This is a genomic window from Streptomyces sp. R-74717, assembly GCF_047305335.1.
Classification (GTDB): domain Bacteria; phylum Actinomycetota; class Actinomycetes; order Streptomycetales; family Streptomycetaceae; genus Streptomyces; species Streptomyces atratus.
Genome location: NZ_CP102361.1, coordinates 7,022,195 through 7,079,865, shown reverse-complemented (window position 1 = coordinate 7,079,865; position 57,671 = coordinate 7,022,195). Strand labels below are relative to the sequence as shown.

At 69.7% G+C, this 57,671-nt stretch carries 50 protein-coding genes and 1 riboswitch (2 of these 51 running past the window's edge); of the genes, 26 read left to right on the top strand and 24 right to left on the bottom strand.

Translation table 11 applies throughout. The features are described 5' to 3' along the window. The 6 genes from NRF20_RS32430 to NRF20_RS32405 all read right to left on the bottom strand — a co-directional run. A protein-coding gene (locus NRF20_RS32430; RefSeq protein WP_398629679.1) for an aminotransferase class V-fold PLP-dependent enzyme crosses the window boundary here: on the bottom strand, positions 1-716 show its 5' portion. Its footprint begins 715 nt before the window's first position; only the first 716 of its 1,431 coding nucleotides appear in the window; its start codon is at positions 714-716; the stop codon falls past the left edge of the window. Between the two features lie 175 nt (positions 717-891). Continuing rightward, positions 892-1,009: riboswitch (SAM riboswitch) on the bottom strand. Between the two features lie 83 nt (positions 1,010-1,092). Further along, positions 1,093-2,157, bottom strand: coding sequence for an anthranilate phosphoribosyltransferase (gene trpD / locus NRF20_RS32425; protein ID WP_398629680.1), 1,065 nt, complete (start codon positions 2,155-2,157; stop codon positions 1,093-1,095). A gap of 126 nt (positions 2,158-2,283) precedes the next feature. Next, on the bottom strand, positions 2,284-3,909 hold the full coding sequence (locus NRF20_RS32420; RefSeq protein WP_398629681.1) for a cytochrome bc complex cytochrome b subunit: 1,626 nt from the start codon (positions 3,907-3,909) through the stop codon (positions 2,284-2,286). Beyond that, positions 3,906-4,958, bottom strand: a complete 1,053-nt coding sequence (locus NRF20_RS32415; protein WP_398629682.1) for a Rieske 2Fe-2S domain-containing protein — start codon at positions 4,956-4,958, stop codon at positions 3,906-3,908. The genes NRF20_RS32420 and NRF20_RS32415 overlap by 4 nt, the downstream gene beginning before the upstream one ends. Further along, positions 4,955-5,764 carry a c-type cytochrome gene (locus NRF20_RS32410; protein WP_266361897.1) on the bottom strand — a complete coding sequence of 270 codons (810 nt, stop codon included), beginning with the start codon at positions 5,762-5,764 and terminating at the stop codon, positions 4,955-4,957. Before NRF20_RS32410 ends, NRF20_RS32415 begins: the two co-directional genes overlap by 4 nt. A gap of 62 nt (positions 5,765-5,826) precedes the next feature. Further along, complete coding sequence (locus tag NRF20_RS32405; protein ID WP_114244128.1) at positions 5,827-6,447, bottom strand: heme-copper oxidase subunit III; 621 nt, start codon at positions 6,445-6,447, stop codon at positions 5,827-5,829. A 187-nt stretch (positions 6,448-6,634) separates the two neighbouring features. Between NRF20_RS32405 and NRF20_RS32400 the strand changes: the two genes are divergently transcribed. Next, on the top strand, positions 6,635-7,036 hold the full coding sequence (locus tag NRF20_RS32400) for a response regulator transcription factor (protein WP_114244129.1): 402 nt from the start codon (positions 6,635-6,637) through the stop codon (positions 7,034-7,036). 57 nt (positions 7,037-7,093) lie between these two features. On the opposite strand, the gene NRF20_RS32395 is transcribed toward NRF20_RS32400, so the two are convergent. The 4 genes from NRF20_RS32395 to coxB all read right to left on the bottom strand — a co-directional run bounded on the left by NRF20_RS32395 (position 7,094) and on the right by coxB (position 11,607). Next, positions 7,094-8,356, bottom strand: coding sequence for an Ig-like domain-containing protein (locus NRF20_RS32395; protein ID WP_398629684.1), 1,263 nt, complete (start codon positions 8,354-8,356; stop codon positions 7,094-7,096). 160 nt (positions 8,357-8,516) lie between these two features. Next, complete coding sequence (locus NRF20_RS32390; protein ID WP_398629685.1) at positions 8,517-8,915, bottom strand: cytochrome c oxidase subunit 4; 399 nt, start codon at positions 8,913-8,915, stop codon at positions 8,517-8,519. Beyond that, complete coding sequence (gene ctaD, locus NRF20_RS32385; protein ID WP_398629686.1) at positions 8,912-10,648, bottom strand: cytochrome c oxidase subunit I; 1,737 nt, start codon at positions 10,646-10,648, stop codon at positions 8,912-8,914. Before ctaD ends, NRF20_RS32390 begins: the two co-directional genes overlap by 4 nt. Further along, positions 10,645-11,607 (bottom strand): cytochrome c oxidase subunit II, encoded by a 963-nt coding sequence (gene coxB / locus NRF20_RS32380; RefSeq protein WP_398629687.1) that lies wholly within the window; start codon positions 11,605-11,607, stop codon positions 10,645-10,647. The genes ctaD and coxB overlap by 4 nt, the downstream gene beginning before the upstream one ends. Positions 11,608-11,877: 270 nt before the next feature. Between coxB and NRF20_RS32375 the strand changes: the two genes are divergently transcribed. Continuing rightward, positions 11,878-13,260 (top strand): cysteine desulfurase/sulfurtransferase TusA family protein, encoded by a 1,383-nt coding sequence (locus tag NRF20_RS32375; protein WP_398629688.1) that lies wholly within the window; start codon positions 11,878-11,880, stop codon positions 13,258-13,260. Between the two features lie 14 nt (positions 13,261-13,274). Here the strand turns inward: NRF20_RS32375 and NRF20_RS32370 are convergent, their stop codons facing one another. Continuing rightward, complete coding sequence (locus NRF20_RS32370; RefSeq protein ID WP_398629689.1) at positions 13,275-14,249, bottom strand: carbohydrate kinase family protein; 975 nt, start codon at positions 14,247-14,249, stop codon at positions 13,275-13,277. Positions 14,250-14,409: 160 nt separating this feature from the next. Between NRF20_RS32370 and NRF20_RS32365 the strand changes: the two genes are divergently transcribed. Both NRF20_RS32365 and NRF20_RS32360 read left to right on the top strand, forming a co-directional pair. Further along, complete coding sequence (locus NRF20_RS32365; protein ID WP_266361889.1) at positions 14,410-14,607, top strand: hypothetical protein; 198 nt, start codon at positions 14,410-14,412, stop codon at positions 14,605-14,607. 136 nt (positions 14,608-14,743) lie between these two features. Continuing rightward, the gene (locus NRF20_RS32360; RefSeq protein WP_413753777.1) at positions 14,744-16,210 is read left to right on the top strand and encodes a hypothetical protein; all 1,467 of its coding nucleotides are present in this window, start codon (positions 14,744-14,746) and stop codon (positions 16,208-16,210) included. Between the two features lie 78 nt (positions 16,211-16,288). Here the strand turns inward: NRF20_RS32360 and NRF20_RS32355 are convergent, their stop codons facing one another. After that, a complete protein-coding gene (locus NRF20_RS32355) occupies positions 16,289-16,645 on the bottom strand; it encodes a HesB/IscA family protein (RefSeq protein ID WP_398629691.1) in 357 nt (118 codons plus the stop codon). Positions 16,646-16,867: 222 nt separating this feature from the next. Between NRF20_RS32355 and nadA the strand changes: the two genes are divergently transcribed. From nadA to NRF20_RS32340, 3 genes are all read left to right on the top strand, one after another. Then, positions 16,868-18,064, top strand: coding sequence for a quinolinate synthase NadA (gene nadA / locus NRF20_RS32350; protein WP_398629692.1), 1,197 nt, complete (start codon positions 16,868-16,870; stop codon positions 18,062-18,064). Between the two features lie 196 nt (positions 18,065-18,260). Then, positions 18,261-19,670, top strand: coding sequence for a lipase/acyltransferase domain-containing protein (locus NRF20_RS32345; RefSeq protein WP_413753776.1), 1,410 nt, complete (start codon positions 18,261-18,263; stop codon positions 19,668-19,670). Then, positions 19,660-24,711 (top strand): tetratricopeptide repeat protein, encoded by a 5,052-nt coding sequence (locus tag NRF20_RS32340; RefSeq protein WP_413753775.1) that lies wholly within the window; start codon positions 19,660-19,662, stop codon positions 24,709-24,711. Before NRF20_RS32345 ends, NRF20_RS32340 begins: the two co-directional genes overlap by 11 nt. A gap of 17 nt (positions 24,712-24,728) precedes the next feature. Here NRF20_RS32340 and NRF20_RS32335 read toward each other — a convergent pair whose 3' ends face one another. Beyond that, on the bottom strand, positions 24,729-25,037 hold the full coding sequence (locus NRF20_RS32335) for a hypothetical protein (RefSeq protein WP_398629695.1): 309 nt from the start codon (positions 25,035-25,037) through the stop codon (positions 24,729-24,731). Between the two features lie 149 nt (positions 25,038-25,186). On the opposite strand from NRF20_RS32335, the gene NRF20_RS32330 reads away from it, so the two are divergent. Both NRF20_RS32330 and NRF20_RS32325 read left to right on the top strand, forming a co-directional pair. Then, complete coding sequence (locus NRF20_RS32330) at positions 25,187-26,014, top strand: Scr1 family TA system antitoxin-like transcriptional regulator (RefSeq protein WP_398629696.1); 828 nt, start codon at positions 25,187-25,189, stop codon at positions 26,012-26,014. Then, positions 26,011-26,205: a DUF397 domain-containing protein gene (locus NRF20_RS32325; protein WP_398629697.1), complete on the top strand. Its 195-nt coding sequence runs from the start codon at positions 26,011-26,013 to the stop codon at positions 26,203-26,205. Before NRF20_RS32330 ends, NRF20_RS32325 begins: the two co-directional genes overlap by 4 nt. 100 nt (positions 26,206-26,305) lie before the next feature. Here NRF20_RS32325 and NRF20_RS32320 read toward each other — a convergent pair whose 3' ends face one another. The 5 genes from NRF20_RS32320 to NRF20_RS32300 form a co-directional block, all read right to left on the bottom strand. Next, the gene (locus NRF20_RS32320; protein WP_413753774.1) at positions 26,306-29,461 is read right to left on the bottom strand and encodes an efflux RND transporter permease subunit; all 3,156 of its coding nucleotides are present in this window, start codon (positions 29,459-29,461) and stop codon (positions 26,306-26,308) included. Between the two features lie 165 nt (positions 29,462-29,626). Then, positions 29,627-30,322: a response regulator gene (locus tag NRF20_RS32315; protein WP_413753773.1), complete on the bottom strand. Its 696-nt coding sequence runs from the start codon at positions 30,320-30,322 to the stop codon at positions 29,627-29,629. After that, the gene (locus tag NRF20_RS32310) at positions 30,319-31,578 is read right to left on the bottom strand and encodes a sensor histidine kinase (protein WP_413753772.1); all 1,260 of its coding nucleotides are present in this window, start codon (positions 31,576-31,578) and stop codon (positions 30,319-30,321) included. The genes NRF20_RS32315 and NRF20_RS32310 overlap by 4 nt, the downstream gene beginning before the upstream one ends. Before the next feature lie 172 nt (positions 31,579-31,750). Then, a complete protein-coding gene (gene pspAA / locus NRF20_RS32305) occupies positions 31,751-32,029 on the bottom strand; it encodes a PspA-associated protein PspAA (protein WP_266361880.1) in 279 nt (92 codons plus the stop codon). 9 nt (positions 32,030-32,038) lie between these two features. Continuing rightward, positions 32,039-32,821: a PspA/IM30 family protein gene (locus NRF20_RS32300; RefSeq protein ID WP_093893567.1), complete on the bottom strand. Its 783-nt coding sequence runs from the start codon at positions 32,819-32,821 to the stop codon at positions 32,039-32,041. Positions 32,822-33,117: 296 nt separating this feature from the next. Here NRF20_RS32300 and NRF20_RS32295 point away from each other — a divergent pair, with 296 nt between their 5' ends. The 3 genes from NRF20_RS32295 to NRF20_RS32285 all read left to right on the top strand — a co-directional run bounded on the left by NRF20_RS32295 (position 33,118) and on the right by NRF20_RS32285 (position 35,729). Further along, positions 33,118-33,717, top strand: a complete 600-nt coding sequence (locus tag NRF20_RS32295; protein ID WP_266361879.1) for a DUF3043 domain-containing protein — start codon at positions 33,118-33,120, stop codon at positions 33,715-33,717. Between the two features lie 107 nt (positions 33,718-33,824). Then, a complete protein-coding gene (locus NRF20_RS32290) occupies positions 33,825-34,559 on the top strand; it encodes a class I SAM-dependent methyltransferase (RefSeq protein ID WP_398629747.1) in 735 nt (244 codons plus the stop codon). Positions 34,560-34,652: 93 nt separating this feature from the next. Beyond that, positions 34,653-35,729 carry a S1C family serine protease gene (locus NRF20_RS32285; protein WP_398629701.1) on the top strand — a complete coding sequence of 359 codons (1,077 nt, stop codon included), beginning with the start codon at positions 34,653-34,655 and terminating at the stop codon, positions 35,727-35,729. A 158-nt stretch (positions 35,730-35,887) separates the two neighbouring features. Here NRF20_RS32285 and NRF20_RS32280 read toward each other — a convergent pair whose 3' ends face one another. Continuing rightward, on the bottom strand, positions 35,888-36,097 hold the full coding sequence (locus NRF20_RS32280; RefSeq protein WP_093893560.1) for a hypothetical protein: 210 nt from the start codon (positions 36,095-36,097) through the stop codon (positions 35,888-35,890). A 128-nt stretch (positions 36,098-36,225) separates the two neighbouring features. On the opposite strand from NRF20_RS32280, the gene NRF20_RS32275 reads away from it, so the two are divergent. The 5 genes from NRF20_RS32275 (at position 36,226) to NRF20_RS32255 (ending at position 42,166) form a co-directional block, all read left to right on the top strand. Next, positions 36,226-37,428: a bifunctional adenosylcobinamide kinase/adenosylcobinamide-phosphate guanylyltransferase gene (locus NRF20_RS32275; protein ID WP_413753771.1), complete on the top strand. Its 1,203-nt coding sequence runs from the start codon at positions 36,226-36,228 to the stop codon at positions 37,426-37,428. Positions 37,429-37,497: 69 nt separating this feature from the next. After that, positions 37,498-38,337: a class I SAM-dependent methyltransferase gene (locus tag NRF20_RS32270; protein ID WP_398629703.1), complete on the top strand. Its 840-nt coding sequence runs from the start codon at positions 37,498-37,500 to the stop codon at positions 38,335-38,337. Between the two features lie 95 nt (positions 38,338-38,432). Next, positions 38,433-39,545, top strand: a complete 1,113-nt coding sequence (gene cobT / locus NRF20_RS32265) for a nicotinate-nucleotide--dimethylbenzimidazole phosphoribosyltransferase (protein ID WP_398629704.1) — start codon at positions 38,433-38,435, stop codon at positions 39,543-39,545. A gap of 84 nt (positions 39,546-39,629) precedes the next feature. Then, a complete protein-coding gene (locus tag NRF20_RS32260) occupies positions 39,630-41,435 on the top strand; it encodes a phosphatidylglycerol lysyltransferase domain-containing protein (protein ID WP_398629705.1) in 1,806 nt (601 codons plus the stop codon). Next, positions 41,432-42,166, top strand: a complete 735-nt coding sequence (locus NRF20_RS32255; protein ID WP_398629706.1) for a hypothetical protein — start codon at positions 41,432-41,434, stop codon at positions 42,164-42,166. Before NRF20_RS32260 ends, NRF20_RS32255 begins: the two co-directional genes overlap by 4 nt. On the opposite strand, the gene NRF20_RS32250 is transcribed toward NRF20_RS32255, so the two are convergent. After that, the gene (locus tag NRF20_RS32250; RefSeq protein ID WP_398629707.1) at positions 42,109-42,870 is read right to left on the bottom strand and encodes a hypothetical protein; all 762 of its coding nucleotides are present in this window, start codon (positions 42,868-42,870) and stop codon (positions 42,109-42,111) included. The genes NRF20_RS32255 and NRF20_RS32250 overlap by 58 nt on opposite strands. 88 nt (positions 42,871-42,958) lie before the next feature. Here NRF20_RS32250 and NRF20_RS32245 point away from each other — a divergent pair, with 88 nt between their 5' ends. Continuing rightward, entirely contained in the window at positions 42,959-43,738 is a 780-nt protein-coding gene (locus NRF20_RS32245; protein WP_398629708.1) for an adenosylcobinamide-GDP ribazoletransferase, read from the top strand. Here the strand turns inward: NRF20_RS32245 and NRF20_RS32240 are convergent. After that, positions 43,735-44,565 carry an endo alpha-1,4 polygalactosaminidase gene (locus NRF20_RS32240; RefSeq protein WP_398629709.1) on the bottom strand — a complete coding sequence of 277 codons (831 nt, stop codon included), beginning with the start codon at positions 44,563-44,565 and terminating at the stop codon, positions 43,735-43,737. The genes NRF20_RS32245 and NRF20_RS32240 overlap by 4 nt on opposite strands. A 247-nt stretch (positions 44,566-44,812) precedes the next feature. Here NRF20_RS32240 and NRF20_RS32235 point away from each other — a divergent pair, with 247 nt between their 5' ends. The 7 genes from NRF20_RS32235 to NRF20_RS32205 all read left to right on the top strand — a co-directional run bounded on the left by NRF20_RS32235 (position 44,813) and on the right by NRF20_RS32205 (position 55,434). Next, on the top strand, positions 44,813-46,369 hold the full coding sequence (locus NRF20_RS32235; RefSeq protein WP_398629710.1) for a leucyl aminopeptidase: 1,557 nt from the start codon (positions 44,813-44,815) through the stop codon (positions 46,367-46,369). A gap of 383 nt (positions 46,370-46,752) precedes the next feature. Further along, positions 46,753-48,141: a dihydrolipoyl dehydrogenase gene (lpdA, locus tag NRF20_RS32230; RefSeq protein WP_398629711.1), complete on the top strand. Its 1,389-nt coding sequence runs from the start codon at positions 46,753-46,755 to the stop codon at positions 48,139-48,141. Between the two features lie 61 nt (positions 48,142-48,202). Next, complete coding sequence (gene sucB, locus NRF20_RS32225; RefSeq protein ID WP_413753770.1) at positions 48,203-49,999, top strand: 2-oxoglutarate dehydrogenase, E2 component, dihydrolipoamide succinyltransferase; 1,797 nt, start codon at positions 48,203-48,205, stop codon at positions 49,997-49,999. 136 nt (positions 50,000-50,135) lie between these two features. Beyond that, complete coding sequence (locus tag NRF20_RS32220) at positions 50,136-50,759, top strand: GntR family transcriptional regulator (RefSeq protein WP_413753769.1); 624 nt, start codon at positions 50,136-50,138, stop codon at positions 50,757-50,759. 257 nt (positions 50,760-51,016) lie between these two features. Continuing rightward, positions 51,017-53,686 (top strand): pyruvate dehydrogenase (acetyl-transferring), homodimeric type, encoded by a 2,670-nt coding sequence (gene aceE, locus NRF20_RS32215; RefSeq protein WP_413753768.1) that lies wholly within the window; start codon positions 51,017-51,019, stop codon positions 53,684-53,686. A 193-nt stretch (positions 53,687-53,879) separates the two neighbouring features. After that, positions 53,880-54,851: a helix-turn-helix transcriptional regulator gene (locus tag NRF20_RS32210; RefSeq protein ID WP_398629714.1), complete on the top strand. Its 972-nt coding sequence runs from the start codon at positions 53,880-53,882 to the stop codon at positions 54,849-54,851. 61 nt (positions 54,852-54,912) lie between these two features. Further along, complete coding sequence (locus NRF20_RS32205) at positions 54,913-55,434, top strand: DUF4240 domain-containing protein (RefSeq protein ID WP_266365661.1); 522 nt, start codon at positions 54,913-54,915, stop codon at positions 55,432-55,434. Between the two features lie 26 nt (positions 55,435-55,460). Here NRF20_RS32205 and NRF20_RS32200 read toward each other — a convergent pair whose 3' ends face one another. Further along, complete coding sequence (locus NRF20_RS32200; protein ID WP_398629715.1) at positions 55,461-56,231, bottom strand: SDR family NAD(P)-dependent oxidoreductase; 771 nt, start codon at positions 56,229-56,231, stop codon at positions 55,461-55,463. A 146-nt stretch (positions 56,232-56,377) separates the two neighbouring features. Between NRF20_RS32200 and NRF20_RS32195 the strand changes: the two genes are divergently transcribed. After that, complete coding sequence (locus NRF20_RS32195; protein WP_266361861.1) at positions 56,378-57,013, top strand: TetR/AcrR family transcriptional regulator; 636 nt, start codon at positions 56,378-56,380, stop codon at positions 57,011-57,013. A gap of 15 nt (positions 57,014-57,028) precedes the next feature. Here the strand turns inward: NRF20_RS32195 and NRF20_RS32190 are convergent, their stop codons facing one another. Then, on the bottom strand, positions 57,029-57,547 hold the full coding sequence (locus NRF20_RS32190) for an N-acetyltransferase family protein (protein ID WP_413753767.1): 519 nt from the start codon (positions 57,545-57,547) through the stop codon (positions 57,029-57,031). A gap of 33 nt (positions 57,548-57,580) precedes the next feature. After that, positions 57,581-57,671: the final stretch of a hypothetical protein gene (locus NRF20_RS32185; RefSeq protein WP_398629717.1), read on the bottom strand. It continues 107 nt past the right edge of the window; the window shows 91 of its 198 coding nt (coding positions 108-198); its start codon lies off the right edge, out of view; it ends in the stop codon at positions 57,581-57,583.

Here is a 57,671-nt window from a genome sequence, read left to right as displayed (position 1 = left end):
TCGACGTCCAGCTCTGCGATGTCGATGGGGTGGTGCGGGGCGAGCTGCGCGGCGTCCAGCACGATCCGGGCACCGTGCGCGTGCGCGGCGGCCGCCAGTTCCTTGACCGGCCACAGTTCGCCGGTGACGTTGGAGGCGCCGGTGACGCAGACCAGCGCAGGGCCGTAGGGGTCACGGTCGGCGAGTGCCCGCTCCAGCGTCTCGACGGCCTGGGCCGGGGTGCGCGGGGCGTTGAGGTAGGTCACCCGGGCGTCGCGCCACGGCAGCAGCGAGGCGTGGTGCTCGGTCTCGTACACGAAGACCTGACAGTCGGCGGGGACGACGGCGGCCAGCAGGTTGAGGGAGTCGGTGGTCGAGCGGGTGAAGATCACCTGGTCGCCCTCCCGCCGCCCACCACCGCCCTTGCCCGACCGGGCTTCGTCCGGACCCCCTTCAAGGCGGCAGCCGAGGAACTCCGCGACGGTCGCGCGGCTGTTCTCGAAGAGGTCCGTGGAGAGCTGCGAGAGGTACCCGGCGCCGCGGTGGACGCTGCCGTAGTACGGGGCGTACGCGGCGACGTCGTCCCAGACGCGCTGCAGGGCCGGGGCGCTGGCGGCGTAGTCGAGAGCGGCGTACGTGACTTCACCACCCGTGACCAACGGAACCGTTACATCCTTACCCAGAACCGGCAGAGGGGCACAAAGCGACTGATCGACGGCAGCGGTGAAGACAGACATGGCGAACTCCCTTAACAGGCAGGCGAATTGCATGCGCCGGCGGATACGCGGCAGCGCAGCAGGAAGTGAAAATGGGGGTGCGGAGGAGGGCCGGTAAGCCCTATCGCATTCGCTTGCTCACAAGAGACTCCCTAGGGACCAGGACCCCGGGGGCTGGCATTCACAGATGCCGAGGGGCCCGCGCTTGCCGCAGACCTCGCTGCCTACGGCCTGGTCTTCACCCGGGGCACCCCGCCACGGACGGAGGGTTGCCGGACAGCGGGCCGGGGCCGTAGTCGCTGTCACTCATGACCTGCCCAGCATCTTGCCATACGGGCGTCAACGCGCAAGGCGCAGTCCAAGATCTGGACCGCGCCCCGCGTCACATTCCGTCGGGTCAGGCGTTGCTGACCGCCACCCAGCGTTCCAGCGCCTGCCGGGCCGCCCCCGAGTCGATGGACTCGGCGGCCTTCGCGATCCCTGCGGCGAGCTGCTCGTTCAGCATGCCGTCCGTCGGGTCCAACGCGACCAGTGCCGCTGCCGAGTTGAGCAGCACGGCCTCCCGTACGGGGCCTTGCTCGCCGGCCAGCACCCGGCGGGCCACATCCGCGTTGTACGAGGCGTCGGCGCCGCGCAGCGCCTGTGCCGGCACCAGCTCCAGACCGACGTCGCGCGGGTCGAACGCCTCCTCGCGCACCGATCCGTCCCGGACCACCCAGACGCGCGAGGTCGCGGTGGTCGCCAGCTCGTCCAGGCCGTCGTCGCCGCGGAAGACCAGCGCCGAATTTCCGCGTTCGGCAAGGACACCGGCGACGATGGGCGCCATCCGCAGGTCGGCGACGCCGATGGCCTGGGAGCGGACGTTGGCCGGGTTGGTGAGCGGCCCGAGGATGTTGAACGTCGTCGGGGTGCCGAGCTCCTTGCGGGCCCTGGCGGCATAGCGCAGGGCAGGGTGGAACTTCACCGCGAAGCAGAAGGTGATGCCCGCCTCCTCGGCGACCTCGACGACCCGCTGCGCGCTGAGCTCCAGATTGACGCCGAGCTTCTCCAGCACATCGGAGGAACCGCTCGCCGACGAGGAGGCGCGGTTGCCGTGCTTGACGACCTTGGCGCCGGTACCCGCGATGACGATCGCCGACATCGTGGAAATGTTGACCGTCTTGGCGAGGTCGCCGCCGGTGCCGACGATGTCGACCGTGCGACCGGGTACGTGGATCGTGTTTGCGTGCTTGTACATCGCGCTCACCAGGCCGGACACCTCGTCGACCGTCTCGCCCTTGGCGCGCAGGGCCACCGCGAAACCGGCGATCTGCACATCGGTCGCCTCACCGCTCATGATGCGGTCCATCGCCCATGCGGTGTCGTCCGCGGTCAGGTTCTCGCCGCGCAGCAGCGGGTTCAGCACGCCGGGCCAGGAACGGTCCGCCACGCTGTCGCCGCCGACCGGGGTCACAACGTTCATGGTCCGCTCCTGGGGGTCCATAGCCGATAAAAGGGGTCGCCCCCCACCCTATCGAGCGCCAGGGACAGCGAAGAGCCCCGTCCATCGGATGGACGGGGCTCCTGCTGTGGCGATCAGTTCAGGCGATCAGTGGTGACCGTGGCCGCTGGTGATCTCCTTGTACTCCTCGACAGTGGGCTTGGCGATCTGGTTGTTCTCGCCGTAGTAGCCCTTGCTGAGCCTGGCCCGCAGCTTCTGCAGTGCGGGCACCTTGCGCTCGACACCGTTCTCGTCGACCGTCGGGCCGATCTCGACCGGCTCGTACTGCTCGTGCGCGGTGAGCGTGTGCAGCTGCTCGGGGCCGAGCGGCTCGTGGATCTCGACGAACTCACCGTGCGGCAGGCGCTTGATGATGCCGGACTCGCGCCCGTGCAGCACCTTCTCCTTGTCGCGGCGCTGGAGGCCGAGGCAGATCCGCCTGGTGACGACGAACGCGATGACCGGGCCTACGAAGATGAAGATCCGGACGAACCAGGAGATGGCGTTCAGCGACAGGTGGAAGTGCGTGGCCCACAGGTCGTTGGCACCACCGATGAAGACGACGACGTACTCGGTGATCCAGGCGACGCCGAAGGCCGTCCGGGTCGGGGCGTTGCGCGGGCGGTCCAGGATGTGGTGCTCGCGCTTGTCCCCGGTGATCCAGGACTCGACGAACGGGTAGACGGCGATGATCCCGAGCACCAGTCCGAAGGCCATCAGTGGGATGAACACACCAAGGACCAGCGTGTGGCCCCAGAGGTTGATCTCCCAGCCGGGCATCACTCGGATCAGACCCTCGGCGAAGCCCATGTACCAGTCGGGCTGGGCGCCGGTGGACACCTGGTCCGGACGGTACGGACCGATGTTCCAGATCGGGTTGATCGAGGCGATGGCCGCGATGACGGCGATGATGCCGAAGACCAGGAAGAAGAAGCCACCGGCCTTCGCCATGTACACCGGCAGCAGCGGCATGCCGACGACGTTCTTGTTGGTGCGGCCGGGACCCGCGAACTGCGTGTGCTTGTGGTAGAAGACCAGGATCAGGTGCGCCACCAGCAGACCGAGCATGATGCCCGGCAGCAGCAGGATGTGGATCGAGTAGAACCGGCCGATGAAGTCGTGACCGGGGAACTCTCCGCCGAACAGGAACATCGAGATGTACGTGCCGACGATCGGCATCGACAGGATCGCGCCCTGGGTGAAGCGGACACCCGTACCGGACAGCAGGTCGTCCGGGAGCGAGTAGCCGGTGAAGCCGGTGAACATACCCAGCACGAACAGCAGGAAGCCGAACAGCCAGTTGATCTCACGCGGCTTGCGGAACGCACCCGTGAAGAAGACGCGCATCATGTGCACGAACATGCCGGCCAGGAAGATCAGCGCGGCCCAGTGGTGGATCTGACGAACCAGCAGACCACCGCGGACGTCGAAGCTGATGTCCAGCGTCGAGGCATAGGCCGCGGACATCCGGATGCCCTGCATCGGCTCGTACGAGCCGTGGTACACGACCTCGCTCATGCTCGGGTCGAAGAACAGCGTCAGATACACACCCGTGAGGATGATGATGATGAAGCTGTAGAGGGCGATCTCACCGAGCATGAAGGACCAGTGGTCCGGGAAGATCTTGCGCATGTTGGCCTTGGCCAGGGAGTAGATCCCCAGGCGTCCGTCCGCCCAGTCGGCCACCCGCTCACCGGCGGGCGCCTTGCGCTGTGTGTCGGTCGCAGTACTCATCCGCGCTCCCAGAATGCAGGACCGACGGGCTCTTCGAAGTCACCGAGCGCCTCGAGGTTGCCCTCGCTGTTCACACCGATCCGCAGCTGCGGAAGGGCGTGACCGGCCGGACCGAAGATGACGCGGGCGCCGTCGGAGAGGTCGAAGGTGGACTGGTGGCACGGGCAGAGCACGTGGTGCGTCTGCTGCTCGTACAGGCTGATCGGGCAGCCGACGTGCGTGCAGATCTTGGAGAAGGCCACGATTCCCTCGTGGGCCCACTCACGCTCGCGCTTGTCCTTGATGTTGTCCGGCTCGATGCGGATGATCATCAGCGCGGCCTTGGCGATCTGGTTCTGGAAGTCGTGCGCGTCCTCCTCCAGGCCCTCGGGCATGGCGAAGGTAAGCGAACCGACGGCGACGTCCTCGGGACGCAGCGGCTCCATCGTGTTCATGTTGATGAGCTGCTTGCCCTTGGCCCACAGGGTGTTGCGGAGCTTCTTCTCCGGCAGCGGACCGAGGTCGCGCAGCAGCACCACACCGGAGAGCGGCACCAGGGCCAGCGCGCCGAACATGGTGTTGCGGATCAGCTTGCGCCGGCCGAACGCGGACTCCTCGGCGCCTGCCGCGAAGTCGGCGAGGACCTTCGCCTTGACCTCGGGCTCGGCCTCGATGGCGTGCCGGTCGTCGGCGACCTCCACGTCGGACATCAGGGTGCGCGCCCAGTGGACGGCCCCGGCTCCGATCGCGAAGAGGGCCACGCCCAGGGTCAGACCCAGGGAGAAGTTGAGCGCGCTCACATGGCCGAAGGGCCAGATGTACACGATCTTGTCGACCGGGAAGATGACGTACGAGGCGATGAAGCCGACCGTCGCCAGCATGGACAGCGTGAACATGAACGCCACGGCGCGCTCGGAGCGCTTCGCGGCCCGTTCGTCGATGTCCTGGATGCGCGGCTTGTGGGCCGGCAGCCCCGGGTCGGCGAACGGGTCGTCCGCGACCACTACCGCGCCGTGCGCGGGGCCCTGCTCAGCGGGCAGGTTCTCGTCTGGAATCTCTTGGCTACTCATGACTTCTTGGCCTTAGCGGTGTGGGCCGCGACCCAAATGGCAACTGCGATCAGTGCGCCGAGCCCGAAGATCCAGGCGAACAAGCCCTCGCTGACCGGCCCCAGGCCGCCCAGCTTGAGACCACCCGGGTTCTCCGACTGGCCGCTGTTCACGGTCTGGACGTACGCGATGATGTCCCGCTTCTGCTGCTCGGGCATCGTCGTGTCCGGGAAGGACGGCATGCTCTGCGGGCCGGTCTGCATGGCCTCGTAGATGTGCTTCGGGTCCACGCCTTCGAGGCTGGGCGCGTACTTGCCGTTCGACAGCGCACCACCCTCACCGGTGAAGTTGTGGCACTGCGCGCAGTTGGTACGGAACAGGTCGCCACCCTTGGCGATGTCCGCACCGTCAGGGCTGACCTGGTTCTTGGTCGGAACGATCGGACCGGCGCCGAGCGACGCGACGTACGCCGCGAGCTGGTCGATCTCGGCCTGGCTGTAGATGACCTTCTTCTTCGGTACCTGGGCACCCGGCTGCTGCGCCGGCATACGGCCCGTACCGACCTGGAAGTCCACGGCGGCGGAGCCCACGCCGACCAGGCTCGGCCCGTCGGTGGTGCCCTGACCGCCGGTTCCGTGGCAGCTGGCGCAACCGACGGAGTACAGCTTCTTGCCCTCATCGATGGCGAGGGACTGGGCGGTGTCGTCGGCCTGCGCCTTACTCGCGGGCGCAAACGCGGCGTACAGCCCCCCAGTGGCCGCCAGCGCGAGGAGTAGTACGACGACCGCCGCCAACGGATGGCGTCGTCGTGCGGAGAGCTTTTTCACGGATTACCCCGGTGTCAGGATCTTCTGCGTCGATGCTGGATGTGGTTCGGGTTCGAGCCCGGTTACTTGATCATGTAGATCGTGGCGAAGAGGCCGATCCACACGACATCGACGAAGTGCCAGTAATAGGACACGACGATGGCTGCGGTCGCCTGTTCGTGGGTGAACCTCTTGGCTGCGTATGTCCTGCCCAGAACGAGCAGGAAGGCGATGAGACCGCCTGTCACGTGCAGCCCGTGGAAGCCGGTCGTCAGGTAGAACACCGAGCCGTACGGGTCGGAGGACAGCGAGAGGCCGTCCTTCTTCACCAGCTCGGTGTACTCGAAGACCTGGCCTCCGATGAAGATCGCACCCATCACGAAAGTGATCACGAACCAGGTACGGAGCTTCTTCACGTCGCCCCGCTCCGCGGCGAAGACGCCGAGCTGGCAGGTGAGTGAGGAGAGCACCAGGATCGTGGTGTTCGTCGCCGAGAACGGGAAGTTCAGGGCCGAAGCCATTTCCTTCCAGTGGTCCGGTCCCGTCACCGATCGCAGGGTGAAGTACATCGCGAAGAGGGCCGCGAAGAACATCAGCTCGGAACTCAACCAGATGATGGTTCCGACGCTGGTGAGGTTCGGTCGATTGACCGACGGGTGCGCGTGCCCGGTTTCTACTGTCGTTGCTGTCGCCACGACCGACATTATGTCGGTCCCTTATCCCGCCCTCACTCCGGGGGGTGCCGTTCGGTGTGTCAACAGGGTGTGCCTTCCCCGAACAGCCCATGAATCCGCTGTCCCGGGCGGTGCTGACAGCCCATCGGGCGGAGTACGATCCGCGCATCGGTTCATGCCCGGAAAGCCCCGAAGACACAGATGTCACGGAGGAACAATGCAGCCGACCGCCACGGTCCTGGTCTACAGCGACGACGCCAACACCCGTGAGCAGGTGAGGCTGGCAGCCGGGCGCAGGCCCGCGGCCGATGTGCCACCGGTGGAATTCCTCGAGTGCGCCACCCTGCCCGCCGTCCTGGACGCACTGGACAACGGCGGCATCGACGTCTGTGTGCTGGACGGCGAGACGGCACCCGCGGGCGGCATGGGCGTCTGCCGGCAGATCAAGGACGAGATCTTCCACTGCCCGCCCGTACTGCTGCTGATCGGACGCCCGCAGGACGCCTGGCTGGCCACCTGGAGCCGTGCGGACGCCGCGGTGACCCTGCCGGTCGAACCGGTCGAGTTCGCGGACGCCCTGGCCGCTCTGCTGCGCAGCAGGGACTGCGTGGACGCCTGAGCCCTGCCGGGGTTCTGTCCGCAGTCCCGCTGAGGGGCGGCGCACTCCCCGGGCCGGTCAGACCTCGGGGCGCAGTCGCGCCGCCTGGAACGTGTCTGTGCGGTCCGGGGTGTCGTTCTTCCGCAGAGCGCTGCCCTCCTGCCATTTGGCCCAGGAAAGGTTCCAGTCGCCGTAGCCGTTGTCGAACGGCGTCATCATCTCGCCCTGACTGCCGACGACCTGGACGATGTCACCCGTGCGCACGGTGTTGAAGAACCACTCGGCCAGGCTGGTACTCATGCCCGTACAGCCGTGGCTGACGTTCGCGTACCCCTGCGAACCGGTGGACCAGGGGGCCGCGTGCACGTACTCGCCGCTCCAGGTGACACGGGTCGCGTAGTGGACCAGCAGGTCGTACCCGTCGCTGGAATCCTCCGAGATGCCGATGGTCTCCCCGCGCATGCGTACGGAGTACTCCTTGCTCAGCACGACCTTGACTCCGTTTCGGGTGGAGAAGCCGGGCTTGCCGGTGGTCACCGGAATGGTGTTGATCACTTTCCCGTTGCGCTTGACGGTCATCGTGTGCGCTGCGGCGTCGGTGACGGCCTCGACACGGTCGCCCGTGGTGAGCTTCAGCGCCTTCGTGGGGGCTCCGTACAGCGTGTCGGTGACCTTGATGCCCGTCAGGCCGCTGGTGACCTCGATGGTGGCCTTGGCGGGCCAGTAGTCCTTGGGGCGGTAGTGCAGGATCTTGTCGTCGACCCAGTACCAGGAGCCGGTCACGGCGGGCGTGGAGCGGACCCGCAGGGCACGCTCCACGATGACCCTGGACGCCTTGTCCTTGACCGGAGCGCTGAGTTCCGCCGTAATGGGCTGTCCGACGCCGTAGGTGCCCGCCTGAGGGCCGAAGGTGACCTTCAGGAGCTTCTTGGCCTTGGCGGAGGCGGTCTCGAAGGAGAGCGTGCGGCTTCCCGGGTCGCCGTCGCCGTCCTCCATGCTGACCCGGACCGTGTAGCGGGCGCCGGCGGCGAGCGGGGAGGTGGAGTGCCAGCGCTGCCCGTCGGCGTCGAGCTCGCCGGCCACATGGCGTCCGATCGCGTCCACGGCCGACACGTCCGTGATCCGGCCGTCGTCGTCGTTGACGGATACTTCGAGCGGCTTGTCGGAGTCGGCCTTCTCGTCGCCCTCGGGGACATTGGAGGAGATCTCGTCCGCCGCGTCGTACGGTTTCGCCGCGAGCGGGTGGCCGTTGGACCCACCGCAGGCGGTCACACCTGCGACCAGGGTCACGACCAGCAGAGTGCAGCTCACTACGGGGCGGAGGCGCGGCGCGTGGTTCATGAACACACGCTATGAAGATTCATCCCTATAAGCGCGCAATGTGACTGCAAACGGGGGATTTGTACTTCTTTTGGCGGATAAGTACACGCCAAACAGGGGGCCTGTACTTCCCTTGGTGGAGAAGTACAGGCCCCCCGTCAGGTGGAGCGGTGACTCACTGTCACTGGGTGCGGTTCTCACCGCGGTAGTACTCGAAGACCCAGCCGAACAGGCCGATCAGGATCACCGGGAGTGAGAAGTAGAGCAGCCACCAGCCGAAGACGATGCCCATGAAGGCGAGGGCACCACCGACGGCCAGCGAGAGCGGCTGCCAGCTGTGCGGGGAGAAGAACCCCACCTCGCCGGCCTCGTCCGCGACATCGGCCTCCTTGTTGTCCTGAGCCATGGCGTCGACCCGCTGCGCCGTGAAGGCCAGGTAGAAGCCGATCATGACGCTCAGGCCGAAGCCCAGGAAGAGCGCGGTGGTACCGGCCGGCTCCTTCGACCACACGCCGTACGTGACGGCCATGGCGAGGATGAAGACGCTCAGCCAGAGGAACATCTTGCCCTGGATCTTCACTTACCGGCCTCCTTGCCACCAGCGAGGGCCTTGTCATCCGCGGAGTGGTGCTCCAACTGCTCGAGCGCCGCGATCTCCGGGTGATGCAGGTCGAACGCCGGGGATTCGGAACGGATCCGCGGCAGCGTGAGGAAGTTGTGCCGCGGCGGCGGGCAGGAGGTCGCCCACTCCAGCGAACGGCCGTAGCCCCACGGGTCGTCGACCTCGATCTTCTTGCCGTACTTCGCGGTCTTCCACACGTTGTAGAAGAACGGCAGCATCGACAGGCCGAGCAGGAACGAGGAGATCGTCGAGATCGTGTTCAGTGCGGTGAAGCCGTCTGCGGCGAGGTAGTCCGCGTAACGACGCGGCATGCCCTCGGCACCCAGCCAGTGCTGCACCAGGAACGTGCCGTGGAAGCCCACGAACAGCGTCCAGAACGTGATCTTGCCGAGCCGCTCGTCCAGCATCTTGCCGGTGAACTTCGGCCACCAGAAGTGGAATCCGGAGAACATCGCGAAGACCACGGTGCCGAAGATGACGTAGTGGAAGTGCGCGACGACGAAGTACGAGTCCGAGACGTGGAAGTCCAGCGGGGGCGACGCGAGAATCACACCGGTCAGACCACCGAAGGTGAAGGTGATCAGGAAGCCGACGGCCCAGAGCATCGGTGTCTCGAAGGACAACGACCCCTTCCACATCGTGCCGATCCAGTTGAAGAACTTCACACCGGTCGGTACCGCGATGAGGAAGGTCATGAACGAGAAGAACGGCAACAGCACACCGCCGGTGACGTACATGTGGTGCGCCCACACGGTCACGGAAAGGCCTGCGATGGCAATCGTCGCGCTGATCAGGCCGATGTAGCCGAACATCGGCTTGCGGCTGAACACCGGGATCACTTCGGAAATGATTCCGAAGAACGGCAAGGCGATGATGTACACCTCTGGATGGCCGAAGAACCAGAAGAGGTGCTGCCAGAGCAATGCGCCGCCATTGGCCGCGTCGAATACATGCGCACCGAACTTGCGGTCCGCCTCCAGCGCGAAGAGCGCGGCGGCGAGGACCGGGAAGGCCAGCAGGACCAGCACACCGGTCAGCAGGACGTTCCAGACGAAGATCGGCATGCGGAACATCGTCATGCCGGGGGCACGCATGCAGATGATCGTGGTGATGAAGTTGACCGAACCGAGGATCGTGCCGAAGCCGGAGAAGGCCAGACCCATGATCCACATGTCGGCGCCGATGCCCGGCGAACGGACGGCGTCCGAGAGCGGGGAGTAGGCGAACCAGCCGAAGTCGGCCGCACCCTGCGGGGTGAGGAAGCCGGCCACCGCGATGAGCGAGCCGAAGAGGTACAGCCAGTACGCGAACATGTTCAGCCGCGGGAACGCCACATCGGGCGCGCCGATCTGCAACGGCATGATCCAGTTCGCGAATCCGGCGAACAGCGGCGTCGCGAACATCAGCAGCATGATCGTGCCGTGCATCGTGAACGCCTGGTTGAACTGCTCGTTCGACATGATCTGCGTGCCGGGACGGGCCAGTTCGGCGCGCATGAAGAGCGCCATCAGACCGCCGATGCAGAAGAACGCGAACGATGTGACCAGGTACATCGTGCCGATCGTCTTGTGGTCAGTGGTGGTCAACCACTTGATGACGACGTTTCCCGGCTGCTTCCGCCGGACCGGCAGCTCGTCCTCGTACGAGTCGTCTGCTGCCGCGGCACCCTGAGGTTCGTTGAGGATGCTCACAGTTTGTTCGTCTCCGCATTCCTGGCCGGGTCAGTCTGCTCGATGCCGGCCGGCACGTAGCCCGTCTGGCCCTTCTTCGCCAGCTCCTTGAGGTGCGCCTGGTAGCGCTCCGGGGAGACGATCTTGACGTTGAAAAGCATCCGGGAGTGGTCGGCGCCGCAGAGCTCGGCGCACTTGCCCATGTAGGTGCCCTCCTCCTTGGGAGTCACCTCGAAGGCGTTGGTGTGGCCCGGAAAGACGTCCTGCTTCATGAGGAACGGCACCACCCAGAAGGAGTGGATGACGTCACGGGAAGTCAGAACGAAACGGACCTTCTCGCCCTTCGGCAGCCACAGGGTCGGACCCGGGTTGCCGTTCTGCGGGTTCCGGGTTCCCGGGACGCCGAAGTCGTAGACGCCCTCCGCCCCCTTGGGGAAGTCCTTCCGGAACTTGTCCGGGATGGCGTCGAGCTCCTTGGGGATCTCGTTGCCCGTGGCGAGCGAGCCGTCCACGTTCTCGATGTAGTTGAAGGCCCAGCTCCACTGGTAGCCGACCACGTTGATCGTGTGGGCAGGCTTCGGGGAGAGCGAGAGGAGCTTCGATTCATCGCGCGCGGTGAAGTAGAAAAACACCGAGACGATGATCAGAGGGACCACGGTGTACAGCGCCTCGATGGGCATGTTGTACCTGGTCTGCGGAGGAACCTCGACCTTGGTGCGGCTGCGCCGGTGGAAGATGACGCTCCACAGGATCAGGCCCCAGACCAGCACGCCCGTGGCGAGCGCTGCCGCCCACGAGCCCTGCCAGAGGGAAAGAATCCGTGGTGCCTCTTCTGTTACCGGCGTGGGCATACCAAGGCGGGGGAAGTCCTTGTATGTGCAACCGGTGGCGGTCGCCAGGATCAGGCCCGCAGTCAGCACCTGCGGCAGCTTCCGCCGCATCGGGCGCCGCGACGAGCGGTCGGAGCCGTTGGGACTCACGTAGCGCCTTCCCGAGAGTCTCGCCCGCGCGGTCGGCGCGGCCGTCTGTCTGGTCGGTCGCCGCCCTGACGCGGGCAGGGGTTTGGATGTTTATGCGGACCAAACCCTACTGGACGCTATTTGGGGTCGCGCGGGGAGGGTGCCCAACGCGCCGCCCGACACCCCGAAGGGGTGGAATACGGGCCTCCGGCCGCCATCTGACGCCCCCTCTCCTGGCTGGGCGGGCGGCCCGTCCCCGGGTTCGGTCCCGGCGCGGGCTAGCGTGGCCGCGTGCCCTACTTCGACGCCGCATCCTCCGCCCCCCTGCACCCCGTCGCCCGCCAGGCGCTGCTTGCCGCGCTGGACGAGGGGTGGGCCGACCCGGCCAGGCTCTACCGCGAGGGGCGGCGGGCCCGGCTGTTGCTGGACGCGGCCCGGGAGGCCGCCGCGGAGGCCGTCGGGTGCCGTCCGGACGAGCTCACATTCACTCCTTCGGGTACGCGGGCGGTGCACTCCGGAATTTCCGGGGCTCTCGCGGGGCGTCGGCGTGTCGGCCGCCATCTGGTCTTCTCCGCGGTGGAGCACTCGTCGGTGCTCCATTCGGCCGCCGCCCATGAGGCGCAAGGCGGATCGGTCTCCGAGGTCGCGGTGGACCGGTCGGGGGCGGTGAGTGCAGAGGCCTACGCGGAGGTGCTGCGCGAGGACACCGCGCTGGCCTGTCTGCAGTCCGCCAATCACGAGGTCGGCACCGAACAGCCGGTGGCCGAGGTCGCGGAGGTCTGCCGGGCGGCGGGGGTGCCGCTGCTGGTGGATGCCGCGCAGTCGCTGGGCTGGGGGCCGGTTCCGGACGGCTGGTCGCTGCTGGCGGCCAGCGCGCACAAGTGGGGCGGGCCCTCGGGTGTCGGGCTGCTGGCGGTACGCAAGGGGGTGCGGTTCGCGGTTCAAGGACCGGCCGACGAGCGGGAGTCCGGGCGGGCCGCGGGGTTCGAGAATCTTCCCGCGATCGTGGCCGCCGCGGCATCGCTGCGGGCGGTGCGGGCGGAGGCGGCGGCGGAGTCCGTGCGGCTGCGGGCCCTGGTGGACCGCATCAGGGCCCGAGTGCCGCAGCTGGTGCCCGATGTGGAGGTGGTCGGCGATCCGGTGCGGCGGCTGCCGCATCTGGTGACCTTCTCCTGTCTCTATGTCGATGGAGAGACACTGCTCCACGAACTGGACCGGGCCGAATTCTCCGTATCATCCGGTTCGTCCTGCACCAGCAGCACGCTGATGCCGAGCCATGTGCTCAGGGCGATGGGGGTGCTGTCGGAGGGGAACGTACGGGTGTCGCTGCCGGCCGGCACCGCGGACGAGGAGGTCGAGCGCTTCCTGGACGTGCTGCCGCGGGTGGTGGCAGAGGTACGGGAGAGGCTGGGGGCTCCCGTTTCCGCGCCCCCCTCCCCTGCCGTGACCGCCTCCCTGGTGGTCGACGCCCTCGGGAAGCGCTGCCCGATCCCTGTGATCGAGCTGGCAAAGGTGATCGGGGAGGTACCGCTGGGCGGGACGGTGACCGTGCTCTGTGACGACGAGGCGGCGCGCCTGGACATCCCGGCCTGGTGTGCGATGCGCGAGCAGGAGTACGTGGGCGAGGAGCCGGCGGACCGTGGCTCGGCCTATGTGGTCCGCCGGCTGACCTGAGGTTCTTCCTCGGCTCAGCCCAGGTGCGCGCGGACCTCGGCGGCGGCGTCGTGGCCGTACGCCTTGGTGAAGCGGTCCATGAAGTGGGCGCGGCGCAGGGTGTACTCCTGGGTGCCGACCGTCTCGATCACCAGGGTGGCGAGCATGCAGCCGACCTGGGCGGCGCGCTCCAGGCCGACGCCCCAGGCGAGGCCGGAGAGGAAACCGGCCCGGAAGGCGTCGCCGACGCCGGTCGGGTCGGCCTTGATCTCCTCCTCCGGGCAGCCGACCTCGATCGTCTCCTGGCCGGCCCGCTCGATCCGGACACCGCGGGCGCCCAGCGTGGTGACCCGGTGGCCGACCTTGGCCAGGATCTCCTCGTCGCTCCAGCCGGTCTTGGACTCGATGAGCCCCTTCTCGTACTCGTTGGAGAAGAGGTACGTGGCGCCGTCGAGGAGGATCCGGATCTCGTCGCCGTCCATCCGGGCGATCTGCTGCGAGAAGTCCGCGGCGAACGGGATTCCGCGCGAGCGGCACTCCTCGGTGTGGCGGAGCATCCCCTCGGGGTCGTCGGCGCCGATCGAGACGAGGTCGAGGCCGCCGACACGGTCGGCGACGGCCTTCAGCTCGATGAGCCGGGCCTCGCTCATCGCGCCCGTGTAGAAGGAGCCGATCTGGTTGTGGTCGGCGTCCGTCGTGCAGACGAACCGGGCGGTGTGCAGGACCTCGGAGATCCGGACCGAACCGGTGTCGACGCCGTGGCGGTCGAGCCAGGCACGGTACTCGTCGAAGTCGGAGCCCGCGGCACCGACCAGGATCGGGTTCGTGCCCAGCAGACCCATGCCGAAGCAGATATTGGCGGCGACACCGCCCCGGCGCACGTCGAGGTTGTCGACCAGGAAGGAGAGCGAGACCGTGTGCAGCTGATCCGCGACCAGCTGGTCGGCAAAACGGCCGGGGAAGGTCATGAGGTGATCGGTGGCGATGGAGCCGGTGACTGCGATTCGCACGGGGAGACTGCTCCTGCGGAGATCGGGGGGAACGGGTGACTGCGTTCCCGGGGCGGCGTGACAGTTCACGCTACCCGTTCCCCGCACTCGCCCTGAAGGGGGGAAAACTACCCGATAGTAGGTCTTTCTTCCCGAGGCGTGCGATGTCTACGGTGCGGTTATGTCGAACCACAGCGCCACACGCGAGTCCGAGATCAGCCTGGCCGAGTTGCGCGGCGACTGCGCGCGGATGGCTCCGCACTGGGCGGTCCCCGCGAAGTCTGCCCCCGTTCGGGTGGCGCCGTCCCTGATTCACGGGGTCACCGTGCCCGCCGCCTCCGCCCGGCTGATCGACGCCATGTCCGAATACGGCGACTGAGACCGGCACCGATCGCGTCCGCCCCCCGAGGGAACCGTGCGCTCCTGTGCCCCGTCCCACCGTCGTCCCCACCCGCGGGACGGACGGCAGGCCGGGTGACGGCCTGTGACGGCGATGCAGGCGAAGGAGCGATCCGGTGAGCACCGAGCGACCCGACAACGATGCGACCGGCCCCCGGCGGCGTTCACCGCTCGCCGTGGCCTCGGTGGCGGCGGCCGTACTGCTGGCCGGGGGCGGCGGCGCGTACTGGGCCGCGACCGCCGCGGACGGGGAGGGCGGGAGCAGCGGCAGCGCGGCGGGCAGCGGGGAGCACACCCCTCCCCTGCTTGCCCTGGACGAACGCGCGGGCGACCCGACGGCGCCCGACGGGTCCTCGCCCGGCATCGCACCCGGCGAGCCCGATCCGCACGGCGGTCAGGTGGTCTACCGCGCGTCCGGCAAGCTGCCCGAGGGGCCGCGCACGGCCGCGGTGCAGCGCGCGGAGGGGACCGTCTCCGCGGCGGAGGTGGCCCGGCTGGCGAAGGCGCTGGGGGTACAGGGCACGCCGCAGGCGGAGGGCACGTCCTGGAAGGTGGGGTCCGACGGGGACGGCTCGGGCCCGGTCCTCCGGGTGGACAAGCAGGCTCCGGGCACCTGGAGCTTCGCCCGGTACGGCTCCGGCGGTACGGACAACTGCCGGAGCACCACGGTCTGTTCGAGCGAGAAGCAGGCCCCGGGCGGCAGCGGCTCCCCGGTGAGCGAGAGTGCCGCCAGGGCTGCCGCGGCACCGGTCCTGAAGGCGGTGGGACAGGACGACGCCGCCCTCGACGCCCGCCAACTCATGGGTTCGGTAAGGGTGGTGAACGCCGACCCGGTGGTGGACGGACTCCCCACCTACGGCTGGTCGACCGGGATCCAGGTGGGTTCGGGCGGCGAAGTGGTCGGCGGCAGTGGGCAGTTGAAGGGCCTGGAGAAGGGCGACAGCTATCCGGTGATCAGTGCGGGCGAGGCGCTGAAGCAGCTGAACGGGGCGGCCTCCCGGACGGACGGGCGCGCGGACGTCGGCGGGTGTGCCACTCCCGTACCGCTGGAGAATGGCCTGAAGTCGCCGAAGGTCCACTGCGGGACGCGGGCCGGGGCGGAGCGGCCGACGACGACCGTGACGGTCGACAAGGCGGTGTTCGGACTGACCAAGCAGTACGTGGCGGGCAGGCAGACGCTCGTACCGTCCTGGCTCTTCTCGGTGCGGCCGGCCGCGGGTGGCACGGGTGACACCGTGTCGCAGATCGCCGTGGACCCCGCGTATCTGACGAAGGACGCACCGCCGGCGACGACCCCGCCCCCGGGGGACACGGAGAAGTCCCGGCGGCAGATCCTGTCGTACAGCGCCGACGGGCGGACCCTGTCGGTGACGTTCTGGGGCGGGGTGTGCAGTAAGTACGCGGCGAGCGCGACCGAGGACGGGAAGACGGTGCGGGTGACGGTGACGGAGTCGCAGCCGGCCGAGAAGAAGGTCTGCATCATGATCGCCAAGGAGCTGACCCGGACGGTGACGCTGGACGCCCCGCTCGGTGACCGGACAGTGGTCGACGCGGCGTCGGGCGACGGTGTGCCCCGCGCCTGACGCCCGAGCCCCCGCGTACGACAACGGCGGCGGCCCCGGAATCCGGGGCCGCCGCCGTTCTGCCGCTGCCTTCAGGGCCTAGCTGAAGGAGTCGCCACAGGCGCAGGAGCCCGTGGCGTTCGGGTTGTCGATCGTGAAGCCCTGCTTCTCGATGGTGTCGACGAAGTCGATGGAGGCGCCACCCAGGTACGGAGCGCTCATCCGGTCGGTGACGACCTTGACGCCGTCGAAGTCCTTCACGACGTCGCCGTCGAGGGAACGCTCGTCGAAGAAGAGCTGGTAGCGCAGGCCCGAGCAGCCGCCGGGCTGGACGGCGACGCGCAGCGCCAGGTCATCACGGCCTTCCTGCCCCAGCAGGCCCTTGACCTTGGCTGCGGCGGCGTCGGACAGGAGGATGCCGTCGCTCACGGTGGTGGTCTCGTCCGATACGGACATCTGCTTCTCTCCCGGGTTGTACGGAGACTGCTTGCCGACGTTGCAACCGTCGGGACCGCGGATTCATTCCGGGCCGAGCGCTTGCCTGTTCCATTCATGCTCGCACACAGGCCACTCGGCGGTATGCGTCACATAGACACTATGGCCGTCGTCAAAGTGACGTGAACCGGATATGATAGATAACGTCAATTCGACGAAAAGGCTTTCCGCAGAAAAGAAAGGGTGCGTGACGTGACCACGGCCCACCCCGTCCAGGATCTCGACGTCCAGCCGACGCCCCTCGCCCTGCTCCTGCTCGGCCGCGAGGCCGACCCGAAGAGCGAGCGCGGCGTCGAGTGTCCCGGCGACCTGCCCTCCCCGTCCGACCCGGACCTGGTGGAGCGTGCCCGCGCGGCCAAGGAGAAGCTCGGGGACAAGGTCTTCGTTCTCGGCCACCACTACCAGCGCGACGAGGTCATCCAATTCGCGGACGTCACCGGCGACTCGTTCAAGCTCGCCCGGGACGCGGCCGCCCGGCCGGAGGCCGAGTACATCGTCTTCTGCGGCGTGCACTTCATGGCGGAGTCCGCGGACATCCTGACCACCGACGACCAGAAGGTCGTGCTGCCGGACCTGGCCGCAGGCTGCTCGATGGCCGACATGGCCACCGCCGAGCAGGTCGCCGAGTGCTGGGACGTACTGACCGAGGCCGGGGTCGCGGAGCAGGTCGTACCCGTCTCGTACATGAACTCCTCCGCCGACATCAAGGCCTTCACCGGGCGGCACGGCGGCACGATCTGCACCTCGTCCAATGCGAAGCGGGCGCTGGAGTGGGCCTTCGAGCAGGGCGAGAAGATCCTCTTCCTCCCCGACCAGCACCTGGGCCGGAACACCGCGGTCCGGGACATGGGGATGTCGCTGGAGGACTGCGTCCTCTACAACCCGCACAAGCCGAACGGCGGCCTGACCGCCGAGGAGCTGCGCAACGCCAGGATGATCCTGTGGCGCGGGCACTGCTCGGTGCACGGGCGCTTCTCCGTCGAGTCCGTCAACGATGTGCGCGAGCGGATTCCGGGCGTCAATGTGCTGGTGCACCCGGAGTGCAAGCACGAGGTCGTGGCGGCGGCGGACTACGTCGGCTCGACGGAGTACATCATCAAGGCCCTGGAGGCGGCGCCGGCCGGCTCGAAGTGGGCGATCGGCACCGAGCTGAACCTGGTGCGGCGCCTGGCGAACCGGTTCGCGGCCGAGGACAAGGAGATCGTCTTCCTCGACAAGACGGTGTGCTTCTGCTCGACGATGAACCGGATCGACCTGCCGCACCTGGTGTGGGCGCTGGAGTCGCTGGCCGAGGGGAACCCGGTCAACCGGATCGAGGTCGACCCGGAGACGGAGAAGTACGCGAAGCTGGCGCTTGAGCGGATGCTGGCGCTGCCGTAGGGGGGTGCTGCTTGCGGCATGGCTGTGAGGCCCGGTCCACCATTGGACGGTCGGTGGACCGGGCCTTCCGCTCGCGTACGGGTACGGAACGTCCCGAGCCGCCTGGATTCCTCCATATGGCACTCGAACAGCCCTCTCCGTAATTACGCTGCTTCATCCACGGCAGCAGCGCACATTCACGGGGGTACGGCGCCACATGACGTCTCGCAGCCGGGTCGACGACATGGTGGTCGTCGTCCCGGGCATTCTCGGCAGTCGGCTGGCAGGCGCGGACGGGCACGAGGTCTGGGGCCTCTCGGGCCCGGCCCTCCTCCGCGGGATCCGTACGTTCGGCCGGTCCGTCAAGGACCTGGCGCTGCCCCCGGACCTGGGCGACGAGCACCCGGGCGACGGTGTGCGCCCGCCCGGTCCGATGCGCGACCTGCACGGACTGCTGGGTATCGGGACGCTCGTGGACGGCTACGACGGCTTCCTGGAGTGGCTGGAGAACAACTTCACGCTCCGGCGCCGGGGCGTGAAGGACGAAGCGGACGCCCCCGCCAACCTGATCGACTTCGCCTACGACTGGCGGCTGTCCTGCCGCTACAACGCGGACCGGCTGGCCGAGCGGGTGGACGAGGAGCTCGGCCGCTGGCGAGCCTCGGCGCCGGAGCGGGCGGAGGCCCGGGTCGTCTTCGTCTGCCACTCGATGGGTGGCCTGGTCACCCGCCAGTACGTGGAGCGGTGCGGCGGCGTGGAGGTGACGCGCCGCGTGATCACGCTCGGAACCCCGTACCGGGGCTCCCTGGACGCCCTGCTCTCTTTGGTCAACGGGGTGGGCCCGGCCGGTATCGGCCTCACCGCGTTCGCCCGCAGCCTTCCGTCCCTCCACCAGCTCGTCCCCGACTACGCCGCGCTGATCACCGCGCCGGGCGAGCCGCTGCGATACGCCCGTGAGGTGACCGGCCTGCCCGGGACCGACGCGGCACTGCTCAAGGACGCCGCCCGCTTCCACGAGGCGCTGCGGGAGTCCGGGGCGGGGGCGGCGTACGGAGTGGAGTACGTACCGATCAGCGGGGTGCTCCAGCCGACCCCGACCACCGCCGAGGTCCAGGGCGAGAAGCTGACCGGACTGCTCACGATCGACGGGACCGACGAGGGCGGCGACGGCCGCGTGCCCAGGCTCTCCAGCGCCCACGTGGGGGCGGCGGGGCGGCCCGCGTACACGCCCTGGGAGAAGCACGGCTCGCTCCAGAACAACACGGCGCTGCGCCAGGCCCTCTACAACTGGCTCACCCCGGACCCGCCGGTCCACCGGGGCCCGGAGGTCGCGGACATCCCGCTGGTGGTGGACGCCCCGGACGCGATCATCGAGGGCGAGGTGTACGAGCTGCGGGCCACGGTCCCGCCGGACATACGGGGCCACGACCGGGTGGCCGTATTCGCGGCGGCCGGGGGCGGACCGGTGCGGACGCTGAACAACCTGGGCGGTGGCCGTTACGTGGCACGCCTGGCCGGGCTGCCGGCGGGGCCGCACCGGGTGCGGGTGAGTACGGGGAACGCGGGCCATGTCGTGATGACCGCGCTGGTGCTGGTACTGGAGGGCGGGGCGGGCGATGGTGCGTGAGACGGGCGTGGCGGGCGACGACGGACGCGAGCCAGTGGGGACGGCGCTGTGCGTGGTGTGCGAGGAGTACGCCGACAAGCGGAGCTTTCCCCGGCTGACCGGGGCGGTCGCCCAGATGGAGGGGATCGCCGGACTGCTGGAGGGTCTGGGGATCGCGGCGCATGTGGTGGGCGGCGGGAACCCGTCCTGGGCGGCCTTCGACGAGGCCCTCACCGCCTGGAGCGAGAACTGGCGGGAGACGGGGGCGGCGAAGCCCGCGATCATCATCTGGTCGGGACACGGGGTGCTGATCGACGACGAACTGCGCCTCGCGCTCTGCGACCTGGATCTCGACGTCGAGCAGGTGATTCGTGACGCACGCGCCCTCAAGCGGGGCGTCTCGGCCGAGACGCTGGTCAATGACGCGGTGGCGTCGGGCGCGGACCAGATCCTGGTGATCATCGACACCTGCTACGCGGGGGACGCGGTGGGCCGGGGCGTGGAGAAGGCTCTGCGGCGCTGGGAGGCCATGTCCACGCCGCCCGGCCAGGCCAAGTGGTTCGGGATCATGGCGAGCTGTCGGCGCAACGAGACGTCGGACGGCAGCGGCCCTCTGCTCACCGCGTTGGCGCAGGTGCTGAAGGCCGGCCCTGCCACCACCGAGTACCGCTCGGCATGGAGCGCCCACAACGAGTTGGTCAGCGGCCCGGACCTGCTGGCCGCGCTGGACGAGCGATGGCGCGGCGAGGGGCAGACACCGGTGCCCGCCACCCTCGGCACCGGGCGGCCGGTCTTCCCGAACCCGCGCCATGTGCCCGGGGCCCCCGCCCGGCTGGTGGAGCACCTGGTGCTCGCGGCGCGCGGCGTCGGGTACCGCGAGGAGGGCTGGTTCTTCACGGGCCGGAAGGAGGTGCTGGGCCGGATCGCCGCATGGCTGGAGGCGGACGAGGCCGGGCTCTTCCTGGTGACCGGCCCGGCGGGCTGCGGCAAGTCGGCCGTGCTGGGCCGGATCGCGACGCTCACCGATCCCGGGCAGCGGAAGGAGACCGAAGCGCACGGGGGCCTGCGCGAGGACGACCCGGACCCGGGCCTGCGCCCCGACCGCTCCCTCGCCTCCGTGCATCTTCGAGGCCTGAGCCCTCTCCAGGCGGCCTCGGAGCTGGCCCGGCAACTCGGACTGCCGGAACCCCGCAACGCGGACGACTTCCGGGGCGAGCTCCGTGAGCTGTCCCCGCAGCCGGTGCTGATTCTCGACGGCCTGGACGAAGTACCCGCCGAGCACCTCCGCGCCGTGATCGAGGAGCTGGTCTTTCCGCTCAGCCGGACGGTCCCGGTCCTGCTCGGCTCCCGCGACCGGGCGTTCCGCAGCCGCCTGGCGGAGGAAGGGCGCGGGGACGAGACACTGCCGGACGCCCTGGCCCGGCTGATCGGCGCGGGTGTCACCAGTGCGGACCTGGAGCGGGAGCCGCACACGCAGGAGGACATCGGTGAGTACGTGTTCCGCCGGTGCGCGGCGGCCGGTGTCCCGGAGGACCGGGCGCGGGAGGCGGGCGATGCGGTCGCCGCGCGTGCTACGGCGGTGGGCGGCGGGTTCCTCTTCGCGCGGCTGGTGACGGGCTCGCTGCTGGCGGGGGGTCGTGTCGCCGAGGAGGGCCGGTGGCCGGCCGGTCTGCCGGGCTCCATCGAGGCCGCGTTCGAGGAGGACCTGCGGGCGGGGCCGGTACGGGTCCTGGCGGACGGCACCGAACTGCCGTCCGCCGCGCGGGATCTGCTGACCGCGCTGGCGTGGACGGTCGGGCGCGGCATGCCCGCCGGGGGCGTGTGGGAGGAGGTCGCCGGAGCGCTGGGCGGCGGTGACATGTCGTACGACGACAGCGACGTGGACTGGGTGCTGTCCGCCTACGGCCGCTACATCGTCGAGGACTCCGAGGACGGACAGGCGGTGTACCGCCTGTACCACCGCGAGTTCGTGTCACATCTCGCGGACCGGGAAGGGCCGGGGCACGCCGAGGCCGGAGAGGTGGCGTTGGCCGCGCTCATCGCGCACGTCGAGCGGCGAGCGGTGGGCGGCGACTGGGGCGCGGTCGATCCGTACGTGGTGCGCGGGCTGGCGCGGCACGCGGCGCGGGCGGGTGCGCCGGGGATCAAAATGGTGCGAAGGCTGGTCGAGAGGGGTGGACCGGGCGCAGTACCGTATCTGGCCGAAACGCTCCACATCCTCTCCGAGCTGCTGGATGCGGCGGGAGAACTGGAGGGTGCTCTGTCCGCCGCGCGGGAGGCGCTGTCCCTGCGGGAGGAACTGGAACGAGAGTCTCCGGGAAGCCAACGGGCCGCGGTGGCCCGTGCTCTGATCAACGTCGCCAGCCGTTGCGCCGCCACCGGCGACCGAGCGGGGGCTCTGGTGCCCGCACGGAAGGCGGTCCTCATCCAGCGGGCACTGACCGATTCCGGGGCGGACGGCATGCTCTCGGCTCTGGCGGCTTCACTCAACACTCTCGGCAACCGCCTCGCAGGCGTCGGCGACCACGAGGGCGCCCTCGATCCGGCGCGGGAAGCCGTACGCATCTACCGCGAACTCACCAAGCGGAGCCCAGCGGCTTTCCTTCCAGGTCTCGCCGCTACGCTCGCCAACCTTGCGGCGCACCTGGGGGCCGGCGGACACCACCGGGCGGCGCTCCCGCACGCGGAGGAAGCGGTCGACATCTACCGCGAACTCACCACGCTTCACCCTGACGCGTTTCTGGGCGACCTGGCCTCCACCCTCGGCAATCTGGCAGGCCACCTCAGCGAAACCGGCGCCCACGCGGATGCGCTGTCGCACTCGGAGGAGGCGGTCCGCATCCGGCGGGCCGTGGCCAAACGCCACTCCGCTGCTCTGCCTCTGTTGGCCGGTTCCCTGAGCAACTTGTCCAAGCACCGCGCCAATGTCGGGGACCGTGAGGGGGCCCTCGCGCTCGCGCAGGAGGCGGTGCGCATCTACCGAGACCTTGGTTCACGCCATCCGGCCGCTTACCTGCCGGGCCTGGCCAACGCCCTCACCATTCTGTCGCACCGCATCTCCGCCACCGGAGACGGCAAGGCGGCACGTGCCCCGGCGCGGGAGGCAGCACGTCTGTACGCCAGGCTCGCTGCTGAGCACCCTGGTGCGTTCCGCGCGGGGCTCGCTCTGTCCCTGAACACTCTGGCCGGAACGTCACCCGTTGAAGACTGGGAGTCCGCCGTGGCGTTGGTGCGAGAGGCCGTGCGGATCCAGCGCGAACTGGTCGCAGAACATCCGGCCGCACACCTTCCGGTGCTTGCCGACTTCCTCCACAACCTTGCCAGGGCGCTCGTCTTCGCCGGGGAGTACGCAGCGGCCCTGGCCCACATCGAGGAAGCGGTCGGCGTCTATCGACAACTCGTCTCTCAGGATCCGAGCCCGTTTCGCTCCCAGTTCGCTACCACACTCAACACCCTCGGCACTCGTCGCGCGTACGTCGGCAACGTCTCAGGGGCGCTCGATGCGGCGCAGGAGGCCCTTGTCATCCATCGCGATCTCGCCGCACAACAGCCGGGTGCCTTTCGCCCTGACCTGGCCACCACCCTGAACAACCTTGCCAACCACTTCAACAGCATCGGAGACCCTGCAGCGGGGGTACGGGCGGCGGAGGAGGCTGTCGCCATCTATCGCGAACTGGTGGCGCAGCACCCCACCGTGTTCCGCCCCGCCCTCGCCACAGCTCTCAGCTCACTCGCGCAGAATCTCGCCGACGTCGGCAGCCCGGAAAGGGCACTGTCACCAGCGCAGGAGGCCATCCGCCACCTGCGTGAACTCGTCGTCAAACAGGCCAAGACCTTCCTTCCACCCTTGGCCCGGTCCCTCCACAGCCTCAGCATGTACATGAGGCTGAACCAGGACGCCGAAGGGGCCGTGAGCGCGGCAGCGGAAGCGGTCGCCGCCTACCGGACTCTGGCGCTGGAGAAACCCGGTGTCTTCGAAAACGCCCTGGTCTCCGCTCTCGCCGACCTGGCCCGGGCACTCGTCCGCATGGACGACCGCGCGTCGGCGATCCGGGAATTCGACGAGGTCGTGGAGGAGTTCGCCGCCGCCCACCCCGCGACCGCCCGGCGTGTCCGTGTCGAGCGGAGTGTCTTCCTGCTGAACTGTCCTGATCCCCAGGCCTCGGTCGGCGTACGCGGGCTCGTGTCCTTCCTCGCCGATGACTCCGCGCCGGACGGCGGCGGCGCGGACCCCGTGACCGTACGGGCCCGGCGGGCTCTTCGCGCCCACAGCGACGCCGAGGCCGTACGCACCGCGTGGGAGGAAGGGACCTTCGCCCCCGCACCGCCCTGGGTCGCCCTGTCTCCGGAGACCCTGGACCTCGTCGCTTCCTGGATGTTCGCGCCCAACTGGCCCCAGTCACGCGATGTCTGGTCCCGGAACGCGGAAGTGCTCAGCAGCGAGGAGACTGCGACAGCCCTCGACGAACTGGCACTCCTGGACCCCCGCACCGCACAACAGCACGCCGCGCTCCGCGAGGCCGTCCTCGCCCACGGCGTGACCGCCGCCTACGATCCGCTGATCCTCGCGGAGCAGGTGGCGGAGTGGGTGGACTGCGCCACCTGGGCGGAGTCACGGGTCTTCCTCGAGGACCATCCCCGCATCCTCCGGGCCCAGCCGTCCGAGGCCACCCCGCTCGCGCACGTCGCCATCCTCGATGTCGCCGGCGCCGAAGGACTGGACGCCGCGTACCGCCTCGTCGAGGACCACGACGCCCTCCAGGCGTACGTGGAAAGGGCGTTGGCGGCCGGGGACGGCAACGCGCTGCTGCACGCAGCAGCCATCGAGGGGCAGGTCTTCGACGACAGGCTGTCCTCCCTCACCCACGCCCAGGCGGGCATGGTGCTCTCCGGGGCTGTCGAGGGCGTCGAACCGGACGAGCTGGCCACGCTCCTCCCCCGCGCACCCGAGGCGACCCGTGCCCGGCTGCTGAGGGAGATCCTCGCCCTCAGCGTCCGGCACGCCCACCCGCACGGCGAGACGTGGCTCCAGATCGTCCAGGCTCTCAGCGGGGCCGCCTGACGCTCACCGCCCCGCCGTCAGCCGGCGTTCCCGCCGCTCTCCAGCCGCCCGCCCCGGCTCTCCGCGATCCGCAGGGTGTCCCCCAGCGACTCGGCGAGCCGGGTGCCCGCGAACCGTAGCTCCTGCTCCCCCACCACGGTCTCCGCCAACAGCTCCCGGGCCTGCTCCAGTACGTACTCGGCCGAGGCGATCATGTCGGCCTCCAGTTCGTCGGCCATCCGGGAGAGGCGGCTGTCCGGGTTCGCTGTGCTCAGCCAGCACGGGCCGCCGCGCTCGTTGGTCCACGGGAGCAGTCGCAGGGCCCGGCCCTGTCCGTCGAACATCATGTCGGTCGCTACCTCCGGTGCAGGCCCTCTGGTGCGCCGCACGAGAGGATGGTTACGGTGTGTGCCGCAATCGTCGCCGTGGGGGACCTCGCCCCAACAGAGCGCCACTGTCCCGGCCTTGGGAACGGGACACACGAAAGGCACGCACCGTGACGTTCAAGCCCCAGCCGCTCACCCCTTATCTGTCCGCCCGCCACTACTTCGGTTCCGAGCAGCGCCGCCACCGCGAGCGGGCGGGCCTGTCGCTCGTGCAGCTCGCGGGCATCGTGAACTCCAGCAAGAGCACGCTGGCCCGGATCGAGACGGCCGACCTGATGCCGCCGCCGGACATTCCCAGCCGGCTGGACATGGCCTTCGGGGCGGATGACCACTTCCACGGGCTTTACGAGCTCGCTCGGCGCGAGATCCACCCCGACCAGTACCAGCGGTACATGGACTTCGAGTTCCGGTCCGAGGTGATAGAGCAGTACGGCGCGCAGGCACTGCCGGGGCTGTTACAGACCGAGGAGTACGCGCGCACGTTTCTCCGTTGCCAGGAGGACCTGAGCGCCGAACAGGTCGAGGAACGCGTCACCGCGCGCATGTCGCGGCAGGAGCGGCAGCGTTCGGCGAATCCGCCGTTCCGGTGGGCGATCATCGACGAGGCCGTGCTGCGACGGCAGATGGGCAGTCCGGCCTGCATGCGCGAGCAGCTGGCTTCGCTGCTAGAGCAGGTGGATACTCCGAACAGTAAAGTTCAGGTGATGCCGTTCAGTGCGGGACTCCACTCGCTCCTGGGTGGCGCGCTGACTCTGCTGACCCTGCCCGACGGCGCTTCGGTGGCGTACGAGGAGGGCATTCAGGCCGGTCATCTCTACGAGGATCCGGCTGCGGTGAAGAAGTGGCGGCGGCAGTACGAGGTACTGCGCGCCAACTCCCTCCCCTTGGCCGAGTCGGCAGAACTGATCCGGACCGCGATGGAGGGCTACCGACCATGACCCACTCCCCCGAGCTGAGCACCGCCCACTGGCGTCGCAGCAGCTACAGCAATTCCAATGGGGGCGAATGCGTCGAGATCAGCGACGACTTCCCCGGCGTCGTCCCCGTACGCGACAGCAAGAACCCTGCCGGCCCCGCACTCGTCGTCCAGGCCGCGGCCTGGGGCGCGTTCGTCTCCTCGCTCAAGTAGCAGCAGCGCTCAAGCAGCAAGCGGAGAGCCCTGGAGGAATGGAGAGGGCCCTGTCCCACGCAGGCGCGTGGGACAGGGCCCTCTCGTCGTACCAGGCGGGTCAGGCCTGCGCGGGCTCGGCCTCCCGGGCCTCGTCGGGCTCGAAGCCAGACGGGTCCGACACGCCGGCCTTCTTGGCGCGCTTGATCGCCTTCTTCTTCGCCCGGCGCTCCTTGCGGAGCTCCACCATCGCGTAGAGCGTCGGCACCAGGAGCAGCGTCAGCAGCGTCGAGGTGACCAGGCCGCCGATCACCACGACGGCGAGCGGCTGCGAGATGAAGCCGCCCTCGCCGGTGACGCCGAGCGCCATCGGGAGCAGGGCGAAGATCGTCGCCAGGGCGGTCATCAGGATCGGGCGGAGCCGGTGGCGGCCGCCCTCGATGACTGCTTCGACGACGCCCATGCCCTGCGTCCGGTACTGGTTGATCAGGTCGATCAGCACGATCGCGTTGGTGACCACGATGCCGATCAGCATCAGCATGCCGATCATCGCCGGTACGCCCATCGGGGTGCCGGTGACCACGAGCAGGCCGATCGCGCCGGTTGCCGCGAACGGGATGGAGACCAGCAGGATCAGCGGCTGGACCAGGGACCGGAAGGTCGCCACCAGCAGCATGAAGACGATCGCGATCGCGGCCAGCATGGCCAGGCCGAGATTCATGAACGCGTCGTTCTGGTCCTCGGAGACACCGCCGATGGTGGCGGTGGCGCCGTCCGGGAGCTTCAGCGCGTTGATCTTCGTCTGGAGCGAGGCGCTGACCGCGCCGGTGTTGTCACCCGTGGGCTTGGCGGTGATGGTCGCGGCGCGCTGGCCGTCGATCCTCGTCATCGAGACCGGTCCGGGGACCAGCTCGACGTCGGCGATCCGGCCGAGCTTGACCGGGCCGAGGGAGAGGTTCTTCAGCTCGGCCATCGTGGTGGCCGGGTGGGCGGACTTGATGACGACATCACGCTCGGTGTCGTCCATGATCGCCTTGCCGGACGGGGTGCCGCGCACCGCTCCGGCGACGGCCGCGCCGAGCGTGGTCTGGTTGAAACCGGCGTCGGCGGCCTTGGCGTTGGCCTTGACCGAGATCCGCGGGACGCTCTGCGCCAGGTCGCTCTGGACGTCGGTGACGTCCTTCAGCTTGGCCACCTCGGCCCGTACCTCTTCGGATGCCTTCTTCAGGACGTCCGCGTCGGCGGCCTTGACCACGACGCTGAGGTCCTGGCTGCCGAAGCCGTCGCCCGCGGCGATGGTGGTGTCGCCGATGCCGTCGAGCTTGCCGAGGCCCTCGTCGATGCGCTTCTGGGTGGCGTCGAAGTCGGCCGAGTCCTTCAGGGTGACCTGGTAGGAGGCCTGGTTGGATCCCGTACCGCCGCCGAAGGCCGCCATGAAGCCGGAGGAGCCGACGGTGACCTGGTAGTCCTTGACGCCCTTGTCGCCGGCGAGGAGCTTCTCGACCTTCTTGGCCGCCTCGTCGGCGGCCGCCAGGCTGGTGCCGGGGGTCAGCTCCTGCTTGATGGAGAGGACTTCCTGCTCTCCCTGGTCGAAGAAGTTGGTCTTCAGCAGCGGGGCCATGCCGAAGGTGCCGAGCAGCACCACGATGGCGATGACGATGCTGGTGACACGGCGCCGGGTCGCGAAGCGCAGCACCGGGATGTACAGCCGCTGGAGCCGGCTGCGGGCCTCCTTCTCCTCGGCCTTGCGACGGGCCTCGTCCGGGTTCTCCGTGGCGCCCTTCGGGGCGCGCAGGAACCAGTAGGACAGGACGGGGACGACGGTCAGCGAGACCAGCAGGGAGGCCAGCAGGGCCGCGGTGACGGTCAGCGAGAAGGAGCCGAAGAGCTCGCCGACCATGCCGCCGACGAGACCGATCGGCAGGAAGACGGCGACCGTGGTGAGGGTCGAGGAGGTGACCGCGCCGGCCACTTCCTTGACCGCGGTGATGATCGCGGACTGGCGCTCCTCGCCGTAGCCGAGGTGACGCTTGATGTTCTCCAGGACCACGATCGAGTCGTCGACGACGCGGCCGATCGCGATGGTCAGCGCGCCGAGCGTGAGCATGTTGAGCGACAGGTCGCGGGTCCAGAGCACGATCAGTGCGAGAACCACGGAGAGCGGGATGGAGACCGCGGTGACCAGCGTCGAGCGGAGCGACGCGAGGAAGACCAGGATCACGATGACCGCGAAGAGCAGACCGAGCGCGCCCTCGGTGGTCAGACCGGAGATCGCCTTGGAGACGGCGGGGCCCTGGTCGGAGACGACGGTCAGTTCGGCGCCGGCTCCGAGGTCCTTGCGGAGGTCGGGGAGCTTGTCCTTGACCGCGTCCGAGATGGCGACGGCGCTGCCGTCCTTGTCCATGGTGGCCATCACGGCGAGGCTCGGCTTGCCGTTGGTACGGGTGATGGAGACCGCGGTGGACGGCTCCTGCTTCACCGTGGCGACGTCACCGACCCGGACCGGCTCGCCGGGCTTGCCCGTCGTCGGGTCCTGGCCGGTGACGCGCAGGTCCTCGATCTGCTTCAGGGAGGTGAAGGCGCCGCCGACCTGGACGGTGCGGCTCTTGCCCGACTCGGAGAAGGAACCGGCGGGGACGGTCGCGCCGCCCGCCTGGAGCGCCTGGGAGAGCGTCGCGGCGTTCAGACCGGCGGAGCTGAGCTTCTTGTCGTCGGGGGTGATGGAGACCTGGAGGTCCCGCACACCGTCGACGGAGACCTGGCCGACGCCCTCGATGTCCTCCAGCGCGGGAACGACGGTGCGGTCCAGCTGGTCGGCGAGCGCCTGCTGGTCCTTGTCGGAGGTGACGGCGAGGACGACGGTCGGGATGTCATCCGTCGAGCCGGCGACGACCTGCGGGTCCACGTCGTCGGGAAGCTGGGCGCGGGCGCGGTTCACCGCCTGCTGGATGTCGGCGACGAGCTGCTTGGTGCCCTCGCTGCCGAAGTCGAAGGTCGCCATGATGACGGCGTTGCCCTCGCTGGCGGTCGAGGTGGTGCCGGTGACGCCGTCGACGGCCTTGATGGAATTCTCGAGGGGTTCGACGACCTGCTTCTCGACCACATCGGGGGACGCACCCTGATAGGGGGCGAGCACCGACACCATCGGGAGTTCGATGGTGGGCAGCAGCTGCTGCTTGAGCTGCGGGATCGCGATCGCTCCGAATACGAGGGCGACAATCGAGATCAGCCCGATCAGGGCCCGTTGCGCGAGGCTGAATCTGGACAGCCAGGACATGGGTTGGGTCTCTCTTCTGTGGCTTACGCGGCAGATGGGCGGGTGGCTGGGGGACATACCCGGCCCAGCTATACGATCGCCCATCCGCAAGACCGAAAGCGTCGACCCCAGGTCGCTTTCTTATGTCGCGCATACCGCAGGTGGAGTACGCCGTATCTCCACCCGTCACTCCGCCCTGGGGCGCACCAGGCCCGATTCATACGCAGTTACCACCAATTGGGCCCGGTCCCGGGCGCCCAGCTTCGCCATCGCCCTGTTCACATGGGTCTTGACGGTGAGCGGGCTGACGACGAGCCGCTCGGCGATCTCGTCGTTGGAGTGCCCGCCCGCGACCAGGACCAGTACCTCGCGTTCGCGGCCGGTGAGCGCGGCGAGCCGCTCGGAGTACTCCGCGGCGCTCGGCCCGTCACCGCCCGAACTGCCGCCCTGCGCAAGGAAGGTGGCGATCAGGCCCTTGGTCGCGGCCGGCGAGAGCAGCGCCTCACCGCCCGCGGCGATACGGATGGCATTGAGCAGTTCCTCCGGTTCCGCCCCTTTGCCGAGGAAACCGGACGCCCCGGCCCGCAGCGACTGCACCACGTACTCGTCCACCTCGAAGGTGGTGAGCATGACGACCCGTACGTCCGCCAGTTCCGGATCGGCGCTGATCATCCGGGTCGCGGCGAGTCCGTCCGTACCGGGCATCCGGATGTCCATCAGCACCACGTCGGCACGCGTCGAGCGGGCCAGTTCCACGGCCTGTGCGCCGTCCGCCGCCTCGCCGACCACCTCCATGTCGGCCTCCGAGTCCACCAGCACCCGGAACGCGCTGCGCAGCAGCGCCTGGTCGTCGACGAGCAGCACCTTGATGGGCGGTGTCATGTGTTTTCCCCCGTCCGGCCCGCCGCGCCCGGCTCCTTGGGCTCTGCCGTGCGGGCCTTGACGGGCAGGATCGCATGAACCCGGAATCCGCCGCCGTAGCGGGGCCCCGCGGTGAGGGAGCCGCCGAGTGCGGTGACGCGTTCGCGCATGCCGAGGAGGCCGTGACCGCCGCCGTCCCCGTTGCGGACGCCTCCGCCCGAGCCGTTGTCGATCACGGTGACCTCGGCCGTGGCGCCGACCCGTACGACGCTCACCTCGGCCTTCGCCCCGGGGCCCGCGTGTTTGCGCACATTGGTCAGCGCCTCCTGAATCACCCGGTACGCGGCCAGGTCGACGGCCGCGGGCAGCGGGGGCCGCCGGTCGGTACAGGCCACCTCGACCGGGAGCCCGGCCCGCCGGACGGTGTCCACCAACTCGTCCAGGACCGCGAGCCCCGGGGCCGGTTCGGTCGGCGCCTCCGGGTCGCCGGACTGGCGCAGCAGCCCGACGGTGGCCCGCAGTTCGTTGAGCGCGGAGCGGCTGGCCTCCCGGACGTGGGCCAGCGCCTCCTTGGCCTGATCGGGGCGTTTGTCCATGACGTGGGCGGCCACCCCGGCCTGGACATTGACCAGGGCGATGTGGTGGGCGACGACGTCGTGCAGATCGCGGGCGATCCGCAGCCGCTCCTCGGCGACCCGGCGCCGGGCCTCCTCGTCACGGGTGCGCTCGGCCCGTTCGGCGCGCTCCCTGATCGCGTCGACGAAGGCGCGCCTGGAGCGTACGGCGTCCCCCACGGCGCCGGCCATGCCGGTCCAGGCGAAGACGCCGAAGTTCTGCTGGCTGTACCAGGGCGCCGCACCGAAGAACATCGCGGCGGCCGTCAGCGCGGCCATGGTCAGCAGACCGACCCGCCAGGTGGTGGGCCGGTCGGTGCGGGCGGCGACGGTGTACAGCGCTATGACGGTACTCATCACCACGGGCGCGGGCGGGTCGGACCTCACCAGCTCGACGACCGTCAGCCCGGCGGTGGCCGCGAGCACCGCCATGGGATTGCGCCGCCGCCAGATGAGTGCCATGGCACCGAGCACCATCAGGACCACACCGCTCGCCTCGGGCCTGCGAATGTCGAAGGTGGGACCGTTCGGTGCGCCCGGGTGGACGAACGACCCGATGATCATGGCCACCAGTACGGCCAGGGCGAGCGCGGTGTCCAGCGCGAGGGGATGGTCGCGCAGCCAGTGCCGGATGCGCAGAACCCCGGTTCCGAGGGTGGTCACGTCAAGCTACGTTACGGCGTGTCGCGCGCGAATCGGTCCGGGGCGTACGGAGAAACCGGCACGGAGCGCGCCGAACCGCCACGGCGCCGGTCCACCGGACACAGCCGTGCCCCGTGTCCGGTGGACCGGACACGGGGCACGGACTTGTGCGGGTGCTGGAGTGCGCCCGGCGTCAGCCGGGGATCAGACCGTCGTCCCGGAGCATGGCGCGCACCTCTTCAAGGGTCGCGTCGGACGACGGCAGGATCAGCTCGGACGGCTCCAGGGAGTCGTCCGGCAAGGGTGTGCCGAACTCGCGCACCCTTGCGAGGAGTGCGTGGAGAGTGGAGCGGAAGCCGGGGCCGTCGCCGCTCTCCATCTCGGCGAGCAGTTCATCGTCGAGCTTGTCGAGCTCGGCGAGATGACTGTCGGCCAGTGCGACCTGGCCCTCCCCCATGATCCGTACGATCATGACGCTGCCTTAACTCTTGTCGAACCTGTGCGGGGACTGCGACGACTGCTGCTGCGCCGCATCCTGCGGGCCGCCCTCGATCGCCTGCTGCTGGGTGGAGCCGCCGGCCAGCTCGGCCTTCATGCGCTGCAGCTCCAGCTCCACATCCGTACCACCGGAGATCCGGTCCAGCTCGGCGGCGATGTCGTCCTTCGCCGTCCCGGTCGGGTCGTCCAGGGCGCCGGAGGCGAGCAGCTCGTCGATCGCACCGGCCCGGGCCTGCAGTTGCTGGGTCTTGTCCTCGGCACGCTGGATCGCCAGGCCGACATCGCCCATCTCCTCGGAGATCCCGGAGAAGGCCTCGCCGATCCGGGTCTGCGCCTGGGCTGCGGTGTAGGTGGCCTTGATGGTCTCCTTCTTGGTACGGAAGGCATCGACCTTGGCCTGCAGCCGCTGGGCCGCGAGAGTGAGCTTCTCCTCCTCGCCCTGCAGCGTGGTGTGCTGCGTCTCCAGGTCGGTGACCTGCTGCTGGAGTGCGGCGCGCCGGGACAGCGCCTCGCGGGCCAGGTCCTCGCGGCCGAGCGCGAGCGCCTTGCGGCCCTGGTCCTCCAGCTTGGACGACTGGCCCTGCAGCTGATTCAGCTGCAGCTCCAGCCGCTTGCGCGAGGTCGCCACATCGGCGACGCCGCGGCGCACCTTCTGAAGCAGCTCCAGCTGCTTCTGGTACGAGTAATCGAGGGTCTCGCGCGGATCCTCGGCCCGGTCAAGGGCCTTGTTTGCCTTCGCGCGGAAGATCATCCCCATACGCTTCATGACACCGCTCATGGGCTTCGCGCGCCCCCTTCTGACGGACTGAGCTCCAGCACTCCAACAGAACCCACAGTACGGGCCCTGCCTCTATTACCGCACTGTTCGAGCACAGATGTGCTCCTCCCCAAGGACGACTGCACCCGGTCACCGCTCCGGCCCAGGGAGTAGGTGGTGGTCAGGGAAACCGGTCCGGACGTCCGCGGCAGACCCATGGGAACACCTGCGAGGACGCAGGCCGTTGCCGGATCGTTCCCGACCGGCCTGGGGCAGCGGCGATCGAACCCGTACCCTTGGGCCTTGTGTTCCGTAGCCGTTCGAAGGAAGAGAAGGCGCCCACCGGCAAGGTGACGGCGGACCTCTCCAAGCAGCCCCGCGACCCGCAGGCCCCCAAAGGTCGCCCCACCCCCAAGCGCAGCGATGCCCAGTCGCAGCGCCGTCGTGCCTCCAGTGGCGCGCCGCTCGACCGCAAGGAGGCCATGAAGCGGCAGCGCGAAGCGCGCCGTGTGGACATGGCCAAGCAGCGTGAGGCGCTCGCCAGTGGCGACGAGCGCTATCTGCCGGCTCGCGACAAGGGCCCGGTGCGGCGCTTCGTCCGCGATTACGTGGACTCGCGTTTCTGCATCGCGGAGTTCTTCCTGCCGCTCGCCGTGATCATTCTGATCCTCAGCGTGATCCAGGTGCAGAACATCCAGACCATCTCGCTGCTGCTCTGGCTCATCGTGATCGTGCTGATCGTCCTCGACTCGATCGGGCTCGCGTTCCGCCTGAAGAAGCAGCTGAACGAGCGCTTCCCCGATACGCCGAAGCGTGGCGCGGTCGCCTACGGTCTGATGCGTACGCTTCAGATGCGTCGGCTCCGGCTACCGAAGCCGCAGGTCAAGCGTGGAGAGCGGCCCTGAGTACGGATATCTCCGGCTCGGCCGGCGGTCCGTCCGCCGGCGCCGCCCCCGCCACCGTCAACGGATTCTCGGGAGCCTCCTCGGTGTGGCTGAAAGGGCTCGGCGGGCTGCGCAACACCGTCCGCCAGGAGCTCGTCGCCCGGCAGATCGACGAGCAGATCGCGGCCCGCTTCCCGGTCGGGCAGCGGCTGCGCGTCCTCGACGTCGGCATGGGCCAGGGCACCCAGGCGCTGCGCCTGGCCAGGGCCGGTCACAGCGTGACGGGCCTGGAGTCCGACGCCGAGATGCTGCGGGTGGCCCGTGAGGCGCTCGGCAACGAGCCCGCGGGCATCCGTGAACGGGTCCGGCTCATCGAGGGCAACGGCCTGGACACCGGGGTGCACTTCCTGCCCGGCAGCTTCGACGTGGTGCTCTGCCACGGCGTGCTGATGTATGTCCGGGAGCCGGACGCGATGCTGGCCGGACTTGCCCGGATGCTGGCCCCGGGCGGACTGCTCTCGCTGCTCGTACGGAACGCCGACGCGCTGGCGATGCGGCCCGGAGCCGCCGGGGACTGGGACGCGGCGCTGGCCGCCTTCGACACGGATGCGTACACCAATCGGCTGGGGCTCGCGGTGAGGGCCGACCGGCTGGACGCGCTGACGGCCACGCTCGCCGGTATCGCGGCACCCCTGCACGCCTGGTACGGGGTGCGCGTCTTCACGGACAACGTGAGCAACGACGTGGAACTGCCGGCCGCCGACGAACTGGAGCGGGTACTGGCCGCGGAGGACCGCGCCGGACGGACCGATCCGTACCGCCGGGTGGCCGCGCTGCTTCATCTGTGCGGAGTGCGGGGCTAGAACCTTCGGGTGCGCCGCCGGAGTTGTCCGGCGGCGCACCCGGTCGGCCGAACCCAACAGGCCCCCAATAGGGTCAAAAGTAATAATTCGGACATGGATGCATCCCACTCCCGCAGCCGTGTACGCCGTCTGCTGCTGCCTCTGACCGCAGGTGTCTGCGCAGCCGCCCTGGTGAGCGGCTGCTCGGACGCGAACTCCGATTCTCCGACGGCCCGACCCACCACGTCGGCCTCCGCTTCCCGGGCCGTCGCCGATCTGCAGAACGAATACCAGGACGTGATCAAGAACGTCCTGCCGTCGGTCGTGCAGATCGAAGCCTCCAACAGCCTGGGCTCGGGCGTCATCTACGACACCGAGGGCCATATCGTCACCAACGCCCATGTGGTCGGCAACGAGAAGACGTTCAAGGTCACCGTCGCCACCGGCGAGAAGGTGGTGCGGGCCTCGCTGGTCGCCGCCTATCCGGAACAGGATCTGGCCGTCATCAAGCTCGCCGGCGTCCCGGAAGGGCTGAAGCCCGCGAAGTTCGGGGACTCGGAGAAGGTCGAGGTGGGACAGATCGTGCTGGCGATGGGCTCGCCGCTCGGGCTGTCCTCCAGCGTCACCCAGGGCATCGTCTCGGCGCTCGGCCGGACCGTCAGCGAAGGCCGCGCGGGCGGTGGCACGGGCGCGACGATCGCGAACATGGTGCAGACCTCGGCGGCGATCAACCCGGGCAACAGCGGCGGTGCGCTGGTCAATCTGAACAGCGAGGTGATCGGCATCCCGACGCTGGGGGCGATCGACCCGCAGATGGGTGACAGTGCGGCACCGGGGATCGGGTTCGCGATCCCCGTGTCGATGGTGAAGACGATCGCCGATCAGATCATCAAGAGCGGCAAGGTCACCGACTCGGGCCGGGCGGCGCTGAACATCACCGGACGCACGGTCGTCGACGACACCTACCGTCCGGTCGGGGTGGCGCTGGTCGGCGTGACGAAGGGCGGCGCCGCGGACAAGGCGGGGCTGCGGGTCGGCGATGTCATCACCAAGGTCGCAGATGTGCGGGTCCCGACGATCACGTCCCTGTCGGAGGCACTGGCCTCGGACAAGCCGGGCGAGAAGGTCACGGTGACGTATCTGCGCGACGGGGCGGAGAAGACGGCGCAGGTCACTCTGGGCGAGATCTAGCTGTATTGCCCTGGGCGTCGCCGTACAGGCCCGAGCGTCGCCGTACAGGCCCGATCGGGGTCGTGCGGGCCTGATGGCCGCCGTACGACCCCGATCGTCAGCCGTACGGGTTTGGAGACAGGTCCAGGCCCGTACGGCTGCTCACGCACCGGGGCGGATCAGCCCTGGTCGGCCTGGAGGCTCATGGGGCCGTAGATCTTTGTCGTGTCGTCGAAGAGCGTCACCTGGTCCGCCCCGCCGTCGAGGAGTTCCTTCCAGTACTCACCGATCCAGGACTCCGCATCACCCTGCGTAGTGAATTCCTCCGGCTGCAGGGCCGGCTCCGTCTCCGTACCGTCGGACTTCTCGAACCGCCACGTCCACGCCATGTCCGCCTCCTGGGTCACTTTGCTGTCCGCAGCCTAGTGCCTCCAACCAGTGCGGGAACGGGTTCTGCGCCCGCGCGGACACCCCCCAAGTCGCGCACCCGCTGCGCGGACGCGGGAGGATCGGAGGCGTGGAACTGACTCTGCTGGGCACCGGAGCCCCCGACGGGCTGCCGCGGCCCGAATGTCCCTGTGCCGCCTGCGCCACCGCCCGCGGTATGCGCTCGCGGGCCGCGACCGCGCTGCTCGTCGACGACGCGCTGCTGCTCGATCTCACCCCGGGGGCCGTGTTCGCCGCAGCCCGTGCGGGGCATTCGCTCACCGGAGTACGGCAGGTGCTGCTCACCCACCCGCACGACGGGCCCGCCGTGGAGCTGCCCGCCGGACTGCCTCCGGCGGGACGGGTGCCGGACGGGCGGGAGCTGACGCTGATCAGCGGTCACCGGGTGAGGGCGGTGCCGATGGACGCGCCGGGGACGGGTTACGAGGTGACGGCTCCGGAGGGCGCACGGCTGCTCTACCTGCCGCCGGGCGCCGCGCCCTCCGGTCTCGCGGACCGGGTGGCAAAGCCCTACGACATGGTGGTCGGCGATGTGGTCGGGCGGCCGGACGCGGTGGCGCGGCTGCGGGCCGTCGAGGCGATCGCGCCGACCACCGAGATCATCGCCGTCCATCTGGACCATGACGCACCGCCCGGCGCCGAGCTGGACCGGCGGCTCGCGGCGGCCGGCGCGCGGGCCGTGCCCGACGGGACGACGCTGGTGGTGGGCGAGTACCACTCGGCGCCGGACGTGCCGCGGCGCACGTTGGTGACGGGCGGTGCCAGGTCGGGGAAGTCGGTGGAGGCCGAGCGGCGTCTGGAGACGTTCCCCGAGGTGGTGTACGTGGCGACCGGTGGAGGCAGGGAAGGGGACGCGGAGTGGGCGGCCCGGATCGGGCTGCACCGGGACCGCAGGCCGGCCGCCTGGCGCACCGAGGAGACGTGCGAGCTGGTGGAGCTGCTGGAGTCGGACGGGCCGCCGCTGCTGATCGACTGTCTGTCGCTGTGGCTGACGGATGCGATGGACCGGGTGGATGCCTGGGACGACGCGGCGTGGGCGAACGGCGGCGAGAGCGCGTTGCGGGAGCGGACCGCCGAGCTGGTCGCCGCGGTGCGCGGAACGCGGCGCACGGTCGTCGCCGTGACCAATGAGACCGGCTCGGGCGTGGTGCCCGCGACGGCTGCCGGGCGGCGGTTCCGGGACGAGCTGGGCCGCTTGAACGCCGCGTTCGCCGACGAGTGCGAACAGGTGCTGCTGGTGGTGTCCGGACAGGTGCTGACGCTGCGCGGCTGACCGGGACTCGGGAACGCGGAACGCAGGAACACGACGCAGGAACGGAACGCGAGAACAGGAGGAGCGGACATGGCACGTGTGCGACCGATACTGAACGGGGTTCCGGAGACCTTGTTGTGGACGCTCTACAACCGGGCGTACGAGGCGGGGCAGCCCTATCCCGTGCTGGATGATCCGATGGCGCTCCGGTTGCTGAAGGATCTGGACTACCCCTTCGAGGAACGGTTCGGGCGGCCGAACGCGTTCCACTCACAGGCCCAGGGGCTGCGCTCGCGCTGCTTCGACCTGGCCGTGCAGGGGTATCTCGCCGACCGTCCGCAGGCCACTGTGGTAGCCCTCGGCGACGGTCTGGAGACCGGCTTCTGGAGGATCGACGACGGCCGGCTGAACTGGCTGAGTGTGGAACTGCCCGAGGTCGCCGAACTGCGCCGGGCGCTGCTGCCCGCCTCGGACCGGCTGCGCACCCTGTCCCGTTCGGCGACCGATCTGTCCTGGCTGGACGAGATCGAGGACCCGGAGGGCCGCGGTGTTGTCGTCACGACACAGGGTCTGCTGATGTATCTGCCCCCCAAGGAGGTACGGAGGATCCTGGCGGCCTGTGCCGAACGGCTGCCCGGCGGCATCCTGGTACTGGACACGATGGCGCGCTGGCTGGCCAGGGGCGCGGTGGCCGGCACGTCGAAGGTCGGCGGGATGACCATTCCGCCGATGCGCTGGGCGATGAACCCCGGCGAGCGGCACAAGCTGCGCAGTGCGCACCCGGGGATCACCGAGGTGCGGGCGCTGCGGCTGCCGCGGGGGCGGGGCGCGATGGGCGAGCTGATCCGGGTCCAGTCGCTGCTTCCGGGGCTGCGGACCCTGACGCCCGCAATGACGCAGCTGCGGTTCGGGGGCAGAACCTCGCACTGACCCGGTGTCAGAAATGTGGCGGGTACTGTTCCGCAGTGAGCCCGCCGCCGGGCTCACCGGCCCACTCCACGTATCGACCCGCAAGGCAGACCCCCGTGAATCTGGACGACTTCTCCGACCTGATCGAACGCCCCGACGGCGGCGTACGGCGCGACGCCGAGGAACGGCGGGAGCGCCTGGTCGTTCCCCCCGGCGCCCTCGGCCGCCTGGACGAGCTGGGCGCATGGCTCTCGGCCGCCCAGCAGTCCGTACCGGTCAAGGCGATCGAGCAGCCGCGCGTGGTGCTCTTCGCCGGTGACCACGGGGTTGCCGAACTGGGCGTCTCCGGGCGCGCGGCCGGTAGTGCGTACGAGCTGGTTCGGGCCACGCTGGAGGGTGCGACTCCGCTCGCCGTGCTGGCGCGCCAGTTCTCGGTACCGGTACGGATCGTCGACGCCGCTCTGGACTGCGACCCCGAGCTGCTTCCCGAGTCGGTGGTACGTCACCGGGTGCGGCGTGGCAGCGGCCGGATCGACATCGAGGACGCGCTGACGGCCGAGGAGGCCGAGCAGGCGGTACGTCTCGGCATCGCGATCGCCGATGAGGAGGCCGACTCGGGCACCGATCTGGTGGTGCTCGGCGATCTGAGCGTCGGCGGTACGACGGCCGCGGCCACGCTGATCGCGGCGCTGTGCGGTACGGACGCCTCGGTGGTCACCGGGCGCGGCGGTGCGGGGATCGACGATCTGGCGTGGATGCGCAAGTGTGCGGCGATCCGGGACGCGCTGCGGCGGGCCAGGCCGGTCCTCGGTGATCAGCTGGAGCTGCTGGCCACGGTGGGCGGAGCGGACCTCGCGGCGATGACCGGGTTCCTGCTGCAGTGCGCGGTGCGCAGGCTGCCGGTCATTCTGGACGGTGTGGTCTCGTCGGCCTGTGCGCTGGTGGGTCAGCGGGCGGCCTTCCGGGCGCCGGACTGGTGGCTGGCGGGTCAGGCGAGCGGCGAGCCGGCGCAGACCAAGGCGCTGGACCGGATGGCACTCAACCCGTTGCTGGACCACGGCGTCATCGTGGGCGAAGGAAGTGGGGCATTGCTCGCACTTCCGCTTGTTCGGGCCGCGGCCGCGCTGGCGGCGGAGCTGCCCGAGCGTGCATCCGACGCCGACGAGAAGGACGGTGCCGACGAAGAGGCCGACGGAAGCGACGCGGGCGGCGACGCGACCGACGGCTGACGGACCCGGCAGAGCTGCGGCCGCCGAGCACCGGCCGCAGCACAGTCCCCTCATGCAGCGCGATGCACCATATGATCGCTTTTCATGGGAGAGGTCCGATTGGCCACCGAGGAATCCGGGCGGGGCAGTACCCGGCCACCGAGCACCGTCCGGTCACGCCGCAGCGCCGCGTTCGCCATCTGGTACCTGCGCGTCGTGTCGTTCATCAATTTCCTGAGCGCCGTCTGGGTCACTCTCGGCAACGATCTGCGCCGTCACAACACCGCGAACTACTTCACCCCGTACCTGCTCACCGCCGGCTTCTCCTCCGGGGTGGTCGCGCTCTTCCTCGCGGTCACCATGCGCCGCCGCAAACGGGCCGCGTGGATCGTGAACATGGTGGTGAGCAGTCTTCTGCTGCTGCTCTTCGCCCTGGTGATTCCGTTCCCGGAGGTCCGGCAGTACCCGCAGAACTGGATCTCGCTGGCGCTGACGGCCGTTTTCGTCCTCGCGCTCGTCCTCGGCCGGCGCGAGTTCTACGCGAAGGGCGACCGGTCCAATCCGAAGCTGGCCGCCGTCGTCGCGGTCGGTGGGCTGCTGGTCACCTCGCTGATCGCCGCGGGCCTGGTCACCCTCACCAACACCGCGCGCGACGACTACCTCTCGTCCTTCCTGGACCGCTGGCGCTACGGCGCCCTGCGGCTCGTCTCGGTCGCCGCCAACGATGTCGATTTCCCCGGAATCACCACGCCCGGCTGGGTCAATGTCACCATCAACATCCTCTCCACGCTGCTGCTGATCGCCGTCGTGTACGCGGCGTTCCGGGCCCGCCGGGCCGTCGACCCGATCACCCCGCAGGACGAGGCCCGGCTGCGAGCGCTGCTCGACAAGCACGGCGACCGCGACTCGCTCGGCTACTTCGCGCTGCGCCGGGAGAAGAGCGTCATCTGGTCACCGACCGGGAAGGCCGCCGTCGCCTACCGGGTGGTCGGCGGGGTCTCGCTCGCCTCCGGTGATCCCATCGGCGACCCGGAGGCCTGGCCCGGAGCGATCGAGCCATGGCTGGCCGAGGCCCGCGAGCACGGCTGGATCCCGGCGGTGATGGGCGTGAGCGAGGAGGGCGGCACCATCTACGCGCGGCACGGCCTCGACGCCCTGGAGCTGGGCGACGAGGCGATCGTGGAGACCGCCGAGTTCACCCTCGAAGGACGCGCGATGCGGACCGTCCGCCAGGCGTACAACCGGGTCAGGCGTGCCGGGTACGAAGTGACCGTGCGCCGGCACGCCGACATCCCCGACGACGAGATGGCCGAACTGGTGCGGCGCGCCGACGACTGGCGCGACGGGGCGACCGAACGCGGTTTCTCGATGGCGCTGGGCCGGCTCGGCGATTCGGCAGACGGACAGTGCGTGATGCTCGAATGTCGTAACTCGCCCACCGAAGAGGGCGGCGGGCCCGGCGAGTTGCGCGCCCTACTGAGCTTTGTGCCATGGGGACCGAACGGCCTCTCGCTGGACCTGATGCGCCGTGACCGGGACGCCGAGAACGGCCTGATGGAGTTCATGGTCATCGAACTCCTGCAGCGTGCCGATGAGATCGGGATCACCCAGGTCTCACTGAACTTCGCGATGTTCCGGTCCGTCTTCGAGCGGGGTTCACGGCTCGGCGCCGGACCGGTGCTGAGGCTGTGGCGCTCCATGCTCAGCTTCTTCTCGCGCTGGTGGCAGATCGAGTCGCTCTACCGCGCCAACGCCAAGTACCGACCGATCTGGGAGCCGCGCTTCATGCTCTTCGAGAAGAGCTCCGACCTCCTGCGCATCGGCCTCGCCGCGGGCCGCGCCGAAGGGTTCCTGGAGGCACCCGGTCTGCCCAAGTGGATGCACCGCTCGCAGCTCGGGGCCGGTGGATGAGACCCGTACGCGCGCTGGGCCGGGCGGCTCGCCGCGAGTGGGGTCCGCTCGCGGGGACCGTACGCGCGGGGCTCGCCGCCTCCCGGCTGCGGGCTGTCCCGATGACGCTGGCTTCGGTCTGTCTGACGGCGCTGCTCCATGCGGTGCAGAACCAGTCGTGGGGCTTCGGGGCGGTACACGAGTTCGGGGCGGTGCGGGCCGAGGATCCGTTGTGGGAGGCCCTGCTGCGCACCCCGTTGTCGCTGTTCGTCCCGGCGCTGGATCTGCCGGTGTGGGGGGCGCTGGTGCAGATCCTGGTGGTGTTCGGGAGCGCCGAGATCTGTCTGGGCCGGTGGCGCACACTGCTGATCGCGTACGTCGCGACGCTGGCCGGGACGCTGTACGCGCGGATCGGTGTCGCGCTCGGTCCTGACGGGCTGTTCGGACTGCCCGCCTCCGACGCCCGGGTCGTCGACACCGGTCCGTCGGCGGCGGTGGTCGCTCTCGCCGTCTATGTGTGCTGCGCCTACCGGGCCTGGTTCACCGGGGCGCTGGTGGTCGTGGCGATGGCCGTCGAGGTGATCTTCAAGAACAATCTGGCAGGCAAGGAGCATCTGGCGGCGATCGCCGCGGTGCTCGTGCTGTGCGCCGTCATGGTTGCCCGGCACCGGCACCGGCATCCGCGCCGCCATGATCAGGGCTTGCGTACGGGGGCCGGAGCCCGGTCCGGTGCGCCGCCGATCAGGTCCTGAAATCTGCGGCGCGGGCCCGCCCAGCGCACATCGTGGTGGTAGGCGCGCAGCACCGCCCGGGCGCGGGCGCGGTGACGGTTGCGGTAGAAGCGCTTCGCCCACATCGAGGTCGGCCGGGCCAGCCGGATCGCCCCGATCAGCGCGACGAACGGGACGAGGGTGCCGACGACCGCGAGCCGCGCCTTGCCCTTGAACAGGGCGATCAGCACGAAGCAGAAGTTGACGACCAGGGTCAGGATGACTCCGAGCCTGTCCTGCTGCTGGTCACTGCTCAGCTCGTTCACGCCGAGCGGTGAGAAACCGGCCAGGACCAGCAGCACCAGCGCCGCGGTGAGGACCACGACCTCCACGCTCTGGCGGCCCTCCTCGGTCCAGTACACATCGTCGAGGTGGAGGATCAGGGCGAACTCGTCCAGCACCAGACCCGCACCCATGCCGAAGATCACCGCACAGACCCCCGCGGTGACGCCCTGGCGGCCACTGGCGACCGCCCCGAAGCCACCGATGACGCTCAGCACCACACCGGGCACCACATGGTGGACATGCACTCCGCCGGGCGTGATGTTGCGGAACGGGCCCTTCCCGGCCCGGATCATCCGCGTGATGACCCGGGTGATGGCGAAGGTGAGCACGAAGGCGGCCAGGGCGAGGAGCAGCGGCAGCTTTCCCGGCTCGACGATGTTCTGTTCGAACCAGTGACCCATGCCACCCACTCCCGATAAGTTGCTTTTGCCACGATCTGCCGTGTTCTGCACAATCTATCGGCCCGCCACACCGATTAGCCTGCGCGCCGTGACCTCCCTGAACAGCCATGGCCTGCGCTTCGCCTTCGGCACCCTGACCGTGCTCCCCGTCCGCGTCACCCGCTGGGACCGCCGGGCCGCCCGCGCCGGGATGCTGTGCGCGCCGGCGGCCGGTCTCGTCGTGGGGCTGCTCGCGGCTGTGCCCGGCTGTCTGTTGCTGCTGCTCGGCTCCGGCCCGCTGCTGGCCGCGGTCGCCTCCGCCGCCGTGCCGGCGGTGCTGACCCGGGGTCTGCATCTGGACGGTCTCGCGGACACCGCCGACGGCCTGGGCAGTGGCAAGCCCGCCGACGACGCCCTGCGGATCATGAAGCAGTCGGACATCGGGCCATTCGGCGTGATCACCCTGCTGTTCGTGCTGCTGACCCAGGTCGCGGTTCTCCACCAGCTCTATGGGCAGAGCTGGGCGCACGGCGCGGTGGCGGCGGCCGTCGCCGCGGTCACCGCCCGGCTGGCGCTCACCCTGGCTTCCCGTGAGGGCGTACCGGCGGCCCGTCCGGAAGGGCTGGGTGCGGCGGTGGCGGGAACGGTCACGGTCCGGGCCGCGGTGGCGGTCGGGGCCGTCACGGTCGCGGCCTGTGCTGGTGCCGGCGCGCTCCTCGGCGGGTACGGGGCGCTGCACCATGCCCTCGCCGCGGCGGCCGCCCTCGGCGTCGCCCAACTCCTGCTGCGGCACTGTGTACGACGCTTCGGCGGCGTGACCGGCGATGTATTCGGCGCACTGGCCGAGACGGCGGCGACGGCGGCCCTGGTGGCCCTGGCACTCGGTTAGGAGCGGCCCTTCGGGCACTCCTGGCGCCACACGCCCAGTTCGTACCTCTTGCGCAGCGAACTGAGCCCGAGCCGCTTCGACCCGGCGCAGAACCGGGCGACCGGCAGCTCGTACTCCACATGGAAGACGGCCTTGCCCGCCTTCACGAACGGTGTGAGGGCATCGCACTCCCCGTACTGCGCGCACTGCTCATTGACCGCGAAGTCGAAGTCCGGCTCCAGCTCCGGGATCTGGCCGAGGTCGTTCTTCAGACCGACGGCCAGTCCATGGCGGTGGGCGATACGGGCGATGAGCCGGTTGTAGCGCAACTGGTCGGCGGCGGTCAGCGGGAAGCCCGTGCGGTTTCGGTAGCCGTCCATGTTGTCGGGCTCCACCGCGTCGAAACCCTTCTTCGCGCACATCGCGATCCGCGCCTCCATCAGCGGCTCCAGGACGTCCGTGCGGCGGATGTCGAGCCACCGCTCCCCCGCCCAGCCGTTGCTCTTTCCCCGTACCGAGGCGGGGAACTTCCCGGCGTCCGGGCGGAACTCCTCCCAGGCACCGGTGGAGAGGTAGCAGATCACCTTGCGGCCCCGGCGGTGCAGGTCGGCGACGGCCGAAGCCTTGTGCTCGAAGCCGTCGATGTCGTACACCGGGACGTCCACCGTGGGGTCCAGCCGGCCGGAGAGCTGCCACTGCCAGCCGATGCCCGGCTCCGGCCGCCAACGGCCCGTGCCGGCGGGTTCCGGTGCCGAGGTGCAGCCGGCCAGCAGAGCCAGCAGAATCAGTACGGCGACCGGCAGCGCCGGTCCCGGCCAGGTCACGCGTGCGGACCCACAGGCGCGCATGGCTCTCCCCCCGTCGGTCCGGCACCACCAACGACCCTACTTCCACGGCCCGTTCCAACCGCACGGCCCCGACCCGGCCGCCCGGAAGCGAGGCATCGACGCCACAACGGGCCGCCGACGTGATCCCGCAGCAAAGGCGCGCGTAGGCTCATTCCCGGCGCATTGCGGCGGCGTCTACGATGCGCCGGGCACGGTCGGCCCACCCCTCGACCGACAACGAACTCAACGGAAGCGAGATTTCACCACCGTGACTGCTCTCACTCTCAGCACTGCCGGTGCGGCGACGCTGCGCGCCGACGCACTCGTCGTCGGCGTCGCCAAAGGCGCTGGATCCAAGTCTGGGGACCTGGTCCTCGCACCGGGCGCCGAGGCCGTGGACAAGGCGTTCGACGGAAAGCTCGCCTCCGTCCTGAAGGCCCTGGGCGCCGCAGGTGCCGAGGGCGAGGTGACCAAGCTCCCCGCGCCCGCCGGCCTCAAGGTCCCGGTCGTCATCGCGGCCGGACTCGGCTCCGTCCCGGAGAAGGACGCGGCGTACGACACCGAGGCGCTGCGCCGGGCCGCGGGCTCGGCCGCCCGTGCCCTGAACGGTTCGAAGAAGGCCGGCTTCGCGCTGCCCATCGAGTCCGCCGAGGACGCCGAGGCGATCGCCGAGGGCGCGCTCCTCGGTGCGTACGCCTTCACCGCGTACCAGGGCGGCGAGAACAAGCTGGCGCCCAAGAACAAGAAGAACGGCAACGGCGCGAAGCTGCCGCTCGGCGAGGTCGCCCTGCTCGGCACCAAGCCGCGCGACAAGGCGTTCAAGGCGGCCGCCGAGCGTGCCGTCGCGGTCGTCGAGGAGATCAACCGCGCCCGCGACCTGATCAACACCCCGCCGAACGACCTGTACCCCGAGTCCTTCGCCGCCGTGGCCACCGCCGCCGGCAAGGAGCACGGCATCAAGGTCCAGGTCCTCGACGAGAAGGCGCTCGTCAAGGGCGGCTTCGGCGGTCTGCTGGGCGTCGGCCAGGGCTCGGCCCACGGCCCGCGTCTGGTGAAGCTCGCCTACACGCACCCGAAGGCGGAGAAGACCCTGGCCCTGGTCGGCAAGGGCATCACCTACGACTCGGGCGGCATCTCGCTGAAGCCGGCCGGCCACAACGAGACGATGAAGTGCGACATGAGCGGCGCCGCCGCCGTGTTCGCAGCCGTCGTCGCGGTCGCCCGTCTCGGCCTCCAGGTCAATGTCACCGGCTGGCTGGCGCTCGCAGAGAACATGCCGTCCGGCAACGCCACCCGCCCCGGTGACGTGCTGCACATGTACAGCGGCAAGACCGTCGAGGTCCTCAACACGGACGCCGAGGGCCGGCTCGTCCTCGCCGACGCGCTGACCCGCGCCTGTGAGGAAAACCCGGACGCGATCGTCGACGTGGCGACCCTGACCGGTGCGATGGTGCTGGCGCTGGGCAACCGCACCTTCGGCATCATGGCGAACGACGACGCCTTCCGTACCTCCATCCACGAGATCGCCGAGGAGGTCGGCGAGGCCTCCTGGCCGATGCCGCTCCCCGCCGACCTGCGCAAGGGCATGGACTCCCCGACCGCCGACATCGCCAACATGGGCGAGCGGATGGGCGGCGGCCTGGTGGCCGGTCTGTTCCTGCAGGAGTTCGTGGGCGAGGACATCGCCTGGGCGCACCTGGACATCGCGGGCCCGGCCTTCCACGAGGGCGCGCCGTACGGCTACACGCCGAAGGGCGGCACCGGTTCCGCGATCCGCACGCTGGTGAAGCTGGCGGAGCGCACCGCTGCCGGAGACCTCGGCTGAGGTCGCAGCCGACGTACGGCCCCGGGCATACGTCCGGGGCCGTAGGTGTTCCCCCGGTGGCATCGCGGCACGGATCCGACAGGTTTCGCTCTCAACGAAATCAGTAGGCCCTCCCGTCTCCCACCACCACCCTTCCAAGGCCGCGCTGCGCACCTATTCTTTTTATTTCTACGCAGCGGTAACCACCCGAGACGAATGATCGTCCGTCTCGGACCCGGGCCCCGCGTCCCGCCCACCGTCAACAAGTGCGAAGATGGGTTCTCGGCAGGACAGGGCCCCCACCACAGGGCCGAATAACAAAAGCGGCCGAACACCAGCCGACCGGCCGGTCATCCCCCAGCGACGGGGCCCGGCGTACGGCGCACATGCATGGAGGACGTGACGTGGCGAACGACGCCAGCACCGTTTTCGACCTAGTGATCCTCGGCGGTGGTAGCGGCGGTTACGCCGCGGCCCTGCGCGGAGCGCAGCTGGGCCTGGACGTCGCTCTGATCGAGAAGGGCAAGGTCGGCGGTACCTGCCTGCACAACGGCTGCATCCCCACGAAGGCCCTGCTGCACGCCGGCGAGATCGCCGACCAGGCGCGCGAGGCCGACCAGTTCGGTGTCAAGGCCACCTTCGAGGGCATCGACATCAAGGCCGTCCACAAGTACAAGGACGACGTGATCTCGGGCCTGTACAAGGGTCTGCAGGGTCTCATCGCCTCGCGCAAGGTCACCTACATCGAGGGTGAGGGGCGGCTCTCCTCCCCCACCTCGGTGGATGTGAACGGCCAGCGCGTCCAGGGCCGCCACGTGCTGCTCGCGACCGGCTCCGTGCCGAAGTCGCTGCCGGGCCTGGAGATCGACGGCAACCGCATCATCTCCTCGGACCACGCGCTGAAGCTGGACCGTGTCCCGAAGTCCGCGATCGTGCTCGGCGGCGGCGTCATCGGCGTCGAGTTCGCCTCGGCGTGGACGTCCTTCGGCACCGACGTCACGATCATCGAGGGCCTGAAGCACCTCGTCCCGGTCGAGGACGAGAACAGCTCGAAGCTTCTTGAGCGCGCCTTCCGCAAGCGCGGCATCAAGTTCAACCTCGGTACGTTCTTCCAGAGCGCCGAGTACACGCAGGACGGCGTCCGTGTGACCCTCGCCGACGGCAAGACCTTCGAGGCCGAGGTGCTGCTGGTCGCCATCGGCCGCGGCCCGGTCTCGCAGGGTCTGGGCTACGAGGAGGCCGGCGTCGCGATGGAGCGCGGCTATGTCCTCGTCGACGAGTACATGCAGACCAACGTGCCCACCATCTCGGCCGTGGGTGACCTGGCCCCGACGCTCCAGCTCGCGCACGTCGGCTTCGCCGAGGGCATCCTGGTGGCGGAGCGGCTGGCCGGTCTGAAGACCGTTCCGATCGACTACGACGGTGTCCCGCGGGTGACGTACTGCCACCCCGAGGTCGCCTCCGTGGGCATCACCGAGGCCAAGGCCAAGGAGCTCTACGGCGCGGACAAGGTCGTCGCTCTGAAGTACAACCTCGCGGGCAACGGCAAGAGCAAGATCCTCAAGACCGCGGGCGAGATCAAGCTCGTCCAGGTCAAGGACGGTGCCGTGGTCGGCGTCCACATGGTCGGTGACCGTATGGGCGAGCAGGTCGGCGAGGCCCAGCTGATCTACAACTGGGAGGCGCTGCCCGCCGAGGTCGCGCAGCTCATCCACGCCCACCCGACCCAGAGCGAGGCGCTCGGCGAGGCCCACCTGGCCCTGGCCGGCAAGCCCCTGCACTCCCACGACTGATCAGTCGACCGGGCGCGACGACCGACCCACTTCCGCACTTTCGTAAGGAGCAACTGAAACCATGTCGGTTTCCGTAACCCTTCCGGCGCTCGGCGAGAGCGTCACCGAGGGCACTGTCACCCGCTGGCTGAAGGCCGAGGGCGAGCGCGTCGAGGCCGACGAGCCGTTGCTCGAGGTTTCGACCGACAAGGTCGACACCGAGATCCCGGCCCCCGCTGCCGGCATCCTCGCCGCCATCAAGGTCGCCGAGGACGAGACCGTCGAGGTCGGCGCCGAGCTGGCCGTCATCGACGACGGCACGGGTGCGCCCGCTGCCGCCGCGGCCCCGGCCGCCGAGCCCGCGGCCGTCCCGGCCCCGGCGCCGGTCGCCGAGGCCCCCGCTGCCGCTGCTCCGGCCCCCGTGGCCGAGGCTCCGGCCGCCGCCGCACCGGCCGGTGGCGCCGCCGGTACCGACGTCACCCTCCCGGCGCTCGGCGAGAGCGTCACCGAGGGCACCGTCACCCGCTGGCTGAAGGAGGTCGGCGAGGAGGTCACGGAGGACGAGCCCCTCCTGGAGGTCTCCACGGACAAGGTCGACACCGAGATCCCGGCCCCGGTTTCCGGTGTGCTGCTGGAGATCGTCGTCGCCGAGGACGAGACCGCCGAGGTCGGCGCCAAGCTCGCCGTCATCGGTGCCGCCGGTGCCGCTCCGGCGGCTGCCCCGGCTCCGGCCGCCCCGGCACCCGTCGCCGCCCCGGCCCCGGCTCCGGCCGCCGCTGCCCCCGCACCGGCACCGGTCGCTCCGGCCGCCCCCGCGCCGGCTCCGGCACCGGTGGCGCCCGCCGCCCCGGTCGCCGCTCCGGCACCGGTGGCCCCGGCCGCTCCGGCGCCCGTGGCCGCTCCGGCTCCGGTCGCCCCGACGGCCCCCGTCGACGAGGGCGCGTACGTCACGCCGCTGGTCCGCAAGCTCGCCGCCGAGAACGGCGTCGACCTGAGCGCCGTCAAGGGCACCGGCGTCGGTGGCCGTATCCGCAAGCAGGACGTCGTCGCCGCCGCGGAGGCCGCCAGGGCCGCCGCTGCCGCCCCGGCTCCGGCCGCCGCTGTGACTGCCGGAGGCCATGCCGCCTCGAAGGCGCCGAAGCTGGAGGCCTCCCCGCTGCGCGGTCAGACGGTCAAGATGACCCGCATGCGCAAGGTCATCGGCGACAACATGATGAAGGCACTGCACTCGCAGGCCCAGCTGACCTCGGTCGTCGAGGTCGACATCACGAAGCTGATGAAGCTGCGCAACCAGGCGAAGGCCGCGTTCGCCGCCCGTGAGGGCGTCAAGCTGTCCCCGATGCCGTTCTTCGTGAAGGCGGCGGCCCAGGCGCTGAAGGCCCACCCGGTCATCAACGCCCGGATCAACGAGGACGAGGGCACCATCACGTACTTCGACTCGGAGAACATCGGCATCGCCGTGGACGCCGAGAAGGGTCTGATGACCCCGGTCATCAAGGGCGCGGGCGACCTGAACATCGCGGGCATCTCGAAGAAGACCGCCGAGCTGGCCGGGAAGGCCCGCGGTGGCGGCCTGACGCCGGACGACATGTCCGGCGCCACCTTCACCATCAGCAACACCGGCTCGCGCGGTGCGCTGTTCGACACCGTCATCGTGCCCCCGAACCAGGCAGCCATCCTGGGCATCGGTGCCACGGTCCGCCGCCCGGTGGTCATCGACCACCCGGACCTCGGCGAGACGATCGCGGTGCGGGACATGACGTACCTCTCGCTCTCCTACGACCACCGTCTGGTGGACGGCGCGGACGCCGCCCGTTACCTGACCGCGGTCAAGGCGATCCTGGAGGCCGGTGAGTTCGAGGTCGAGCTCGGCCTCTGAGCACCACGGTTGTAACCAGCCTCACCAGCGGCGCCCCCGTCCGGATCACTTCCGGGCGGGGGCGCCGCCGTATTGTCTAGACACCACCGGTCGCCCCGGCAGCCGACAGCACCGGTTCGCCCCGAAGGAGCCCCTCATGACCCCGCCCGTCGTCCACTCGCTGCGCGAACAGATCCGCGAGCACATCGTGGACGGGATCGTCAGCGGGCGATGGAAGCCGGGCGAGCGGATCGTGGAGCGCCGGATCGCCACCGAGCTGGAGGTCAGCCAGACGCCCGTGCGCGAGGCGCTGCGGGAGCTGGAGACGCTCCGGCTGATCGAGTCGGCCCCCAACAAGGGCGTACGGGTCCGCAATCTCACCGCGGCCGATCTGGAGGAGAGCTATCCGGTGCGGGCCGGCCTGGAGCAGATCGCGGCCGAGCTGGCGGCTCCGGCCCTCGGCGAGGACTGCTCGCGCCTCGCGCCGCATGTGACGGCGCTCTACGAGGCGGACCGACTGGCCGACGGTGAGGCGCAGGTGCGGCACACCGTGGGGTTCCACCGCGAGATGGTGCGGGCCGCCGGGAACGCCGTGCTGCTGCACACCTGGGAGGGGCTGGGCATCGAGGTGTTCACCGCCCTGTCGATCCGGTGGCTGGGCACGGTCCAGAAGTCGTACGCGGAGGAGCACGAGGCGCTCATCGAGGCGTTCCTGCGGCAGGACCCGGACATCGGCGTGCTGGTCAAGGCGCATGTGCTCGGCTGCGCACCGCGCGCCTGAGGGGCATACACATCTGTCGTGAAGGGCGCTCACCTGTGCAGGCGAGCGCCCCTTTTATGTAATAAATCCCGTCACTCCGTGCCCTGTTTCGCGACACCGAATGCCACTTTCTTCATATCGAGAAGTTTTGCCCTTCATCCTTTGATCGATCATCGATCGGCGACTTACAGTTCACTCCGCGGGCCCACCGGCCCCATCGCCCTGTCCTGCCAGCCAGGGCCTTTCTCCACCCCCCTCCACTCCGGAAGGCGGCGATCATGACCGACCCCGTAGGAAAGCTTCCGAGCGAGCTCGACCAGCTCCCGGACCGTGACCCCGAGGAGACCGCCGAATGGGCGGCCTCCCTGGACGCCGTCACCAGGGCCGCGGGCCCGCACCGCGCCGCGTACCTGATGCGCCGCTCGCTCCAGCACGCCGAGGGCGCCGGTCTCGCGCTGCCCAAGCTGCTGGAGACCGATTACGTCAACTCCATCCCGACCGCCGCCGAGCCCGCGTTCGACGGCGACCTGGAGATGGAGTCCAAGATCACCGCCTGGAACCGCTGGAACGCGGCCGCGATGGTCACCCGCGGCGCCCGGTACGGCGTCGGCGGCCACATCGCCACCTTCGCCTCGGCCGCCTGGCTGTACGAGACCGGCTTCAACCACTTCTTCCGCGGCAAGGAGGGGGACGGCTCCGGCGACCAGCTCTACATACAGGGCCACGCCTCCCCCGGCATCTACGCCCGCGCCTTCCTCGACGGCCGGCTCAGCGAGCAGCAGCTCGACAACTTCCGCCAGGAGGCAGGCGGCGACGGTCTGCCGTCCTACCCGCACCCGCGGCGGCTGCCCTGGCTGTGGGAGTTCCCCACCGTGTCGATGGGCCTCGGCCCGCTCTCGGCGATCTACCAGGCGCGCTTCAACCGCTACCTGGCCAACCGCAACATCAAGGACACGTCGAACTCGCACGTCTGGGCCTTCCTCGGCGACGGCGAGATGGACGAGCCCGAGTCGACCGCCGCCCTCGCCCTCGCGGCCCGTGAGCGGCTCGACAACCTGACCTTCGTCATCAACTGCAACCTGCAGCGCCTCGACGGCCCGGTCCGCGCCAACTTCCGCGTGGTCCAGGAGCTGGAGGGCGCGTTCCGCGGCGCCGGCTGGAACGTCATCAAGACGCTCTGGGGCAACGCCTGGGACGAGCTGTTCCAGCTGGACACCACCGGTGCGCTGGTCCGCCGGCTCCGGGAGGTCCCGGACGCGCAGTTCCAGACGTACGCCACCCGCGACGTCGCGTACATCCGTGAGCACTTCTTCGGCGCCGAGCCGGCGCTCGCCGAGCTGGCGAAGCTGCTCACCGACGCGAAGATCGCCGAGTGCTTCTACACCTCGCGCGGCGGCCACGAGGCCCGCAAGGTGTACGCGGCGTACAAGGCGGCCGTCGAGCACAAGGGCGCGCCGACCGTGATCCTCGCGCAGACGGTGAAGGGCTACACGCTCGGCAAGGGCTTCGAGTCCAAGAACGCCAATCACCAGATGAAGAAGCTGACGATCGACGAGTTCAAGGGCATGCGCGAGCTGCTCGGACTCCCGATCCCGGACAGCGCCTTCGCCGACGGTGTGGTGCCTTACGGTCACCCGGGCACCGACTCCCCCGAGGTCCGCTACCTCCAGGAACGCCGTGCGGCACTGGGCGGTCCCGCGCCGGCCCGCCGGGTGCACGCGGTGGCGCTTCCCGAGCCCGAGGAGCGGGCGTTCGCCGCACTCAAGAAGGGGTCCGGCAAGCAGGAGATGGCCACCACCATGGCCTTCGTGCGCCTGGTCAAGGACCTGATGCGGGACAAGGAGACCGGTAGGCGCTGGGTGCCGATCGTCCCGGACGAGGCGCGTACCTTCGGTATGGAGTCGCTGTTCCCGTCGGCCGGCATCTACTCGCCGCTGGGCCAGACGTACGAGCCGGTCGACCGCGACCAGCTGATGTACTACAAGGAGGCCAAGGACGGCCAGATCCTCAACGAGGGGATCACCGAGGCCGGGGCCATGGCCGACTTCATCGCCGCGTCGACGTCGTACGCGACGCACGGCGAGACGATGATTCCTTTCTACATCTTCTACTCGATGTTCGGCTGGCAGCGGACCGGCGACCAGATGTGGCAGCTCGCCGACCAGCTCGGCAAGGGCTTCATCGTCGGCGCCACGGCCGGCCGGACGACGCTGACCGGCGAGGGCCTCCAGCACGCGGACGGCCATTCGCACCTGATCGCGTCCACGAACCCCGCGTCGCTCAACTACGACCCGGCGTTCGCGTACGAGATCGCGGTGATCGTCAAGGACGGTCTGCGCCGGATGTACGGCCCCGAGGCCGAGAACGTCTTCTACTACCTGACGGTCTACAACGAGCCGAAGCCGCAGCCCGCGATGCCGGAGGGCGTCGAGGAGGGCATCGTCAAGGGCCTGTACCGCTTCAAGGAGGGCATGCCCGCGACGGCGGACGCGCCGCGCGTCCAGCTGCTGGCCTCCGGTACGGCGATCCACTGGGCCCTGAAGGCCCAGGAGCTGCTGTCCGCCGACTGGGGTGTGACGGCCGACGTCTGGTCCGCCACCTCGTGGGGCGAGCTGCGCCGTGAGGCGCTGGAGTGCGACGAGGCGCTGCTCCACGGTGAGCAGCGGGTGCCGTACGTGACCCAGGCGCTGGAGGGCGCACCGGGTCCGGTCCTCGCGGTCAGCGACTGGATGCGGCAGGTCCCGGACCAGATCAGCCAGTGGGTGGAGCAGGACTGGTCCTCCCTCGGCACGGACGGCTTCGGGCTCTCCGACACCCGTGATGCGGCCCGCCGCCACTTCGGTGTCGACGCCCAGTCGATCACGGTCGCGGCCCTGGCCCAGCTGGCCCGCCGCGGCGAGGTGACCGCGTCCGCGGTCAAGGAGGCCCGGGAGCGGTACGGGCTCTGACGCGTGAAGGCGGCCGGGTACGCCCGGCTGCCGCCTCGCCCCCGGTCGGGCGGAGGCTCTGTCCTCGATCGCCGGGCGGGCTCGGAAATCAAGCCCGCCCGGCGATCGAGGACATCTTTTGAGCCCGGCCGGCGATCGAGGCCACCCCCGGGCCTGCGGGCCGGGGCCCGCACACCGCGGCCACAATGGCCGCATGCGTGCTGCCCGTCTCATCAAAATGGTGCTGCTTTTGCAGTCCCGCCCCGCCATGACCGCCGCCGAGCTCGCCCAGGAGCTGGAGGTGTCCGAACGGACCGTCACCCGGGACGCGCAGGCACTCTCCGAAGCGGGCGTCCCGGTGTACGCGGACCGGGGCCGGGCCGGGGGCTACCGGCTGGTCGGCGGGTACCGCACGCGCCTCACCGGACTCGCCCGTAACGAGGCCGAGGCACTCTTCCTCTCCGGGCTGCCGTCCGCCCTGCGCGAGATGGGCCTGGAGGACGCCGCGTCCGCCGCCAGGCTCAAGGTGTCGGCGGCCCTGCTGCCGTCCCTGCAGGGCGCCTCGGACAGCGCCGCCCAGCGCTTCCACCTGGACGCTCCCGGCTGGTACCAGGAGCCGGTCACCCCCGAACTGCTGCCCGCCGTCGCGGAGGCGGTCTGGGACGACCGGATCGTCCACGCCCGCTACCGCCGCAGCGGCCGGGACGACGAGGTGGAGCGGGAGCTGGCCCCGTACGGACTCGTCCTGAAGGCCGGGGTCTGGTATCTCTGCGCCCGCGTGGCGGACGACTTCCGGGTGTACCGGATCGACCGGTTCTCGGCCGTCGCGGTGTCGGACGAACGGTTCGAACGCGACGAGCAATTCGATCTTCCGGGCTTCTGGGACGAGCGGGCCGCCCAGTTCGCCCGCTCGCTCCTGCGTACCGAGGTGACGGTACGGGTGACGGAGGAGGGTGTACGCCGACTGCCGTACGCCATGGACCGTTCGGCGGTCCACGACGCGCTGGACGCGGCCGGCCCGCCCGACGCACAGGGACAGCTCACCGTCACCCTGCCGGTCGAGTCCCTCGATGTCGCGTACAGCCAACTGATGGCCCTGGGGCCGGAGTTGGAGGTCCTCGAACCGGCCGCTCTGCGGGCGCGTTTCACCGCTGCCGCCGAACGCCTGCGCGACCTCTATCGCTGAAGGCTTCTTTTCGCCGCGTCCGCGTGCGTCGCCCGCCGTCAAGGCCGATGCTTGTCCCGTGATGGACGAGACGGAGTTCTGGGAGATCATCGACAGCACTCGCGAGGCCGCCGAGGGCGACCCCGAGGACCAGGCCGATCTGCTCGTCGAACGGCTGGTGCGGCTCGATCCCGAAGCCGTGCTGGATTTCGCCAGGCACTTCGAGGCCCGTTACAACCGCGCCTACCGCTGGGAGCTGTGGGGTGCCGCCGCCGTACTGCTCGGCGGCGCGAGCGACGACGCCTTCGACTTCTTCCGCTGCTGGCTGATCGGGCAGGGCCGGGAGATCTTCGAGGGCGCTCTGCACGATCCGGACAGCCTCGCCGATCTCCTCGACGACTTCGACGAGGAGATCGACGGGGACGCCGAGGATCTCGGCTATGCCGCCGACGAGGCGTACGAGCAGCTCACCGGCGTGGTCACCCCGGACCTCGGGCTGCCGCCCCAGGCCTCCGAGCCGGAGGGCACCCCCGTCAGTTTCGAGGACGACGCGGCGCTGGCGGAACGCTTCCCCGCGCTCTGGGAGCGGTTCGGAGCCGGCTGAACGCGCCCGGGGCCCTGCCGGCCCCGTCAGAAGTGGGTTCCGCCGTCGATCCGGATCTCCGTACCCGTGATGAACGCCCCGTCCTGCGATCCGAGCATCGCGACGACGCCCGCGACGGTGTCCGGGCTGGCGAAGCCCTCCCCGAGCGCCGGAGACAGCTTCATGAAGAGCGACATGTCGGCATCGGCGGGCAGCCCCGGGCCGTTGCCGCTGGTCATGTCGGAGGAGATCGAGCCGGGCGCGACGGCGACGACCCGCAGCCCCTGCTTGCTGTACTCGCTCGCCAGCGCGTGCGTCATCGACTGGACGCCGCCCTTGCTCGCCGCGTACGCCGACATGTAGGGGTGCGCGAAGCTCGCCGAGGTGGAGGAGAAGTTCACGACGACCGGCCTGTCGCCCGCCAGCAGGGCCGGTATCGCCTCACGGATCATCAGGAACGTCCCCGTGAGGTTGACCGCGAGGATCTTGTTGAAGAATTCCAGCGACGTCTTGTGGGTGTGCTCGGAGCGCAGAATGCCGGCCGCGTTGACCAGTACGTCGAGGCCCCCGAGGGTGGCCACGGCGGAGGCGACGCCCGCCTGGACGGCCGCCTCGTCCGAGATGTCGAGGACGAGGGTGGTGAGGCGGTCGGCGGCGCCGTTCGCCACGGCTGTCGCGTACGTGGCCTTCAGCCCGGTCTCGTTGACATCGGCCGCGACGACGCGGCCGCCCTCGGCGAGGACACGGTGGACGGTGGCCTGGCCGATGCCGGAGCCGCCACCGGTGATGAGTGCGCGGCGGCCTTCGTAGCGGTTCATGTCTGTTCTCTCCCGATCCCGGTGACTGCTGTCCCGAGGCTGTCTCGATACTTCACCGATCGATGTCCACCGTACGCCCAAGTGGCACGTTTTGCCACAACGTCATTTCATGCACGCCTCTCCCCTGTCGGGGTAATCTCCTGGGAATGAGCACCGAGCCGAGTCAGCCGTCCCTCACCGAACGCCGTAAGGCCGCAACCCAGCTGGACATCGCGCGCGCCGCCGCCGCGCTCTTCGCCGAGCGCGGGCCCGAAGGCACCACGGCGGAGGACATCGCCCATCGGGCGGGCGTCGCGCTGCGTACCTTCTACCGGTACTTCCGCTCCAAGCAGGACGCGGTGGGCCCACTGCTCTCCGGCGGCGCCGAGCGCTGGCGGGCGCTGCTGGAGGCGGCCGAGCCGGGGGATGCGCTCGCCGGGGTGCTGGAGCAGGCGGTCACCGAGGCGCTCCGGGTGCCGGGCGCGGACGCCGCCGACCAGCTCGGCTGGACGCGCGGGCTGCTGCGGGCAGCGGTGGAGGACCCGGCGTTGCGTGCCGTCTGGTACCGGGTCAATCAGGATTCGGAGGAACGGCTGTTGCCGGTGCTGACCCGGCTGGCGGGCGACGGGGCGGACCCGCTGGAGGTCCGGCTCGCCGCAGCGGCCGCCACGGACGCGGTACGCGTCGCGCTGGAAGCCTGGGCGGAGACGGACGCGCCGACGAGCGGGCCCGGCTCACCTTCCGATCTGGCGGTCCGCTGCCTTCATGAACTCATGGGTGGCATGCGGCTTTTCAAGGGCTGAGCGGGAAACAAGGAGTCACGGCGCCAGCGAGCGGCCCATCATCACGTCGTCGACGTAACGCCCGCCCAGGAAGAACTCGCCGGGCAGCACACCCTCGACGACGAACCCCTCCGACTCGTACAGCGCCCGCGCGGGTGCGTTGTGCCCGAGCACCCGCAGCGTCATCCGGTTCGCCCCGTCACTCCGCGCCGCTGCGAACGCCGCCCGCAGCAGGGCCCTGGCGACACCGCCGCCGCGCGCCCAGTCGGCCACGGCGAGGCCCTGTATCTGGCGCACATGCGTGTTGCAGGCGAGCGGGGTCGGCACGTCGACCCGGATGTAGCCGGCGATGCGCATCTCACCCGCCGGGTCCTCCGCCTCGGCCACGAGCAGGTGCTCGGGCCGGTTGCGGTCGTCGAAGAACGGTTCGTACGGCGGGTGCGGCCGCGGCGTTACGGCGTGGAGGGTCGACCACGTGGCCCGGTCGAGTTCCCCGAGAGCGGTGTCGTCGGAGAGCACGGCGGGGCGGACGGGGCGGATGTGGATCTTGGGCATGGGCGCCACTGTGCCACGACCCGCCCGGTCGCGTCAGCGCATATCTGCCGGGCGCTCGGCGGAGCCGAACGGGTCGAGCTCACGGCGGACAGCGAGGCGGCGGCGGTCGGCGCCCTGGAGCATG

Coding starts and splice junctions, on each gene's coding strand:
- trpD (WP_398629680.1), bottom strand. CDS start 2,157: ATGAACGTTGTGACCCCGGTCGGCGGCGACAGCGTGGCGGACCGTTCC.
- NRF20_RS32195 (WP_266361861.1), top strand. CDS start 56,378: ATGAGCACCGAGCCGAGTCAGCCGTCCCTCACCGAACGCCGTAAGGCC.
- pspAA (WP_266361880.1), bottom strand. CDS start 32,029: ATGATCGTACGGATCATGGGGGAGGGCCAGGTCGCACTGGCCGACAGT.
- aceE (WP_413753768.1), top strand. CDS start 51,017: ATGACCGACCCCGTAGGAAAGCTTCCGAGCGAGCTCGACCAGCTCCCG.
- NRF20_RS32300 (WP_093893567.1), bottom strand. CDS start 32,821: ATGAAGCGTATGGGGATGATCTTCCGCGCGAAGGCAAACAAGGCCCTT.
- NRF20_RS32365 (WP_266361889.1), top strand. CDS start 14,410: ATGTCGAACCACAGCGCCACACGCGAGTCCGAGATCAGCCTGGCCGAG.
- NRF20_RS32205 (WP_266365661.1), top strand. CDS start 54,913: ATGGACGAGACGGAGTTCTGGGAGATCATCGACAGCACTCGCGAGGCC.
- NRF20_RS32405 (WP_114244128.1), bottom strand. CDS start 6,447: ATGTCGGTCGTGGCGACAGCAACGACAGTAGAAACCGGGCACGCGCAC.
- NRF20_RS32190 (WP_413753767.1), bottom strand. CDS start 57,547: ATGCCCAAGATCCACATCCGCCCCGTCCGCCCCGCCGTGCTCTCCGAC.
- NRF20_RS32315 (WP_413753773.1), bottom strand. CDS start 30,322: ATGACACCGCCCATCAAGGTGCTGCTCGTCGACGACCAGGCGCTGCTG.
- NRF20_RS32335 (WP_398629695.1), bottom strand. CDS start 25,037: ATGATGTTCGACGGACAGGGCCGGGCCCTGCGACTGCTCCCGTGGACC.
- NRF20_RS32320 (WP_413753774.1), bottom strand. CDS start 29,461: ATGTCCTGGCTGTCCAGATTCAGCCTCGCGCAACGGGCCCTGATCGGG.
- NRF20_RS32345 (WP_413753776.1), top strand. CDS start 18,261: ATGACGTCTCGCAGCCGGGTCGACGACATGGTGGTCGTCGTCCCGGGC.
- NRF20_RS32240 (WP_398629709.1), bottom strand. CDS start 44,565: ATGCGCGCCTGTGGGTCCGCACGCGTGACCTGGCCGGGACCGGCGCTG.
- sucB (WP_413753770.1), top strand. CDS start 48,203: ATGTCGGTTTCCGTAACCCTTCCGGCGCTCGGCGAGAGCGTCACCGAG.
- NRF20_RS32395 (WP_398629684.1), bottom strand. CDS start 8,356: ATGAACCACGCGCCGCGCCTCCGCCCCGTAGTGAGCTGCACTCTGCTG.
- NRF20_RS32400 (WP_114244129.1), top strand. CDS start 6,635: ATGCAGCCGACCGCCACGGTCCTGGTCTACAGCGACGACGCCAACACC.
- NRF20_RS32220 (WP_413753769.1), top strand. CDS start 50,136: ATGACCCCGCCCGTCGTCCACTCGCTGCGCGAACAGATCCGCGAGCAC.
- NRF20_RS32200 (WP_398629715.1), bottom strand. CDS start 56,231: ATGAACCGCTACGAAGGCCGCCGCGCACTCATCACCGGTGGCGGCTCC.
- NRF20_RS32210 (WP_398629714.1), top strand. CDS start 53,880: ATGCGTGCTGCCCGTCTCATCAAAATGGTGCTGCTTTTGCAGTCCCGC.
- NRF20_RS32420 (WP_398629681.1), bottom strand. CDS start 3,909: ATGAGTACTGCGACCGACACACAGCGCAAGGCGCCCGCCGGTGAGCGG.
- NRF20_RS32340 (WP_413753775.1), top strand. CDS start 19,660: ATGGTGCGTGAGACGGGCGTGGCGGGCGACGACGGACGCGAGCCAGTG.
- NRF20_RS32270 (WP_398629703.1), top strand. CDS start 37,498: ATGGCACGTGTGCGACCGATACTGAACGGGGTTCCGGAGACCTTGTTG.
- NRF20_RS32255 (WP_398629706.1), top strand. CDS start 41,432: ATGAGACCCGTACGCGCGCTGGGCCGGGCGGCTCGCCGCGAGTGGGGT.
- NRF20_RS32325 (WP_398629697.1), top strand. CDS start 26,011: ATGACCCACTCCCCCGAGCTGAGCACCGCCCACTGGCGTCGCAGCAGC.
- NRF20_RS32415 (WP_398629682.1), bottom strand. CDS start 4,958: ATGAGTAGCCAAGAGATTCCAGACGAGAACCTGCCCGCTGAGCAGGGC.
- NRF20_RS32355 (WP_398629691.1), bottom strand. CDS start 16,645: ATGTCCGTATCGGACGAGACCACCACCGTGAGCGACGGCATCCTCCTG.
- NRF20_RS32285 (WP_398629701.1), top strand. CDS start 34,653: ATGGATGCATCCCACTCCCGCAGCCGTGTACGCCGTCTGCTGCTGCCT.
- NRF20_RS32250 (WP_398629707.1), bottom strand. CDS start 42,870: ATGGGTCACTGGTTCGAACAGAACATCGTCGAGCCGGGAAAGCTGCCG.
- NRF20_RS32280 (WP_093893560.1), bottom strand. CDS start 36,097: ATGGCGTGGACGTGGCGGTTCGAGAAGTCCGACGGTACGGAGACGGAG.
- NRF20_RS32260 (WP_398629705.1), top strand. CDS start 39,630: ATGGGAGAGGTCCGATTGGCCACCGAGGAATCCGGGCGGGGCAGTACC.